Consider the following 43,175-nt stretch of genomic DNA (forward strand, 5'->3'; position numbering starts at 1 on the left):
AGAGTTGAAACGCCCAAAACCGCCCAAAACCGCCTTTATCGCCAGTGCTGGGCAAAAAGTTATTGACCGAAGAACACGTTGCACTGGGACGGCGGACCCTGGCATGTCGAGGACTGCGATTTGGCATTGTCAGCAGCGTTGGCAGCGCCCGCCACAGCGAACAAAACGACGGCAGCAAAGACGGAAAGTACGCGTTTCATGAGATACCTCGGTGAGTTGACAACGATCTGACTGGATCGATGAACCGAGAATATCGATTAAGCGAATGCAGAAAAATGACGGTGTAAGGAATTGATCTTTACTGGAATCGCAATGGTTAAGGCTGACCCAGCGCTCGCTCTCCCTGCTTCGAAACAAACTTCACATTCATGCGAGATGCACAACAATATGTTTTCCCAATCGACATTGGTCAGCGATAGGGTTGTGAATAGACTGGTTCACATCGACGGCGTGAAACGCGCTGTCTCCAAACAGTCAGAGGTTCACCATGAAACGCGCACTTATTGGTAGTTTGTTCGTCGCAGTGCTGGTCTCGTCGGCACCCGCCTTTGCTCAATCCTCGGACGTTGCCCAGCCGAACGCCTACGGGCCAAAAACGAGGGCCGAAGTGAAGGCTGAACTGGCCGCTGCGAAAGCAAGCGGTGAGCTCGACGCGATCGACACGGACAGCTATCCGCAGTTGTTGCCGTATCAAACGGCGCGCGCCGGACACGTCACGTCGGGTACGAACGCGACGGCCGTGACGCAAGCAAACGGCACGCGCGCGAACGCGCAATAAGCGCACGCATAAGCTATCGACGAAGACAAAAGATCACGGCGGATTCGATTGCGGAAGCCGCGTGATCTGTCGACGACGTGCATCCTCCGCCTCGCTCCGATGGTGGATTGCCCGGTCCCAGGACCGGGTTTTTTTATGTCCGCAATCGGGGCATTGGTGATCAGCGACCAGAGCACCTTGCCGAGCGTTGCAACCAACTTCTTCTCCGTCTGCAATCCCGATTCGTTCTTCACGATAGCCACTGTGAAGAACGACGAGACCAGCAACGACTGAGTAGCGAAGCTAAGTGAACGAGGCCCGGAGCATAGCGGCTGAATTCGCTTGCGACAGAGCGGATTCGATTAAGGTGAGCGATTTCGGGAGCTGCGCGAGGTGAGGTGCGAGACCCGATGAAAACTCACGCTTGAGGCTATTTTCAAGTATCGCTAACTAGATAGCAGCGATGAGCGAGCTTCATCAAGTGCTTGAGGTATATCTCTGTGAGCCTTTATCTATAAGGCTTTCACGGCTTCGTTCTTACTTGGTTTCGAGACGTCCGTTGCGGGCGCAAGCGTTATACGCCACGCAGGTTCGACACTTCACTCGCGTAAGCGTGCGGTGAGTGAAGCTATAGGTGAGGTAATACGGGAGGGTGATTCAGCGTTGTTGAGAAAGCACATGAAGAGCCTTTTTCGCCTCTCGCCTCGTGATGCGCGCTTCACGTTAAAGCGTTCTCTATCAATGAGTTGCGACCCGTTGTTAAAACAGTTGATACGTGTGTTCATGAGCTTTGAGTGCTCGCCGGCAGTGCTTTGCGATGGTTTCAACCCGCTATAGGTGAGGCTATGCGGGACCCGATACAACGGTATGAAGCTTGCTGATAAGGCCGCGCGCACTGCTTGAACACAACGAGGATCACCATGACATTCAAACGATCCGTCACCATCGGCGCAGCGGCCTTGCTGGTGATCGGCGGACTGGGCGTGCTGGCTGCATGCGCAATGGCGGGCAGCAACAAGAGCAGCAACACACATGTGCCCGAGCCTGCGAAGCCGGTCGATCTCGATCGTTACCTGGGCCAGTGGTACGAATTTGCACGCTATGAGAATCGCTTCGAACGCGGCTGCGAAGCAGTCACGGCAAACTATGCGAAACGCGATGACGGGCTTATCTCGGTCATCAATTCATGTCGGAGTGGAGGCGTGAATGGAGCGTTCAGGTCGTCGGAGGGAAAGGCGAAGGTCTTGCCGGATTCGAGTAACGCGAAGCTCAAGGTATCGTTCTTCGGACCGTTCTATGTGGGTGACTACTGGGTGCTCGATCACGCCGATGACTACACGTGGTCAATCGTCGGTGAACCAGGCGGAAGGTATCTGTGGATCTTGACGCGTGAAGCGAAACTATCGGCGGAACAGCGCACCGCGTTGATCGAACGCGCGCGTAAGCTCGGCTACGACGTGACGTTGTTGCGCGAAACGCTGCATTGAAATTCATCGCGCATGAACGGTCGTCGAACCTCACGCGCCGATCGTTCACTTCAATCACGTACCAATCAGAAAGCGTTCCTTATTGCGCCCCGCCAACCAACCGGGCGGGCGTCCGCGTCCGCTCCACGTCTCGCCGGTCTTCGGATTGCGATACTTGGGCGGCTGCGGCGGCTTCTTGAGCGTCTTGCCACGCTTGGCTGAAAAACCCAATTCTTCGGCCGTCAGGTCGTACTCGACGATTTTGCGCTTGATCTCCTCGATCGCGACCGCGACTTCCTTCTGCTGCGCGATCGCAACTTCCTGATGCAGTTTTTCGAGTTGTGCGGTCAGTTGCTTGTAGGTGGCCATAAGCTGCTCTGTAGGTTCGGCATGCGCACGAAGTGGACATGGCATGGCGACGCCAGCCGTCGATTTTCACGCGTCGACAATCAGTCGTCGATGGCGTCATAGAGATGGCGTTCGAACGCGGCTGCCATCGGAAAGGGTTCCACGCTGCGTCGCTGGATCAGCATGATGCCGATCATGTTTTCAACCGGATCGGCGAACCAGCTCGTACCGAGCGCGCCAGGCCAGCCGAACGAACCTGTCGAACGATAACCGAGCGTGCGCTGTTGTGCAGGATCGTCAACGATCGCCAAGCCGAGACCAAAGCCCTGCCCCGCCCACACGATCTGCCCGAATGCCGGAATGCGGCGCTGGTCGCGCGAGAGAAAATTCGTGCGCATCAGATCGACAGAACGATGCGACAGCAGGCGCGGACCACGCGCGCGTTCATCGGCGTTACCTTGCATACGGCCGCGGCCGAGCAGCAGGCGCGCGAAACGGAGATAGTCGTCGGCGGTGGAAACAAGGCCGCCACCGCCGCTTTGAAAGCGCTCGGGTTTAGCGAAGCGGCTCGATGCCGGATGATCTTCCACCACGCGTTGTTGCGTCACTGGATCGACGGCGTAGGCGACCGACAAACGCCCGAGTTTTTCAAGCGGCACCACGAAGCCGGTGTCATTCATCTCCAACGGCTCGAAGATGCGCGTGCGGAAGAACGCTTCAAGCGACACGCCGCTGATGCGCTGGATCAGCGCGCCGAGGACGTCGGTGGAGATGCCGTAGTGCCAGCGGGCACCGGGCTGGAACATCAAAGGGAGGTCGGCCACGCGTTGCAGCCATGCGCCGGGATCGACCGATGCCTCGACGCCGTTGAAGACATTGCCGTAGGCATCGGCTAGCGCACCGAACGCGCTGAAGTGATACGCGAACCCGGCGCGGTGCGTGAGGAGATCGAGCAACGTGATCGGTGCGCGAGCGGGTTCCGTGCGGTCGAGGGATGCGACGGGGTCCGTCAGAACCTTGGGATTGGCCAGTTCGGGCAACCAGCGCGACACGGGGTCGTCGAGTGCAATCCGCCCTTCTTCCACGAGCATCAAGGCAGCGAGGCTCGTCACCGGCTTGGTCATGGAGGCAATGCGAAACAGCGTGCCGCGCATCATGGGCGTGCGGGTTTCGCTGTCGCTGTGACCTAGCATGTCGACCCGGGCAATTTCACCATGCCGCCAGACCAGCGTGACGCAGCCGGCAACGTCGCCGGTCTCGACGAACTGCTGCATAGCAGTACGAGTGCGCTCGAGGCGCGTCGCGCTAAATCCCGCGTCGGACATTCAAATATCCCTCTTATGGTCACATTCTCTCAGCACGACATTTAAACATGCCGGGAATGTGACACCAAGGGAAGTTTTACCTCGGCTTGTAACTCCGTTACAAAGTGCCGGAAATCAATACGTCAATATGTTACGGATTCTAATCTTTAAGCGAGCGAGCAATTCAATCCCATGCTGGCTTCAAGTTGTTCAAGCCGGTCGATGATTCGCTGCATGCGCGATTGCTGCGCCGGCACGAGTGCGCTGGATGCGACCGAATCAACCCGGTTACGCCAGTAAGACAAGGGGATGCGGTCTTCAGCGGAGATTCTTCCGATTACCTGCTCTAGATGCAGAATATCCGTTTCGATTTGCCGATGATTCATTTGCAACTCCAAGGTAGATGTTATTTCTACTTTTTCTGGAACGAACTTGCGGCAGGGCGCGGACAGATCACCGTTCACGTGTCACAAGCGGAATGTTCAGGATTCGCACAATGCACGGCGCGCCACCGGACTAAAGCAGCGCGGGCCCTCGAAGGACCTGGCCCAGAGTAGCGAAACTTGCTGGGTGCTGTATATTCCGCAAATGCGGAACAGTAAAAATGCAGTTGTCCGGAGCGTCGGATCGGCAAATTATCCGCATGACCGGAGGAATGGATGCTTTCCGAAAGCGACCAATACGACCAGACCGTCAACGCTATATATGAAACGCTGACACACCCGCAAGCGTGGCACAACGTATGTGCCGCAATCGCCGGCTTGATTGGCGCCCGTGCAGTCTGGATTACCGTGCGCGATAAGCAGCTCGTTAATTTGCATCCCGAAAGTTTCACGCCCCCAGAAAATACGGATTATTACAAAATTCCCGGATATTGGGTTCCAGCATTAGGAATTAAGTCAATTGAACCGTTTGCGCGCTTCGAGCCGGATCAGAAAGGCACGGGTTTTGGACAGGTAAGCGAATCGGGACATGTTTCAAGCCGGCATATTCTCGATACCGGCGAATGGCTCATCGCGCTTCTCTGCGAGTTTGTGTCGGAGAGTGACGCCCTTGCTCCTTCAGCCGGGCAATGGCTCGACCGTCTTACGCCGCATGTATCACGCGCTGCACAACTTCAGGACGCGCGCTTTTTCGCCACGTCCGAGCTTTTCGCCCGGGTTCCCTTTCTCGATGAATGGCGCCAGCCCGCCATGCTCGTCGCGTTGAGCGGCGCCGTACTCCGCTTTAATGACGCGACCACGCAGATGTTGAAGCGAACCACGCTGGTTCAGATAGTTGATGGCTTGCTGGAACTGCAAGGCGGGCAGCAACAGCGGATTCTGGACGAATGCCGTTCGACGGCGGACGAAGCGCCGGCGTATCGAATGCTTCGGCTGATGGAAACGGAAGGTGGAGCGGCAGACGCGGTGTACGTGTTTTATCACCCGGTCGCGGGCCCGGCGAACCGCGATTCCGCGGCGCTATTCACGTTCTATCACCCGGATTCACCGCCTATCGTCGACTCGAATCTGCTCGCAACCGCGTTCGACCTGACGCCGGCGGAATGTCGGGTGGCCTGTCATATTGCCGAGGGGCGCACGCCTAAGGAGATGGCCGGGAAGATCGGCGTGCAGCACGACACCGTGCGCAAACAATTGCAGTCGATCTATCAGAAGACCTCGACGAATCGTCAGGTCGACCTGATCCGCCTGCTGCTTAATCTGCCTGCGCATCCGGCGCCGGATGGTCCACCAGCGGCTTAGCGCCGCGCTTGAACGGGCTTGGTATCACTTCGCCCTGCACGCGATCAACAAGCTGTTCTGGCCGTTGTCGCTGCTTTGATCGAGGACGTCGTAACTGCCCGAACACAACGCGCGGGCGTTTTGCTGGCAGTTGCTCCAGCCGCCGTTAGTCGGGCATTGGATCATGGAAGTCGGGCGGCCATCGGATGAAAACAGCGGCGGCGCGCTGCTGCAGGCAGACAACACCGACACCGCGGCCGCAAGCGGCAACAGCGCCAGGAAACGCGATGCACATACGCTGACAAGCTTCATCCGGAACCCCTTTTTAACGCTGTTTTTTTGATTCCGCGAGTATGCCACGCGGAGCTTTCGGCTTGCCTCCTTGCGGCGCTTTACCGAGTACCTTCGCGTTACTTTTGAAGCCCCCAGATATCGCTGTCGATCATCTCCACGCGGGCATCGATTTTCGCTTTTACATCGGCGAGTGCCTGGTTGTAGAAGTGCGCGCCAATCGTCTTCGATAACTCGTCAAGCCACTCCTTCGCCTCGAACTGTCCCAGCCGCGCGTCGAAGCGCTCTTCCGCCAGGCGCTGCAACTGGGCGATGGCAAGCGCCTCGTGCTCACGGGATAACGGCGTTGTGTTCGTCTCTTTGCTCACGTTCAAACCTCTATGTCTAATGCGACGATCTTCTTGTACATCGTCGCGCGGCCAATGCCGATCCGCTGCGCCGCCTCCGCCACGCGGCCGCCGCTTGCGCGCAGGGCATCGGAGAGGAAACGCTTTTCGAAGCCCGCCATAGCCTGGGCGTATGACGTTGCGTCGGCTTCATCCGGCACCGGCACGGCGCTGGCGCCTTCCGGGCTCGCTGCGCCCATGAAGGCGCCAAGCGCGCGGGCATCGATATGCTCGCTATCCGACAACATCACCGCGCGCTCCAGCACGTTGCGCAACTCACGTACATTTCCCGGCCACGAATACGCGGCGAGCAGGCGAAGCGCGTCGTCGTGGAGCACGAACTGGCCAGTGTGGCGCGGGCGGGCATCGGCGGAAAGCTCTTCAAGCATGGCGTACACCAGCGCTTCGATATCCCCCGCCCGCTCGCGCAACGGCGGCGCGTGAATGGACAGCACGTTCAACCGATAAAACAAGTCCGCGCGAAACCGGCCGCTGGCGACCAGCGCCGGCAGATCCGCCGACGTCGCCGCGATGATCCGGACATCCGTGCGCACGATCCGGTTCGATCCCAGCGGCTCGAACTCCTTCTCCTGCAACACGCGCAGCAACTTGCCCTGCAGCACGAGCGGCATGTCGCCGATTTCATCGAGGAACAGCGTGCCGCCATCGGCTAGTTCGAACTTGCCCACGCGCCCTTTCCGATCCGCGCCCGTGTACGCGCCCGCGGCCGCGCCAAAAAACTCCACTTCGAGCAAGGTGTCGGGAATCGCCGCGACGTTCACGGTGACAAGTGGCCGCGCGGCGCGTGTCGAGGCGCCGTGAATCGCGTGCGCCAGCAACTCCTTGCCCGTGCCCGTTTCGCCCGAAAGCAGCACGGGCGACTCGACTTGAGCCGCGCGCCGTGCCTGGCGTTTGACATCGAGGCTCGCCGCGCTGGTCCCCACGAAACTCGCGAATGTGTATTTCGCGCGCCGTGCCTGCGCGAGCGATTGCCGTGTCGCGATGAGTTCCTGCTGTACACGCGAGTAATGGGAAAAGAGCGGTGTGAGCGCTTTCATTTCGTCGAAGAGGGCGAAACCGATGGCGCCGACGGTTTGGCCGTAATCGTCCTTCAGCGGCAAGCGCGTGACAACCAGCGGCTCGCGATCCGTTTCCAGCAAGTCGAGCAGGATCGGCTTGCCGGTCGTCACGACTTCGCGCATCAGGCTGTTCGGAATCACCGCTTCGCAATCGCGGCCGATTGCTTCTTGCGGGTCCGAAAACCCGAAGCGCGCCGCGTAGCGTTTGTTGATCCAGACGACTCGCGCGTCCTTATCGACGATAAACGTGCCTTCGCTGAAATTCTCGAAGGTCTTGAAAAGCGAATCCATCGCGCGACGCAAAACGTCGCTGTAATCGACGGGGACATGCGTCCAGTCGTTGTGCATCGGGTGTCTCGTGGGTTTTCTCGATATCGAGACAGAGTATCTCGAAACGTGGAAATCCAGCAAGATTGCGGGGAAACATTATGTAACCGGCCGTTCGGCCGATTTTTGAGTCACCAATCTGTCTCGATTAGTAGACATTCTTTGAGACGCACACGGCTCGTTAAAGCCTTGGTTCCTTGCTGAGTCACGGTTCGCAGCCGTTGGCATGAATGCTGCATAAAGGGCGCACCTAATGCCGGGCGTCGTCTGCGCCCGGACACACAACAACTAACGGAGACTTAATGTCCTTTCTCATCGTCCTCGCCGCTTTGGCGTTCCTCATGTTTGCTGCGTATCGCGGCCACAGCGTGATTCTGGCGGCGCCGCTCGCCGCGCTCGCCGCTGTACTGCTGACCGAACCCGCTGCCGTCGCGCCCGTGTTTTCCGGCATCTTCATGGAGAAAATGGTCGGCTTCGTGAAGCTGTATTTCCCCGTATTCCTGCTGGGCGCCGTGTTCGGCAAAGTGGTCGAACTGTCGGGATTCTCCGAGTCGATCGTGGCCGCCGCCATTCGATACATCGGCAAAGCACGCGTCAATGCAGTGATCGTGGCGGTGTGCGCGTTGCTCACGTATGGCGGCGTGTCGCTGTTCGTGGTCGTGTTCGCCGTTTATCCGTTCGCCGCCGAAATGTACCGGCAGAGCAATATTCCGAAGCGGCTGATGCCCGGCGCCATCGCGCTCGGCGCGTTCTCCTTCACGATGGACTCGCTGCCCGGTACGCCGCAGATCCAAAACATCATCCCCACGACGTTCTTCAAGACCACCGGCTGGGCCGCGCCTTGGCTTGGAACCATCGGCTCGCTGTTTATCGTCGTGGTCGGGCTGACGTTTCTGGAGTGGCGCCGGCGTTCGGTCATGGCAACCGGCGAAGGTTATGGCACGTCGCTCGTGAACGAACCGGATCGCGTGGAAAGCGCGCAATTGCCTCATCCTCTGCTCGCCCTCGCGCCGCTGGTGCTGGTCGGTGTCGCGAACTTCGCGCTAACCAAGTTGATTCCGGATTGGTACGGCGCCAGTTATGCCGTCGCCCCCGACGTGCTGCCCGGCATTCACGCGCCCGTCGTTACGCAGATCAAGTCGGTCATTGCAATCTGGGCCGTCGAAGGCGCGTTGCTGCTCGGTATTCTGCTCGTCGTGTTGACGGCGTTCGGGCGCGTGCGCGATCGCTTTGCAGTGGGTACGAAAGCGGCGGTCGGCGGTGCGTTGCTCGCCGCGATGAACACCGCGTCCGAGTATGGATTCGGCGGTGTGATCGCAGCGTTGCCGGGGTTTCTCGTGGTCGGCGATGCACTCAAGAGCATCCCGAATCCGCTCGTGAATGCCGCTGTATCGGTGAGTTCGCTTGCCGGCATCACGGGCTCGGCGTCGGGTGGCATGAGTATCGCGCTGGCTGCCATGTCGGACACGTTCATCAAGGGCGCTGAAGCAGCGCATATTCCGCTGGACGTGCTGCATCGTGTGGTCGCGATGGCCAGCGGCGGCATGGACACGCTGCCGCATAACGGCGCGGTGATCACGCTGCTCGCCGTGACCGGATTGACGCATCGCGAGTCTTATCGCGACATCTTTGCCGTGACGGTCATCAAGACGCTCGCCGTGTTTTTCGTGATCACGGTGTATTACGTGACCGGGCTGGTTTAAGACTTTACGCCTTGCGTGCATCGGCGGCTTCTGTGAAAGCCGCCGATGCACGCCCCATTCCCATCTGGCAAACTTTGCGGCCTCCCCACTCCTCTCCGACAGGACTCGCCACATGACCTCATCCGCAGCATCGCCGCTCGCCGGCAAAACCGCGCTCGTCACCGGATCGACGAGCGGCATCGGCCTTGGGATCGCGACTGCACTCGCGCAAGCCGGCGCGAATCTGGTGTTGAACGGCTTCGGTGACGCCGCCGTTATCCAAGGTGCGATCGCGCAAATCGAACAGCATGGCGTGAAGGCCGTGCATCACGGCGCGGATATGTCGAAGTCCGCCGAGATCGAAGCGATGATGGCCTTCGCCATCGAACAATTCGGCGCGGTCGATGTGCTCGTGAACAACGCGGGCATTCAGCACGTTGCGACCATCGATACCTTCCCCGTCGAGAAGTGGGACGCGATTATTGCGATCAACCTGACGTCGGCGTTTCATACCATGCGCGTGGCGCTGCCGACGATGCGCGACAAAGGCTGGGGCCGCGTGATCAACGTTGCATCGGCGCATGGGCTGGTGGGATCGGTGGGGAAATCGGCTTATGTGGCGGCCAAGCACGGCATTGTCGGTTTGACGAAAGTGGCCGCGCTCGAAAACGCACGCACCGGCGTGACGGTGAATGCAATCTGCCCGGGTTTCGTACTGACGCCGCTGGTGCAAAAGCAGATCGACGATATTGCCACCCGCGACAACATCTCGTCCGATGCCGCGCGCTCGAAGTTGCTGGGAGAGAAACAACCGTCGGAGCAATTCGTTACGCCGGAACAGATTGGCAAGCTGGCGGTGTTCCTGTGCTCCGAAGCCGCCGATGAAATGCGCGGCGCGGCACTGCAAATCGATGGCGGATGGACGTCGCAGTAAGTCAGCCGTTGCCGGAGCGCGTGCCTGCTCCGGCAACCGTTGGTACTATCGGGGTTCGTAGAACGGAGACTCCGATGACGGCTGAACATAATCGAACAGAAGAAGCGCGGGCAATGGAGCGCATTGTCAATGCCACGCGGCAGGTGCAGACCGCGTTCACGGCGTTGCAGGGCCACTTTCCTCCCGCGGGTGACGGCCGGCCGTCGCAGATGGCGTTGCAGACATTCGATGCTGCGCTGCAAGAGCTGGAAGAAGCGCAAGCCGCATTCGACACGATGTTGAACGATCTCTTCGACGGCAATCGGTAGAAGGGTTTTCAGTCGCGCCGGAGGACGGGTTGGGGTTCTGCCAGCAACCGCAACCCTGGCGTGAACGAAACTATCAAGCTCCCCGCAATACAGGAACCACGGGCGCATTTTCCTTCGCGCCTCCCGCCTCTGCGGCCACAGCAACATCCGGCGGATTCAATCCCTCCCACGAAACGCCATCGGTCGATTGCCGCCGCGCCGCCACCACGCACGCCTCAACCAACTCCTTGAACGACGTTGCCGCCGAGGTGTTGCGAATCACCGCCTCGCCTTCCAGTGTGCTGTCCGGCACTACCAGCCCCACGATCAGATCCGCCGTAGCCGCCCGCTGATGCAATCGCCGCAGCAGATTGCGCAAATACGGCGGCGACTCGGCGGCATCGAACGAAATCACGCAAATCAGCGACACGCCCGTTAAATCCACTTCATCGAACCGTGTACGCGAAAACCGTTCGTACGGCGCCAGATCCGCGCCCAGGCCATGCTTGCGGAACAACTGCACCGCGATAGTCGCCGCCAGATCGTCAAGCACACCACGACCTGCGATACAAAGCACGGACGACGTGTGGCCCTCCTGAGCGGCATCGAAGTGAGACGGCGGCGTTTCGTGCACGATGCCGGCCTGGCGATCCGACATCTCGAGGCTGGCCGGTGGCTCCTCTTCCTGCCTCACCGCCATCACCACGTCTTCCACTTCCTCAAGTCCTTCGACGATGTCCATCGCCGATTCGTTGATGCGCCTCAACTGATCCGCCGTCACCACGCCGCGCAACACGTCGTTATGCGCGATCCGCAAACCCTCGAGCGCCACTTCGTCGTAGTAGGCGCTCAGCGAGCGCTCCTTCAGCAGCGACTCGGCCTGCACGAGCGCTTCATCGGGATCGTTGGCGAGCAGCCGCTGATAGAAATTCTCCGCGGGCGTCAGCGCTGGACGGTCACCGAACAGCACGTCGAGGAATTCCAGCCGGTCCACATGCCGCCCGAGAATCACCAGGCACAAGGTCAGCGGCGTCGATAAAACCAGCCCGATCGGTCCCCAGATCCAGCTCCAGAAAATCGCCGCGACAATTACCGCAAACGGCGAAAGCCCCGTGCTGTGCCCGTACAACAGCGGTTCGACCACCTGCCCCGCGACCACGTCCGTCACGCCGAACAGGATCATGGTCCAGATCATCATCGACCAGCCGGGTCCGACGGCCGCCGCGAACACCACGGCCAGCAACGCCGCGATCCACGTACCGACGTACGGCACGAAACGCAGCAAGCCGGTGAGCACGCCGAACAGCAGTGCGCCGGGCACGCCAATGATCGCCAGCCCGATCGAGATCACAATGCCCACGCCCATGTTGATGCCAAGCTGCGCGAGGAAATAGCGGGACAGCCGGCGGGCGGCCTCGTCCATGGCCGTGGTTGCGCGGTGCAGGTCGCGCGAGCCGAACAGCCGGATCAGGCGGTCGCGCAGGTCTTCCCGCTGCAACAAAATGAAGATGGCGACCACGAGCACGATGCCGGTGGTTTCCAGCGGACTGATCACCGGCGATAAAAACCGCTGCGCCAGCTCCACCGGCGACGGCGAGGGTTCGTGCACTTCGACCGGCATCGGTGAATCGATGGGGGACGCCGCCGGGTTTTCCTCGTTCTTGCGAATCTCGTCCTGGCGATTCGGCGAGAGGCGCTTGAGCGCCGCCGCCGTCTTGCCGAGAATCGCATCTGCCCGGCCGATGGTCTTCTCCTGCACGGCGTTGATCTTCCGCTCCACCGCGACCTGATACTGCGGCAGATCGCCGGCCAGTTGCGCCACCTGGGCGCCGATCAGCGCGCCGACGGCAGTCAGCACCGACAACGCCGCCAGCACCGCCACAATCACTGACGGCACCTGTCCGAACTTCAACCGCCGCAACAAATCGACGAACGGCGCGACCAGGAAGCTCAGCAACACGGCGAGGATGATTGGAATCAGCACCGCGCGACCGAAATACAGCGTGCAAATCACGACCACGCCGGTAATCAGCGATGTCAGCGCCCGCAAGCCCGGTGCTTCAGGCGGCAAGACCGTGGTGGACGGCCGGCGGGGCACGGGATCTGGAGTCATGACATCGTTCTCGTTAAGGGCTACGCGAAGGGCTCGGGAATCGAAGGGGCGTTCGCTGTCCCGAGCAAGCGACATGCCATTCACACAAAAAGGTGAGTGTATACGGGAGCTAAAAGGTGAGTGTTTGCGGGAGTAGGGGCGAACCGCGCGCGCCTATTCCTCCGTCACGCCCAGCGTGACCATTCTGCGAATCCGGCTCGCCATGGATTCCAGCGTGAACGGCTTGGTAATCATTTCCATACCGGTGTCGAGGAAACCGTTCGCGCGGGTCGCCGCTTCGGCATAACCCGTCATAAACAGCACTCTCAACGAGGGCCGCGTCGCGCGCGCGGCGTCCGCCAGTTGCCGGCCGTTCAGCCCGGGAAGCCCGACGTCGGTGACCAGCAGATCGATACGTGCGTGCGAATTGAGTATGGCCAGCCCGGACGGGCCGTCCACGGCTTCGAGCACTTGGTAATCCAGATCGCGCAGGATCTCGCACACGAGTTCACGCACGGAAGCGTCGTCTTCCACCACCAGGATCGCGTGCCGCCCGGCCGCGCGATGCGCTTCGTTGAGTTCGCTCGTGATTTCCTGCTTGCCGGGATCGCCGGAAAAGCGCGGCAGATAAAGCCGGATAGTCGTGCCCGCATCGGGCGCGCTGTCGATCGTCGCAATCCCGCCGGACTGCTTGGCAAACCCGTAAGCCATCGATAAACCCAGCCCCGTTCCCTGGCCCAGCGGTTTGGTCGTATAGAAGGGATCGAAGGCGCGCGCCTTGACGTCGGCGGCCATGCCGGCGCCTGTATCCGACACCGATACCACCACGTAGGGACCCGGCGTCACATCGGGATGACGCGCGGCAAAGTCGTGGCCGAGCTCCACATTGTCCGTTTCAAGCGTCAGCCGCCCGCCTTCCGGCATGGCGTCGCGCGCGTTGATCGCGAAATTCAGCAGCGCGTTCTCGAGTTGGTTCGCGTCGCAGCGCGTGAGCCAGAGATGCGGATTGCGCACCACGCGCGTCTCGATCGCCTCGCCCATCGTACGTTTGAGCAGGTCGTCAATCGAATGCAGCAGCTCGTCCGCGTTCACTGGCTTGGGGTCGAGCGGCTGCCGCCGCGAGAACGCCAGCAGCCGGTGCGTGAGCGATGCCGCCCGGTTTGCCGCACCGGTCGCCATCGAAATAAAACGGTCGATGTCGTTCGTCCGGCCGAGCTGGGTGTATCGGCGGATCAGTTCGAGCGGCCCTGTAATGCCTTGCAGGAGATTGTTGAAATCATGCGCGATGCCTCCCGTCAGTTGCCCAAGCGCTTCCATTTTCTGCGCCTGGCGAAGCGCTTCTTCGGTTTGTTGAAGCGCGCGCTGAGTTTCCTTTTCGCTGGTGACGTCGCGGCCGTTGCCGTAAAGCGTGTCGCCTTCGGGCGCGGCGACCCACGATACCCATCGGTAAGAGCCGTCCTTGTGGCGATTGCGGTTCTCAAAACGTACGAGTCCCGAACGAGCCGCCGATAGCAACGCGGCTTCAGTGGTCTCCACGTCGTCGGGATGAACGATCTCCGCAAACGACTTGCCGATCAGTTCGTCTTCGCGAAAGCCAAGGATATCCGTCCATGCCGGATTGACGGCACGCAGCACGCCCGCGCTGCTCGCGACAATGAACAGATCGCGCGAATTGCGCCAGATGCTGTTGCGCTCGCGGGTGCGGGCATCGACTTCGGCGGCCAGCGAATCGTTCAAACGCCGCAATTGCGACTCGCTGACACGCAAGCGCTCTTCGAAGCGCTTATGCCCCGTGATGTCGTAAGTCACGCCGAGATAACGCAAGCCGCCGGCATTGTCCTGGATCGCTTCGCCGCGCCGCGCCATCCAGCGCTCCTCGCCGTTGTCGGGGCGGCGAATCCGGTACTCGAGGTAATCGAGCGCGCCGGCCGGCATGTCGAGATGCCCGGCGCGCACGCGTTCACGGTCCTCGGGATGCACGAGTTCCAGCAGATCGTCGAGATGGTATTCATGGCGCGGCGTCAAACCCCATTGCCAGCACAGTTCCTCCGATACCGCCATCCGCCCGCTATGCGGAAACAGCTCGAAGGTGCCAATTCCGCCCGCCTGCTGCGCGATCCGCAGGCGCTCTTCGCTTTCCCGCAACGCCCGGTCGCTCGCGTGGCGTTCGATCGCAAGCGCCGTCACGCTCGCCACTTGCGCGATGTCGTCCAGTTCCTCGCGCGACGGCGTTTTCGGCACGGAGTAGTAGTTGGCGAAGGTGCCGAGCAGCCGGCCATCGGCGGCGCGAATGGGCATGGACCAGCAGGCCCGCAGGTCGTATTGCCGGGCGATATCGCGGAAAGCCGCCCAGACCGGGTCCGTCTGGATATCTTCGACAATCACCGGCTCGCCCCGGAACGCCGCCGCTCCGCACGAACCCATGAGCGGCCCGAATTCGAGGCCGTCCACGATGCGGTTGTAGTCGTCGGGCAAACTCGGCGCGGCGCCGTGAACCAGGCGTTTGCCGGTGGCATCCACGAGCAGCACGGAAGCGCGCAACGGCAGTTCGGAGCGGTTTTCCACCCGATGAACCACGTGTTCGAGCACCTCGTGCAGCGGCATGCCCGCCACGACGCGCCCGAGCACGGCCCGCTCGAATTCGAGCTGGCTCAGCGTGGAAAACAGCAGGGGTTTCTGCATGGTCGAAAGCAAAAGCCGGTAAGTCAGGCACAGTGCAACGAGCAAAGTGTTCCAAATCTTAGCATCCGCTATAGCTGAGTCCGGGGTTGCACTGGAGTCAGCCTGCATCGACATTGCGAATTCGATGGCAAGACCGGGTTGTGCACCGGTTGCTTGCGAACCAAGGACGAATGCAAGCAATGGAAAAAGCTGAAGAACAAAACCCGGACAAAAATTATCGATGAACGGTCTAAGCGCGAGGCTAAGCTTAAGAAAGCGAAGAAGTGACGCGAGGCATCCATGTGCGTGCAATCGCGTTCTTTTGACAAGCTTTTGACAGACAACAACGCGTGCTGGCCTGACGTGACAAGACGACAAGGACACGAAACCCAACTCACTATTCCGGAGTTCAGTCATGACCATCATCATTCGGTTGAAACGCGTTTTATCGATGTCCGCAGCCGTGCTCGTCACGTCATTTGCCACTCACGCGACGTACGCGCAAACCATGAGCATGGGCTTAAGCCCGAACGACGATATGCACGCAGCGGCCAACAGTACGAAATTGATGCCGAACGCGCCGCTCGGCAGCGAATATCCGACGCACGGCAATCAGCAAGCGGGCGAGTTGAACCTGAATCCCACCGATCCGCGGGCGCAGCTGGTCAACGGCTTGCCGAATAACACACAAAGCGGTGGTTATGGTTCACCGCTGGCGGGGAACAAGGCGAATGTGCCGCAGGGGTATTAGGGTTCGATTGGCCGAGCTCTGCGCTCATGCGTGTGCGAGAACATTGATGAGCTTGCCGAACGGATCGCGGACATAGAAACGTCGGACGCCCCAGGGTTCATCGATAGGTCCGTATTCAATCGGGAAACCCGCGCTCTTCATGCGGTCGAACGCGGTATCGACGTCATCGACCTCAATCGACAGATCCGGCACCGGTGTGCCGGATCCGCCCTCAGAAGCCACGCTGATCTGCACGCTCATTTCTGTCTGCGAACCGTAAGTCTGGATCCAGCCGTGATCCATCAGCAGATCGAGACCCAGCACGTCCTGATAGAACCGTTTGGCCCGGGCGACATCTTGCGTTGCAATGTTGGTGACTATTCGTTTGACCTTCATCTCCGTTTTCCCCTTGCATTACGGCGCCTTGAGCGGATCCGCGAGCGTTTTATACGGTAAAGGATTCGCCTTGGGATCGGTGGTCGTGTTGTCGATGACCTGGTCGACATCCGCCGTTTTTGCCAGCTCAGACAGGAATTTATCTTTGTCGAAACCGGGCGATATACAGCCTTGCACATAGATAAACCTACGCTGCAGCATCAGCCATAACGACGATTGTTCGCGCCAATGTGTGGCGGGATTGATGGTGCTGAGCCGCCGCTGAACGGCTTCGGCTATCTCGGCATCGTAGCGATACGCATTGGACAAACGACACCGCCCCTCCACCCAGCAGCTATTGCCGCGTTCGATGCGGTAATGCCCTTCGAGTAGCCACTCCTGTTCCGTCTCCAACGGTCCTAAAGGCGTTGGACATTGCGGGATCGCTTTGGAAATCTGGAAAAACGGATCGTTTCCGCGGTTGCTGAGGGCGTCGTCGGCAAGCACTGACTGGATGGCAACCAGTGCCATCAAACACCACGCGCGGTACTGGATAAGCGGTTTCATCTTCTTGTACTCACACAGCTCCCAAGCGGCTACGTTAAACGGCGTAACGAATATAACCGATCGAATCAGGCGCGCGAAAGTGGCTCATTGGTTCACGGCTCAATCCGCTGGCCGATTTCAAGCCCCCGTTGGCGGCATCGTGCTAGGTCATGGCTGCCCAGATCGTTCGCATATTGTTAGCGTCCCTAACTCTTTTACGTCATGTCCGACTCACTTTGCGTCGGTACGTGCAGCGCGTTAACGATTTCTTCATCTTGCGTCGATGGAGTTCCATGAAACGGCGTCGCAACATGGGCGGATGCGATCCGGACTGCGCACCGCACAAGCGTTGAACCGCTCGGTATCGCCTTTTTCGGCCAGCGATCTGCTGACCGTGTCCGACCTTCTTTTGTGGAGAACTCGAGATGAAGACACTTAGAATCGTGGTGGCATGCGCAGCCACCCTCGTCGTTGGACAGGCATGGGCGCAAGAACAGGCTGCAACCATGGAAACCGCGCAGCCTGCGCAGGACGTCGGCGGCGTGACGGATATGTCCAGAAGCGATGCAGGAGCACCGAAGGGAATTACCCGGCAACAGGTCTATCAAGACCTCCTTCGTTCGCAGCAATCCGGAGAGAAAGCCCGGTTGCAAGACCTTTATCACGGTCAGTGACGTGGTCAGGTGCTCGTATTCCGGACAACGGGGCGAGCCGGCACGCTGAGTTTTGCCAGGCGCTCAGCGTGCCGGGAATCCATGACCGGTTCATCTTTCTCCAACGCGTCCGGCACCCCTCAATAGCCAATCCTCTTTTCGACATTGCGAAACCGCCCGGTTGACCGGTATCGATCAAACCACGCATTCGTACGAAGTTCGCACAGCCGAGACGAGCGTTCGGCAAGCGCTGCGTCAAGCCAATGAAACATCTCGTCCTGCCTCCCCAGCCGGGCGTAGATCTCCGCAAACAGCAGCGGCGATACATAACCCCTCTGCCGCCGCGCCAGCAAATCCTGCAAGAACCATTGCAGGAGCGTGTCATAACCACCCGCTTCCCACACCGTCCGGATCATCTCCGCCCGAGCGAATTCGTTACACCGCGTCAGCGCGTCGAGGGTCGCCTCGACCGCCTCCTTGTGCATGCCCTGCACTTCGAACGCGATCGACAGCACCTGATAGATCAGCGACGACCGGTTGCCATTCCCGTCGGCGAGGAACTCCCTGATGACCTCCTGGTACCGGCCCGATTGCACCATGCCGAATATTCGTGAGCCTTCAAAGCCGAGCGGATCGAAGCGCTCGGCACGCTCGAACTGCGCGTGTCCTTCCGCCTCTCGTCCAAGCACCAGCAACAGTCTCGCGTAGAGGCGGCTGGTTTCAGCGTGGTTGGGATTCAGACGCAGCGCTTCGAGAAATTCCTCCTCTGCCCGGCGCCAGTCCCAGTCGTAGAAATAGTGCACGCCGGCCAGTGCCTGATGGGCTTCAGGCAGGTCCGGGTCCAGTTCCAATGCCCGAAGCGCGGTTTCCCGCGCTTTCGGATAACCTTGCGACGGTGCAAAAAGGCCGTGCGTCGCGGTCGATCCATAGATATTCGACAAGCCGACGTAACCCAGCGCGTAGGTCGGATCACGCTCGATGGCGGTCTCGAAGTAGCCGAGCGCGCGGGTGAAGTCCTCGCCGCTCAGCGCGTGGTGGGCGGCAAATCCCGCGTGGAAATGAACGCGACGGGTCCAGTAGTACCGGCCGCGCAGGTACGCGTCGTGGGCCGCCGGATCGATGGGAAACCGTCTTGCCAGCATATGCTGCTGCTGTTCAGCGAGCGTCGGCGACACTTCACGGGCCAGCGCAGTCCCAACCTCTTTCTGACTATCCAGCGCGCCCTGTGCCACCGGTTCATAGGCGCGGCCCCAGATTTGCGCCTGGTCGGTACAGCGAATCAACTGCGCCAGGATGCGAACCCGCCCTCCCTCCCGCGTGATCGAACCTTCCAGCACATAGTCGACAGCCAGCTCGTGCGCCATCTCCGCAATGCTTTTGTTGGAGCGCCGGTAACGCGCGGCGGTTGTCCTCGCGATGACGTAGATCTGCTCGGGATGCAGCACGCCAATGTTGGCGGAAGTCTCGTCTGCGAGCGCATCGCAGAAGCTGTCCTGGGTCGGATCGCCGCTCTTGTTTTCAAAGGGCAAGACCAGCACGCGAACGGCGGCGGGCGCGGCGGTCAGCGGTTCCGCGGACGACGTTCGCACGCCATCGAGACGATACCCCTTGCCCTTGATAGTAAGCAGATACTTCGGGTCGTCAGGATTTTCGCCAAGCGCGATCCGGATCTTCCGGATCGCCGTATTAATACTGTTGTCTGTGTCCCGGAAAGCGTTGCCGCGCCATAGCGTCCTGACAATGTCGGCACGCGTCACGAGTTCGCCGCCACGGGACACCATGAAAATCAGCAACTCCATCGGCAAGCGTTCAAGACGAATGTGCTGCCCCGCGCGGCGCAGTTCGTAGCGCTCGATGTCGAGCTCTACGTTTCCGATCGTGATGGGTTCGTGTGTCTTCATGTGCCCTCCAGCGAGATCGATTCTTGTGTGCGCTTTACAAAGCGCCAACGTCTCCTCTGGTCTCTTTCATCCCGAAAGACGCCATGAATGCGAGCGTCGCGCACAGCATCATGAACAGTGCGGGTGCCGGAGGCCAGTGCGTTCGGGTTACCAGAACGCTGGCAATCAGGGGCGCCGTTCCTATCGATGCAGCCAGACCGAGATTCATCGCGGTGCCCACGCCGCTGAAACGCACACCGACTGGAAAGAGCTCGGCGATCGCACAGGCGAAGGTTCCATTGGCGAACGAAGCAACCATGCCTGCCATCACGAACAACACGGGCAGGCTGGCCTGATGACGGGCGACTGTCACATAGAAAACGGGGCCGAACAGCGCCGATAACACGGCGCCTAGTCGAAAAACATAACGTCGCGGCAGCACGTCACCCATACGCGCCGTGACCAGGATGCACGCCGAGACAACGATCACGTACAGCGTCTGCGCCATCGCGATCCGCTGGGGGTCGTAGCCAAGCTGCCGGAGATAGGTGGGCATGTGCGCGACGAACAGGCCATTGGATGCTCCCACCAGTACCGTTGCCGCAATGCCTGTCGCAAGGGGCTTGAGATGCTCGCGAAACAACACGGCGAGCGGCTCCCTATGCCGCGCACCGACGGTTTGCGCATATTCGTTCGTCTCCATCAGACTACGGCGCAGAACGAAACTGAGCAGCCCGATAACGCCACCCAGCAGAAAACCGATGCGCCATCCGATCGAGCTGACTTGGTCCGGCGTGAACACCATTTGTACCGTCAGGTTGATTCCCGCGGCAAGCAGCAACGCCATGTTGACGGCGAAAAACACCATGCCGCATAAGACGCCGTGGTTCTCGCGCGTTATTTCCACGGCGTAGACGACCGCGCCGGGCAATTCGCCGCCCACACAAAAACCCTGCGTAAGGCGCAGCAGAAGCAAAAACACGGTGGCCATCATGCCCCACGCACGGTATGAAGGGAGCATTCCAATGAGCAGGGTGGCGACCGCTGCCACCATCGCCGAGACGGTGAAGACGGAACGCCGTCCGTATTTATCGCCGAGACGGCCGAGGAAAATTCCGCCTATCGGTCTTGAGAGATTACCAATTGCAAGGACCGCGAACGACAGCGTATCCGCCGACATGCCGGCGTTGATCGGAAAAAACTCGCGGCCTATCTCGTGTGCGAAGAATCCATAGACGACAAAGTCGAAAGTCTCAAGCGCGCCCCCAACGCTGACGAGCAAGATCGTCCAGCGCTGGCGGGCAGTCATCATCTCGTTTCGGATCGGGAGAGAATCGTCGAGCATAGTCCTCCTCGAATCATCGGGCACGCAACGCCGTGCAGGGACTAGATCGCCTCACAGCGTTTTCCGCGTGTGAGTGCTGACGCTCTACTATCCTAGGACGCGACCGCATGCCATATCCGCCATTCTGGTAAGAATGTTGGCCGACGCCCGGGGATGGTGCATGGAGTGGAATATGCAGTGAGGGCTAGTTGGAGCGACGCGCTTGCATGTGGCTCATTGCCAAGCCAATGTCTCCAGTGGCCTGGCATTCCGGTTCCGGAAGAGAGGTTTGCTTAGCGCGGATAGATGCCCTTGGCACGGTGTTGATCTCAGGTCGTCTCACACTGCGCGTATAAGCTAAGCACCCCGACACTTGTTCATGGATGCGGCGCAATCTAGCGCGCCTTGCGTGATATTGCACCGGATCGGACCGACGCTTATTTGCCCGCGATAAGGGCCGGTCCCGTGCATGAAACCAGATTACTTCACTAGCAAGCGCGTCCGGATAAAACCGGGTTCCTTGCCCAGCGCCTGTATCAACTCGCTGGAGGGCGCTTTATCCAGGTCCGTTACCACGTAGCCGGTCTCGCCCTGGGTCTGCAGATGCTGGGCAACAATGTTGGCGCCCTCTCCGGCAAGCCGCGTATTAAGCGTGGCGAGCGCACCCGGAGCATTGCCGTGGACGTTGAGCAGACGCGCGGGCGCGTCCAATGGTCCCGGATTGACATGTGGAAAATTGACCGATCCCACGGTGTCGCCTGTCGTCAAAAACGAAATGAGTTTGGTCGCGACTTCGGTCCCGATGTTTTCCTGCGCTTCCTCGGTGCTACCGCCCACATGCGGCGTCAAGATCACATTCGGCAGGTGCTGAAGCACGCTTTTGAAGATGTCGGCGTTGGTCTTGGGCTCCTCCGGGAATACGTCGATGGCAGCCCCGCCCAGCCGCTTGGCCTGCAGCGCTTGCGCGAGCGCGTCGATATCGACGACCGAACCGCGCGATGCATTGATCAGGATCGCGCCGGCTTTGAAACACGCAAGCGTTGCTGCATCGATCATGCGGTTCGTCTGGGGTGTCGCCGGTACGTGGAGCGTCACGACATCCGCGTGCGATACCGCGTCGACAAGCGATTGTGCCGCGCGAGCGGAGCCCAGCGACAACCGCGCTTGCACGTCGTAATACACGACCCGCATTCCCATTGCTTCGGCAAGCACGCCGACCTGCGATCCAATATTCCCATATCCCACGATCGCGATGGTCTTGCCCCGCGTTTCGAACGATCCGCTCGCGCCCTTGGCCCATGCCCCGGCATGCGCCAGCACGCTCTTCTCCGGCACGCGGCGCAGCAGCAAGATGGCTTCGGCAATCACCAGTTCAGCCACCGAACGCGTATTCGAAAACGGCGCGTTGAAAACCGGGATCCCCGCGTGCGCAGCCGCGATCAGATCGACCTGCGAGGTTCCAATGCAGAAGCAGCCTATTGCGAGCAGATGACGCGCGGCATCGATTTCCTCGCGCCGGAGATGCGTTGCCGATCGAATTCCGATCAGGTTATGTGCTTGAAGTGCACGCGTTAATTCCCCGCCGGCGAGCGCACCCGCGCGACGCTCGACCTCCAGTTTCGCTTCGCTGAAACGCGCAACCGCGGTGTCGTGGATATTTTCGAGTAGAAGAACAGAGGTCATAGAACGCTTATAGGTCAGTGACGTGGGCCATTCATATGCCCAGCAGGTGGTGTCCGCGTGATGTCCGCATTTTTCATGGCTTCGATCACGCCGGACGAATCGGCGCCCAAGCTTCAGGCATCACGATGATGTTACCGCTTGCAGGACATTCATATTTTCCACCCTACTGTTCATGTGGCTTTTGGGCTCTCGTGTTGATGGAAGGCCTTAGCGAGAATAGGGTCAACTGGCTAAAGGCAGATCGTTAAGCGAAGCGGTATCCTTGGCGTTTGTTCACGCAGAACCCGGAAAGGAGTTCATGCCAATGAGCGCGTTCGCCAAACGCACGTCCCGTACCTACGCAATGCCCGAACGAAGCGACCGCCTCGACTTCTATATTCGCGACCAGACCTTGCGCTCAGCCATCACGGAACCGCACAAGCACGACTACTTCCAGATCCAGATCAATCTGGGTGGCGATACAAAGCAACAGATCGGCGATGTAACCCGTCCGTTCCCAACCGGTTCCGTCGCCTTCATCGCGCCGCACCGGCTGCATATGATTCCTCACCCTGAACACTCGCGGTTCATCGTGATCAACTTTGCGCTGGACTTCCTCGGCCTGGATGTCGATGCAGTCGATGGCCGGATCGACCTCGGCAGTATTCCCGTCATCCGCTTTCCGGAGCTAGCGCCTTTTCGCTTTCAAGACGAGATGGATTTCAAGCTGACCGATTCCGATCTCGTCGAGGTCGAACGTATCGTTCACCTCATGATGGAGATAGACAGTGCACGCGGGTTTGGCGCGACCAGCCGGCTTCGCGGTTATCTCCTGCAATTGATAGGACTGGTTTGCACGAGATACGCGGACCCGCTTCTGCGGCTGGCGGCGCTCAACGAGCGCGCAGTCAGCCGCCGCGACTCCATCAGCAAAGTGATGCGCCATGTTCTGGAGAATCTAGAAGACGACACGCTATCGCTAGGATCGGCAGCCGATGCAGCCGCGTTGACACCCGGTTATGTGGCCCGCCTGATGAAAAAAGAGACCGGCAGAACCTTTGTGCAATGGGTTACGGATCAAAGAATCAGCCGGGCGAAAGCGTTGCTTGCGGACGATACACGCCGCGTCAAAGACATCGCGTTCGTGGTCGGCTTTCGCGACGAGGCTTATTTCACCAGACGCTTTCGCCAGGCTGTGGGAACATCTCCTACGGAATACCGTGCGTTGCAATTCGAGTTAACGGCTGTTGCGCAGCCTATAGGTATCCTGCGGTAACCCGGCCGGAAATAGAGCAATTTAATCCAAGGCGTGGGGCGGATTTGTCCTGCACGGGACAGTGCGCGAAGCATATTGTTTGTGGGTGTCGCGGTAGTCCGCGCCAAACAACCTCTACCTTCGAGTTCGCCGATATGACCGAATACGCCTTTCCCGCTCCCCAGACCGTCGCTGTGCCCGTCGCCGGCTCGAGCGCCTCCTTTGCTGTACGCCGGGTCTTTTGCGTCGGGCGCAATTACGCCGATCATGCACGCGAGATGGGAGCCAACCCCGACCGCGAACCGCCGTTCTTCTTTACAAAGCCCGCCGATGCCGTCGTGCCCGCGGCGGGAACACTCGCGTACCCGATGTTGACCGAGGATCTGCATCACGAGATAGAGATGGTCATTGCCATCGGAAAAGAGGGTCGGCAGATCGAACCGCAGGACGCACTATCGTACGTATTCGGATACTGCGTTGGCGTGGATCTTACGCGGCGCGACCTGCAAGCGGTCGCGAAGAAGATGAGCCGTCCGTGGGACTGGGCCAAAGGCTTCGACGAATCTGCGCCGGTAACACCCATCCGACGTGCCACGGAAATCGGTCATCCGGGTAGCGGCGCCATCTGGTTGTCCGTCAATGGCGAGACGCGGCAAACGGGCGATCTCGGCGATATGATCTGGCCGGTAGCGGACATCGTCAGCCACGTCTCGCAAGCGGTTGTCATCAAGCCCGGCGATCTGATTTTTACCGGCACGCCGGCGGGTGTCGGCGCGTTGAAGCCCGGCGATAAAGTCGCTGGCGGTGTTGATGGGATTGCAGAATTCCACTTCGAAATTGGCGGCGCTCAAGGCTGAACTTGGCGGCCTTTGCTCACCTTGACGCCGCTTTCCGCCGACCGTCTTCCTGGTTTATATCGAGTTCATGTGCAGCGCTCCCGAATACTCTCACCTAAGCATCGCTGACGAGTTTTCACTGTGGCTAAGCGCGGCTACGATGCGCTGATTTTCACGACACGAGACGCAGGCAGCGAAGACGTTCGGAGAAATCGACTCAACGGCCGGTTAAGACGCGCTCGCCAATTCGCTTCCAATAGATTCTGGTCCCGGTCAGCCCTCCATGCGGCTTTAGCGCATAGTCCGGAATCTCTCCGGCAAGAGTGAACCCGAGGCGTTCGTAGAGCGTCGATGCCCCGCCATCGGTGGCGGTGTCCAGGACCAGTAGCGTGCGCCCGCGCTTCACGGCCAGGTCCTCGGCAACCTGCATCAGCAACGTTGCCACACCTCGCCCCCGATGACTCAGGCAAGTCATCAGCTTGGCAATTTCGGCCCGATGCGGCTGATTGAGCGGACAGTCGAGCAACAGGGTGACCGTTCCGACCAGCATCTCACTGTCCCAGGCACCCAGAACAATTCGCTCGCCGCGAGTCGCTGCCGCCAGTGCGTCGGACCAGAACGCTTCTGCCACTTCAGGTTGCAGCGGGTGCATGAAGCTGACCGAGCCGCCGTTAGCCACGGTCTCCATCAAGAGACCGCTGAGCATCTTGCAGGGCTTCGACGAAGCGCTTAGTTCGCTGATTTCAATCTTTGACATGGCGGCTAAGTCCGGGCGAGAACGACAAGATAGGTACAGGCAGTAGTGGTTTCATTAGCCAGGGTCACTTCCGACGGCGGGCCGAATCCCAGGCAATCACCGGTGCCCAGAACATGTCGTTCGCCGCCTTCCAGGATGACGAGATCGCCTGCCAACACCCACACAACCTGGCGGATAAACGCATAAGACGATGGCGGCAGCACCACGTGTCGTCCGGCAGGCAGATCGACCTGGACGATCTCCACCGGGTGATCTGGACTATTGAATACCTGCTTGCGGAGATAGCCGGTTTTGGGGTCGCGCCAAAGCGGCTGATCGACGGCACGCGACAATCGATCCCCGTTGCCTTCTGCCCTCACCAAAAGACCCGCGAGGGTCAGGTCGAAGGCGGCGGCCAGTCGCACCAACGTGACGGCGGTGGGACTCATTTCCTCACGTTCAATCTTGCTGATCGTCGCTTTGGCGACGCCGGAAGATTCAGCCAAATCCGCTAGCGACCATCCGCGCGCACTTCGCTCAAGCCGAATGCGGCGAGCTATGCGGGGTCCAGTATCGTCTAGTGTTGATGTCATATCGTCTATCATAGTAGACGATATGATCGCGTGCAAGCTACCCTTGGAATTCGCCTTGGGCAGCTTATATCGGCTCGCGAGTCGCGCGTTTTATCGTTTGATCAGTGGCAGCGTCGATTCCAGAGAAGCGCCGCTGCAAATCGCTTCGATGCGCGCCGGCGGAAGCCGGCGCGATCTATCGTCGATATGCGTCAGACCGGCTTCGTCACCGGCGCTACGGCAGCCGGATCGCTTGTGCCCGCACGTCCGGTCTCCACGTGGCCCGCGATACGGCGCTGGAACGCCGTGTTGCCCGACATCGTGACCTGCAGGTCGTACCAGTTACTGCTGCACGACAGGTCCCAGTGGTCCTCCGTGGTCTTGAGCGCAGGCACCCTGAACGATCGCGGCGGCTGGCCGTAGGCAAGATCGGTGACCGTGAAGTCCGCCGGCGCGGTGCCCTGGTTGCTGATCGTCAGATAGACGTTGCCGTTAGCCACGTCGTAGCACGTCACTATTTCGGCCGGCGTGGCGGCGTCGGCGGCGAGCGCACCCGTGAAGCGCCTGAAGTACCCGTTCGGACCGAACACGCTCAACGAGTATTGACCGTTCTTGTCGACGGGCCAGGTATCGGAAAGCTGCTTGCCTGCCTCGACGGTATAGCGCTTCGGCATCGCCGTTGCGTCGGCGGTGTACACATAGAAATTCGCGCCCACTTTGCCGGTATTCGCGAAGATCAGCGTGTACGTCTGGCTTTGCACCTGCAGCGCACCGTTCACGTGCAACTCATAAGGCAGCGGACGCGCCGGACGCGTACCCGGCTCCTGCGCCGCGATAACCTGCGGCGCGGTAGCGGCTGGCGCGGTCTGGTTAGTCGGCAACGCACATTGCATATCGGCCTGTGCAATGTATCCCGTCGTACTTGGCAGCGCCGGCACGGTGGTATCGGATTTCGAGAAATCGAACGCCGACGTCAGGTCGCCGCATATCGCACGACGCCACGGCGTGAGGTTCGTCTCGATCACCCCAAAACGCTGTTCGATGAATTGAATCACCGACGTGTGATCGAACACCTGCGAGCAGACAAAGCCACCCTTGCTCCACGGCGAAACGACCGTCATCGGCACGCGCGGGCCAAGGCCGTAAGGCAGGTTGTCGGCAGTGTATGTACTGGCCTGCGCCGCGGTCACCACCGTATGGCGTTCAAGCGTGATGTCCGCCGTACTCAAGCCCGAGCCCGGCAAGGTAGGCGCTTGCGGCGGCACCATATGATCGAAGAAACCATCGTTCTCGTCATACATGATGAAGAGAGCCGTCTTGCTCCACACGCTCGGGTTGGCGGTCAGGGCATCGAGGATCGTCGAGATGTATTCCGCGCCGTAAAGCGGCGTAAATTTCGGGTGCTCCGAGTAGGCCGCTGGCGGCAGCAGCCACGAGACCTGCGGCAAGGCGTTGGCCACCACGTCCGCCTTGAGTTGCGTGATCGTGCGCGCGGTCATCGCCTTCGTGTTCAGCGACGAACCCGCCGGCGCATTCACGTAGTTCTGGAAGTTCGCCAGCACGTTGGTGCCGTAGTTGCCGGTGTAGTTATCGAAGTTCGTTCCCTGCTGGTACACCTGCCACGAAATGCCGGCCGCCTCCAGCCGCTCGGGATAGGTCGTCCAGTTGAAGGGCGCCAGCTTGAGCGTATCGAACTGATTATCCACATAGTCCGTGTTGTCGAGCAGCGGGCCGCCACCCGCACCGGTCGGATCGACCATGCCGGTCATCAGGTACATCCGGTTCGGATGCGTGTTGCCGGGTATCGAGCAGAAATAGTGGTCGCAGACCGTAAACGCATCGGCGAGCGCGTAGTGAAACGGGATGTCCGCGCGCACGTGATAACCCATCGTCATGTCGGTCTTCTGAACCGCCCATTTGTCGGCGCGGCCGTTGTCGATTGCACCATGCGTGGTCGCCCATGTGTGCGGCAAGCCGCCAATACATTGCGCGTTGACGGCCGGGTTGGTCGTGTCGTAGCGGAACGGAGCAATGGTCTGCGCTTGATTCTCCTGGCGCGGCTGGAACCATACCGGCAGGCCGTTCGGAAGCGTCACGGGGAAGCGGTCGTTGTAACCTCGCACACCACTCAAATGTCCAAGGTAATGATCGAACGAGCGGTTTTCCTGCATGAACACGACGATATGCTCCACATCGTTGATCGTGCCGGTAACGGAATTCGGTTCGATCGCCAGCGCCTTGCGGATCGAGTCCGGAAAGAGTGACGCTGCCGCGCCGGCACCCGCCAGGCTGGCAGAAATTTTCAGAAAATCGCGGCGGCTCTTCGTGACCATGCGCTTACCTTTTTTGTGTTCTGCAGGGAATGATTGGCGGCTCGCGAGCGCACGGCAGCCGTTTTTACGAACTATGTCGATGGTATCGAAAACGTTCAGGATGACGAAGCGGGTGTCGCGCTGGGCGGACAGCTCATCTTGGTGGTCACGGACGCGCCACCGCACGCCGATTGACTGGGACTATCCGAACTGCCGCAGGCAGACAACAACAGTCCGGGGAGTATCGACGCGACTATGAGCGCGCAGAGTCGAAGTTTCGACGTTCGCATGGCTTTCTCAGGAAGGATCGGAGTGAACGGATACGCCAGGCGCGCAGCAAGCAGAGCGATGCACCGAAACGATGGCGCTGAGAATACAGTCCGTTTATGACAGACCGTTGGTAAGGAACGAAAAGATATGGAGCGAGGAAAGGCGCGAGGCAGATGTCTTGAGCCGGCTCGATTCGGTGGGATGCTGTGCTTTGGTTAGGCTCCCGAAAACACTCACCGATGAAGGTTCACGATGGTTGAGCGAAGCTCGTAGAAGGCTATTTTTCAGACATGACGTTCAGAAACGTTCACGATATCAAGGTGAGCTGATACGGGAGCCGGACTTAAAGCGCCATCAGTCCCGGATGCTTGTCCAGTTTTACTAAGTAGATAGTTTTGATCTGGACTACGTATCTACGTATCGGATTCCGGATCGAGCATGTAAAGCGGTGGGGACGAGCGCCGGCAAGCCCGGGAGCCCGTGACTATCAGCGGCAGTTTCAAGGTGCGTAAGGACGTCATTGTCACCAAAACCGGATTCGTAACTGAAACCCGAGCGTAAAGGGCAGATCGCTGGAGGGAATCGGAGGAATCAGGATGATGTTGGCGCCGACACGCCCGTACTCCGCCATGATGACCGGCGCGAGAACCGGACCCAGCTTGTGATCGTGGCCGATGCCCCATTTGCCGTAGTCGTATCCCGATATCAAGCCGCCCATTGCGGCCAGCCGGACGTAACCCCAATGCGCGAATTCCGGCGCCCAGACGCCGCCGCCATAAAACGATGGCGCGGAAAGTGAATTCCGAAAATACCCGCCGGTCAGCGCCCACTGTGGCGCAACCCAGCATTCAACGCCAATGCCCGGATTGAACTGATCGAAGTGTTTTTTGGGATGGACGTGATACGAACCGATCATCGCGTCCGCCCATAAACCGTCACCGCATACTCCGGCTGCCGAAACATTGGATATCGCGCCAAATGCCGCAAGTGCCGCCAGCAAGAGTGGAACGTGGATTCTTTTTGAGATTATCGCTGACGTTTTCATTCGGCTTAAAACCTGTGCGTTCCGCCGTCGCAGTCTTCCCGACCACGCCTTTTTATATGAAGTTCGAGCGGAACTTTACATGAACGCTATCTGCATTTGTGTGAAATCGGGGCATGAGATTTTCTCCTTGGACACATCGGGCGTAGGAATTTCTTGGAGAACACGCGTTGACGACGTTGGTCGTCCGGAACGTCAGCCAACCGGCCTTGTGGGCTTAGCTGTGTCTGGCTGCGGAACCCGAAACTTGATGCGCATAAAGTTTTCCGGCTGATAACCCGCTAGCCGAAGGAACGTTCCAAACAAACAACGGTTGATAGACGTCTGGTCCCGAACATGCGAGGCGTTCAACGAGAGATAGTAGACAGAAAGGCCGTCCCAATTCGCATTGGAACGGCCAATTGGTTTTAACGACGGCGGTAGCCTAGCGCATGGCATGCGGTCCGCTAATCGCGGCAGTCGGACGCAATCAATCAATGCTTCTTGAAAGCATCCTTTACGTCTTCGCGCGCGTCGCCGACGCCTTTCTGGACCTTGCCGGCTGCTTGCTGCATATCGCCCTTTGCTTCCCGGGCCTTGTTGCCAGTCACCTTGCCGACAGCCTCGTTGATCTTGCCCTTGGCCTGATTCACCACGCCATCTTTCTGATCCTTGTTCATCTTGATCTCCTTTCGTATCGAAACGCGATTCCCGGTCCAATGGAATTCGCGGCGCATGTCAGGGAAATTGCCCTGACCGTGTAATCAGAATGGCAATTTTCAGCGCCGTGGAACAGCCGCGCACGTCTGATTCCCGCGTAGGCGGAATCGCACATACGCGCGCGGCCGTCAGCGCGACGCTAGAGGAACATTGCGGTAAACACTGTATGTTTGTACAGTACACATCTGGCGCAATGGCACGGATGGAGGAGATAACAAATGGACTTCGACGAAGATCGTATGGACACCCCCGAATTTGCGCGCACAGTGCGCGACCTCGAGCGGATCACGCGCGATATAGCAACACGCTACATCGTGCAGGGCGTGCCGTTGACCTGGCGGCTCTTGCTGGCCATCGAGGCGGAAGCACTCGCGGACCTGGGTTTTGCGGGGCGGCACGAATCGGCACTCCGCGAGTTGTTTGCGCGTCCGGCCGACATGAGTTTTCCCGAAACCGATGATCTCGTCGATTTCGGGACGTCAAATGCATTGCCGCCGGTGTTTGTATTTGCCGTGGATGCCTACGATTGCGCGGCGCGTGCCGGACACCCGGAACTGGCTGTAGCCGTCGCACATTGAGAGACGATTGCTCGGGCGCGCGAATTTCGAACCCGGCCGGCGGGAAACCGGCGGCCGCGCGCACGCGACAATTTTGAGGCACTCGAATACATCAATAAAAATCCTCCGGTGGACACCGCCGTCAGCCATCGCGTAATCTGCTACATGGAGTTTTACAACTAACGGATTTACGGATCAATGCCCGCACCCGCCGAAACTCAAGAGATTTTCGATAACGAGCGTGCCAACTGGTACGCGGATCCGCGTAGCGCATTCGACTCCTGGATGGCACAACAAGCGTTCAAAGCATCTTCCGCGGACGTCTACCGGGCGCAATGGGGACTCTTCCTCGAATGGCTGAGCGTCAAACGCACCGATCTCCGAACGGTTGATCGGCTGGCCATTGAGCAGTTCGTCACCCAACTGGATATTCGAAAACCGCAGCGTGTGCGGTATCTGCGCCTTATTGAGCGCGTACTCGACCATGTGCGCCAAATCGAAATGGCATCGACGAACCCGGCTCGTTTCATTGCCCAGGACGGCGAAGCTTCGTGGCGCGACGCACGCGAGAACGAACCAACAGGATTCCTCGCCCACGGTGAACGGGCAGCCTTGGTTAGTTATCTTTTCTCGCCGCTAGGTGATTTGTCGGCGGGGCAGCGTTGGCGGGAACGTCGTGACCGTGCGCTGGTTGGCGCATTCCTGGGCGGCGGGGTAAAAACGGGTGAAGCAGCAGCATTGACCGTTAGTAACTATGCCTGGAATCAGCCGTGGTTAATTGTCGAGGCCGCGAATTCCGCGTTGAATCGAGAAACCCGGCTCGCACCATTTGCAATTGCGTTGCTCGACCATTGGATCAGCGAGCGAAAAACAGCAAGATTGCTCGGCGACCTGCTGTTTCCGTCCGCCCCCTCAGGACGCCCGATGCACAAAGCCACCATGTTGCGCGCCGTCGATGCCGTGATAGAGGCCGCCGGCATTGCCGATTCGCGAGCCGCGCGCGCCAGTCCACAAACCTTGCGCAACACGTTTGCCGCCGACTTGTTCGAAAGCGGCACGGCACCAGAACGCGTCGGGCAATGGCTGGGTTTTCAGCAGCAGATCTCGGCACATCGGTTGTATCGAGCATGGCAAAACTGGACAGGTGAGGAAATACGGGAGCGGGATTTAGCCCAGGCGCGGGAAAGCGGCCAAGAAGAAAGCCGCGGATTCGAATAACGTTCACCTCCCGAAAAGACTCACCTCTCGGTCTGCTCGCTTGCGTCGACCATGTTGGCGGAGTGAAAACGGGCTACGGCGAGTAGTCGGGACGAAGCCGCGCCTGACGAGCGATCGCAATCCGGACAGGACAACTCGAACTCATCTCCGTGCTGGGCAAGTTCGGGTTCTCCGGTTACACACGTGGGGCAGTGGGCTGGCACTGCCACGAAACCATCTATGTCGGTTCCCAACGCGCGGATTTCCTGTGTCGACAGTCGTCCTTCCTCGATCATCGCGCAAATTAGCCGGGCGACGTTTTCGCTCATTCCGCTTTGTCCGAGCAGGGCGTCGCGTTCGAGGGCCAGCGCATCAATTTCGTCCGATTGCTCGCGAATTCGCAGCTCCAGGCGATCCGCGCGCGCCTTTGCGATACTAAGTTGTTGAATAAAATCGAATTCCTTCTGACTTGCCTGACGTACGCCGGCTTGATAAGTGGCAGCCATTCCGCGCAGCGAATCAAGTTCCACGAGCATGGGCTTGACTCGGCGCTCAGCTTCGCTAATCGCATCCTTGATCTGTTGCGCGTAATGCTCGGTGTTATGCCGCAGTTCGGTATTCAACGCATCCACACGGTCGCGCAACGCGGCGTTCGCGGTTTGCTCAGTTTCAAGCCGTTGGGTAAGCGCGGCGTGTTCGCTTTCGAGCCGATGAATCGACGCTTGCAGACCGTTTTGTGCCTCCAGTTCGCGGCCACGAAACGAACCCAATTCAATCTCCAGGGCGGAATTGCGTGCTAACGCAGCTTCAGCACGCGCTTCGCTTCGACAGAGCGCCTCGTCAACTGTCGCACAACGTACTTCTGCATCGCGAAGCCGGCTCAGCGCAGCATCGACGTCATCCTTTGCTGCATGGCGCTCCGCTTCCAGCGATTGGATCGCAAATCGCTGCGCTTCCTGAAAAAGCTGGCCGAGCAGTTCACCCGCTCGTTCCTGCAATCCTTCGGGAAGCGCTCCGCCTTCAATGCGAACACGCGACGCGGATCTGATCCGAGCCCAGAATGCATCGATGTCCTTTGGGATATCGCTTGCGCTGCCGGTTTGCGTCAGGTCTCGGACAGTGGCCATTGAAGGGCGGATGCCGAAATCGAAGAAAAGTCGCTTGCACGCGTGCTGCGACAGATCCTGCCGACGCGCCCCGCTAGTTCGCATAGTCGCAAGTTCGGTCCGCAGCGCGAGACGTTCTTCGTCGTTCATAGGAGGCTCCGAATCAATTTCGTTCGTATAATAATACTTTACGTATCAAACGCTACATATTTGGATTCAATCCATCAAGTAGCAACGATTTGCGCTTTCTTGCTAGTCGCGCGCTTCGGATCACACAACCGTCACAATGGTATCCGTGAAACATGTCGAGGTTAGTCCGTCAAGCCTTTGATTACTAGCATCTTTTTTCGATCTCCCCGTTTTCGCCCGTGTTTCACGGGGTTGTTGTTTCACGCTTCTATTTCTCGGACCTCTCTGCTGCTTGAGAGTATTAGAAGTAAACACCTTTGAACCCTAGTTAAAGACGTTAACGCCACGGCAAAGTCTTACCAGATAAGGCTCTCCGAGCGCATCGGTGAGTGTTTGCAGGATAGAAGGTGAGGTAACGCGGGGGTGAGCGGTGTATAGGTTCGGGGGCTAACGTGAGGAGTCACGGGAGCAAGTGTGAGCGAGTTCGGGAAACCGCTGTTTTAGCAAGGTGAGTAAATACGGGGGCCGCTCCGGCCGCCGCCCATATGCTGCGGTACAGCGCATTTGGAATCATCCGTTTCTTCGGTGAGCGTTTGCAGGATAAAGAAAATACGAAATTTCCAGCCCAATTCAGGTAATTTTTACCTATAGGTGAGACTTTGCAGGGGTCAAACACATCGCAGGGTGAGCCTATCCGGGCGTGATCGGGTCCGAAGCCACAGTCTGCGCGGCATGCACTCCGGTTAGGGTGAGGAAATACGGGAGATCGGTGCTGAGCCATTTGGACGGACGTACTTCCACTATCTCGCTAGTTTTAAGGGGTATTTGCGTTGAATCGAGCTAGAGGTGAGAGTTTCCAGGAGCAGGCTTGGATCGTCTGCGATCGCGCTGATTCCGTTGGTGACGATCAAAGGTGAGGCTTTTCGGGATGCTGCGGTCTCAATGTTGCGACCCGAGGGAGCAGCCACGCATACACATTTTCAAGCAGTTTAGTTTAAGCATTTGATTTAAATAGATTTTCTGATGTCACTGCACGTCCGTATTGCAGCAAAGGTGAGTATTTTCGGGAGGAGCAGCACAGAGATGCGGTTTCTCTTTGGCGTACAAAAAAGCGGGAGAGGTGAGCTTCTACGGGATCATGTTTGGCCGATTTTGGGTGCTAAGCGGGGTTTTGCGGTGCTGAAACCCATCAAATTTTCCATTCGTGACCGCAAAGGTGAGTGTTTGCGGGGGCCGGTAGATAGCATGTGTCGATATAGCTAACCGTGGAAACTCCCAAAGGTGAGGTTATGCGGGAGCTCGGGAGTGAGCTTCGGGCGCCTGTTCTTAAACACCAACTCGGCTGAATAGGGCTCTCCACTGGGTCTAAGGTGAGCTTTTGCGGGATCGATTGGACGGCAACTGACGTGCTATCGGAGGCTAAAGCTTTGATATCGCGACGATTACCGCAATTTCTCTGCGCTTTTATGAATTTTCGCCTTCTGGGGAAATATCGTAAAAACCACAGGGACGCGTAAAAAAATTTCAGGTGAGGAGATACGGGACCAGCTTCGAAGCACCGCGATTCGATTCCGCACGCGCCCAATCCGTTTACCCGCATGGCACGGGGCATAAATGAGATGACGTGCGACGGTGAAGGTGAGAGTTTTCAGGAGCGCACCTCAGTGAGTCTTGTGTGTCACTTCCCCTTCACCGCTACAGGGTGAGTGCGCACCTGTAGACGAGCTTCACCGTCATGAGTATGCTTTCCCAAAATTCTCCTGACTCCAGCATGGCAACCAAACGCGCGAAGAAGACCGATGTGGTGAGTCCGAGTTCGGCTGAGCTGCGAAAAGCCGTCGAAGCCATCGCCATCCAGCCAAAAAGCGGCAAAATCACTCTTTTGACTCGCAAGTTATTCAACGTACTGCTAGCCGTTGCTCAACAGGCGGACGAATCCGGGGATACGTATCGCGCGTTGTTATCGGACATTGTCGCGAATTCGGCGTTCGATTCCAACGATACCGCGCTGGTGAAAGAGCATTTGCGGCGCATGGTGTCGGTGCAGGTTGAGTGGAGCACGGGCACGTCGAGTCAAAAGCCCGGGCGCAAGTGGGGCATATCAACGTTGATTGCCGACGCGGAAATTCTCGAAGATCCTGCCACGCGCCGTGTGTGGGTCGAGTTCTCCTTCGCGCCCAAGATCAAGAAAAAGCTGCTCGACCCGGTGCAATACGCTCGCCTGAGTCTGCAGTTCCAAAGCCAACTCCGCAGCAGTGCGGGCCTCGCGCTGTACGAAATCTGCGTTCGTTATCTGACGAATCCGAGTCATCTCACCATGCGCGAGACCTGGGAATGGTGGCGGCCTATCCTCTCCGGAACGCCTGATACCGAGGCTGGCGATGAAGCCAAGCGCGAATACAAATATTTCAAGCGCGATTATCTTCGGCCCGCGATTGCGGAGGTCAACGCCGTCACCAACATCTTCGTCGAGTTGATCGAGCACCGGGAAGGTCGGCGGGTGGCTGAAATTCAGTTTCGCGTGACTGAGCGCAAGCAGCCGATGCTCGCACTCGACGAACATCCGAACGTCTTCGACAGTACGCTGGTCGACCGCATGGTCAAGATCGGGATCCCGTTGAAAGACGCGCAAACGCTTTACGCAGACAGCGAGGAAAACCGGATTCGAGCGGCGTTGCAGATGACCGAGCAAAGAATGCGAAGTACGTCGCTGCCCCCGGTGCGAAGTGCCGCGGCGCTTTTCAAAGATGCTTTGAAGAAGGGTTATGCACCTCCGCTCGAAGCGTTGCCGGCAGCCGCGGCACCGGCGAAAACCAATGGGGCGCCGGCCGACGATCTGAAGGCGCGTTTATTGAGCGAATATTCCGTGTATCGCAGGAAGGAAGCGCGTGCGCTATACGAGGAACAAGCTGAGTCTGAACGGGACCTGGCGCGTCAGACATTTGAGGAAGATGTGTTGCCGGAGCTCGGCGCACACATGCGCGATGACTGGCGCAAGCGCGGCCTTGATTCCAAAATGGGAGAAACCTCGTTTTTCGACTGGCTTGCGCGCAAGACATGGGGCGAGCCGACTGACGGTGACCTGCTAGCGTTCACGTTGAATCAAAGCCGCGTCGCATGAGAATGCAGCAGAGGGACTGCGCTTTGTAGCGTCTGCCCCTCGGTCCGTTTTTAATACCCCGCTTACCTTATCGTTTTACCGGATTCGCCTGCAGCATCTTCTCGAGCTGTTGAAGGATTTCGTCGCGCTTGTCTTTTGACAAACCACGTAAGCGCAACTCCAGCCTGTCATCGCCGTACGTCTTGAGATCGCCCACCGCCACCCCTTCCAGCTTGATTTCCAGCCGTTGCGCATAGCGCTGACGGCCCGCAGGTTTGGGCGTTTCCTGCGTGCTCGCGCGGCCTTTCACAATGTCCGCGACTTGTCGGGTGCTCAGATCGTCCGATGCAATCTTGTTGATCAGCCGCAGCGTGGCATCCGCGCCGCGCGCTGTATGAAAACGGGAGACCTGGTAAGCCATGTTCGAACCGAATCGGTCCGGCCTGGCGACCATCTCATGCATTACGTTCTCGGGTAACTTCGCGATGGCCAAGGCAACGGCGATCGTCGACTCATCAAGACCGAGGTGGTCGGCGAGTTCTCGCTGGCTTTGGAAGTAGCTTTCGTCGAGGAAGCGTTTCCAGACGACGGCATTATCGAAGACGGTTTGTGAATCTCTTTGTACGTTCAGGTCATAACCCAGCTTGTAACTCTCGATGCCGATAGGAAGGTCGATGACGATCGCTTTCACCGTTTCCTTGTTGGCTTCCTTCAATGCCCGTACCCGTCGGCCACCGTCGCTGACGAAGAATGTACCGGGGTTTTCGTGATCGGGGATCACGTGAATGGCTTGCTGCTGGCCTTGTTTCGCCAGATTTACGGCCAGCTCTGCTATAGACGCCTTCAGATAAAAATGCCTGGGGTTGAACGGGCTCGGTTTGATGGCCTTTAACGGCAGCTCGATCACCTGGCCGTGTACGTATCTGTTATTTCGACGCCATGCCTTGAATTGTTCCGACTCCTGCGCCGCTGGATCGTCGTGAAACTCGTCTTCGGTGTAAGCGCTTGAACGGCCAGTGACTTGCTTATCATTCCCGGCCTCCTGATTGACGATCTCGTCGATAGCGTTAATGCGATCGAGGGCTGTACGCTTCTCGCTGCTAGTGGTATCGGGCCGGGCTTTGAAGCCTTTTGCGAACTGGGTTGGTTTCATTCAGGGTCCTTTATGCGCATAAAGTCAGGGAAGCATGGCGAGAACTTCGTCTGCGCACGCACGTATTTCGATGGCTGCCAGTCGCGCGCCCCGGTCGCTCATCTGAAGCACCGTTTGCCCTAGAGCCATCGCCTGCTTGTAGCACTCGCGGGTCGGAATCTGCGTTTTAAGCAAAGGAAAGCCTAGCTCTTCCAGCGCGCGCTTCAATTCGCGCGTCAGCATGCGTTTTTCCTCGGTTTTGTTGAGGAGAAACACTGCGCGCAGGTCTTCGTTCATGACCTGTGCTTGCTGAATGAGTTTGACGAGGCCTACGCTGGACCAGTAGTCGGCGGGCGACGATGACGTCGGGACAATGGCGACCGTCGCAGCGAGGAGGACGACGCCCGAAACCTTTTCGGTAATGGAGGGCGGGCAATCAACGACGATGATGTCGTAGTCGTTGACGAATTTCTTGATCTCTCGATGAATCTGGGCTCCTGCTTCGGACAGGTTCACGATCGGAAACGGGATACCGCTGGCTTCGTCGGACGCAGCGCTGGCCCAATGGACCAGGGTGTTTTGCCCGTCGGCGTCGACGACCAGCACTCGCTTCCCTTTCTCGTGAAACGCGGCGCCTAGATGCATTGCTATCGTGCTTTTCCCTACTCCACCCTTCTGCTGCGTGATTGCAATGATTTCAGCTGCCACGTTTTGCTCCCAAATTTAGCTTTTCGAATTTTACATTGAAAACTCAATTTTTCTAGAGATAACTCAGCGAGTAGGTCTTTCGGATGGTTTTTCGTGGGGTTTATGCGCATAAAGTTCGGCGCGCTCACGGGGGTTCGGTTTCAAACCGATGCTGCTGTCGAGAATTGAATTTACGGATGGATGCGCGAAGCGGTTGACGCGGCGCGGATACAGTGTGGCGGTGCTCTTCACCCCGGGATCCGGCATGTTTTTTTGCATGCACCTTAGCCCAATGCGAATTGGCATCTGGCGAGTGCCGGGCGCCAATTTTTGGTTCTGACTTCGGATTGAGTTGGAGGGACCCGGCTTTAGGACGTCGGCTCTCCGCGTGAGCGCTACGTCTTTCGGCTTCGCGTCAGCATCCTCCGGTTTTAGTTGGCTCTGCTTCGGTGCAGGGATCTTCCTCTTCAAGCTGCGAACGGTTCCATTCGCGTCACGATGCGTAGCGTCACGACTCGCGGTGACGCCACGCGCCACAAAAAACCAAACCATACGGTGTCGAGTCGACCCGCGAGCGTTAAAGGAGCTTTATGCGCATAAAGTCCGGTTTCACGCACGGCGACGTCGAGGGCATGTAGCCGAGCAAACGCGCGATGGCCCGACCTTCGGTTATGCCAATGCCCACCTACGAGGCCGAGGTCAGTTGGCACTGCGCAACGCGCATGTCGCAAAGCGCAGGCTGACATCGACCGATGCGGGCATCGTTGGCAAACGGTTCTGTGCTTCGCCTCAGGCAACCGCGGAATCTGCCATACCACCGAGCTATCCCCTATAAGCATCTCTGCAGCGGAGATTTCACCGGATATCGCTTCGCTGTGGCGGCGAGATTAAATACCAGATATAAGAATAAAAAATATAAAAAATCCTCGAATTTATCGAGGAGCCATTGCTGGTGATCTTTTGGGTCGTCCTCCACCCAGCTCTATTCCACTACGCGCCCTAAGAACCCAACCTAAAAACAAAAACGAAGAACCAGCCATCCCGACAAAGTGCTCCAACCTCCTAACGCGTACTCAAGCACGTAACTCATCCGCAATAAACTAACTAACCTGACTACCTCAACCCCCTGTGACCTGCAAGCATCCCAAGTATCTTGTAAGCCAGCACTCGTAAAATCGCGGCCACTGCGAGGCGCCACAGGCCGCAAAACCACAGCCCTAGCGATAAACGCCGTCGCCGATAACCCGGTCACTCCCTCCACTTAGCCAAGGGCATTTCAGTGCATCTGACCTCGACTCTCGCCGCGTGGTCCTCCCACGACACGCGTCTTCTCATTGCATGTGCGCTCGGTCTGGCGTCGATCATCGTTCTCATCAGCGCGCTGAAATTGGCGCCATTTCTCTCGATACTAGTCGGCACCTTCGTCGCGGGTTTCTCGGCGAGCTTGCCGCTGGAAGCGGTCGCGAGCGCATTCAGCAAAGGGGCAGGCGGCATCCTGGGAGATGTCGGCATCATCATTGCGCTCGGTGCCATGCTTGGCGCGCTGATGGCCGAATCGGGCGCAGCGGACCGGCTGGTCTCCACCATCCTCGATCACTCCACGCCGCGCACGCTGCCGTGGCTGATGGCGCTGGTGGCGATCATCATCGGTTTGCCGCTGTTCTTCGAAGTCGGTCTGGTCATGATGGTGCCAATCATCTTCGTGATGGCGCGCCGCTCGAAGCAGCCGATCCTGCGCATCGCGATACCCGCGCTCGCCGGCATGACCACGCTCCACGCGCTGTTGCCGCCGCACCCCGGTCCGCTAATCGCGGTCAGTGCGCTGCACGCGGACCTCGGGATCACGATGGGGCTTGGCTTCATCGTGGCCATCCCCGCCGTGATTCTCGCTGGCCCGGTCTACGGCATGTGGCTGTCGCGCCGCATGCACGTGGAGGAGCCGGAGGAGATGGGCAAGCTGTTCTCGTCGAACGTCGATGCGAACGGTGGGCTGGACGCGCCGAGCTTCGGCATCTCGCTACTGACCATTCTCTTGCCCGTCGTCCTGATGCTCGGCCGAACGGTGGCGAAACTGGCTATTCAGCCCGAAACACTCCTCTTCGATACCCTTAATTTCCTCGGTGAGCCGCTCATCGCTCTCGGACTCACCGTTCTTTTTGCGATCGTTGCGCTGGGCTGGACGCGTGGCATGCCGCGCGACCGGGTGGGCGGCATTTTGCGTAAAAGCCTGCCGCCGATCTGCGCGTTGCTGCTGACCATCGGCGCGGGCGGCGGCCTTAAGCAAACGCTGGTCGCCGCGGGCATCAGCACGACGATCGGCAAGATCGCGATCGGCTCGCACATGCCGCTGATCCTGCTTGCGTGGTTGATCGCGGTGGCGTTGCGGCAGGCGACCGGCTCGGCGACCGTCGCGACCACGACCACCGCTGGCATCATCGCGCCCGTCGTGGCCGGTCTGAGCGCGACCCACAACTCGCTGCTGGCGCTTGCTATTGGTGCGGGTTCGGTGTTCTTCTGCCACGTCAACGACGCGGGTTTCTGGATGGTCCGCGAGTATTTCGGCTTGCAACTGAAGCAGACGGTGTATGTCTGGTCGGTGCTGCAAACCATCGTCTCGGTGGTCGGCCTTGCGTTGACGCTAGTCATGTGGGGCGTGCTGACGTAAATCGTGGGCAGATTGGCACGATGTTCGTGACGGGGTCGTCGCAGAACTACTGGAATCACGGGGGCACCGACACCCTGTTCCAAGCGGGTTATACCAACTCGTTCAAGTACGGCACTCACAGCCTGACGGCTGGCCGCACGCGTTCGACGGACGGATCGATGTCGAACGAGTTCTTGCTGAGCACGACCATTCCCCTTGGGCACAAAGCCCACGCGCCGATGCTGACCACCAACGCCTCGCACAATTCCGACGGCGCGACGAACATGCAGGCGAACGTGAGCGGTTCGCTCGGCGAAGCGAATCAGTTCTCGTATAACGGCTATGGCACGTATAACGCCGGCGGCAGTTTGGCGAGCAACGGCAACGCGGGTGTGAGCGCCACGTATCGGCGGGCGTGCAGGGCTCGGTCGTGGCGCATCCTGGCGGCGTGACGTTCTCGCAGACGGTTGGTGACACAATCGGCATTGTCGAAGCGCCCGCTGCAGCCGGAGCGATGGTGACGAGTGCGCCGGGAACGAAGGTCGACTCACGCGGCTACGCGGTGATTCCGTATCTCTCGCCGTACAGCATGAACGTGATCGATATCGATCCGAAGGGCACCTCCACCGATGTCGAATTTAAATCGACTTCGGCGCAGGTAGCACCCCGTGCAGGCTCTATAGTGATGATGAAGTACGAGACGGTGAGCGGCGGCCGGCACGGATTCAGGCGCCGAAACTGGGTGGTGGAACGTTGCCATTTGGAGCGAGTGTGGAGTATGCCGCTCCATCAACAACAGCTCCGAGTACGCATGCGCCGCACCCTCACGCCCGAAGCGCACGCTGCAGTGGCACTCGTCGCTTTCCTGCGTACGAATAGACAGATCGACGTCCGGTAGCTGCTCGGCCAACGCACCGAGCCGCGATGAAAACCATTGCGTCGCAAAGGTGGGCGGCAGGGACACGATCAGACGCTCGCGCTCGACCGTACCGGTCAAAGACGCGTTCCACGCTCGAACACGTCGAAGGCTTCCGTCACTGACGGCATCAGCAATACACCCGCCGGCGTCAGCCGGATCCCCTTGTGATCGCGTTCGAAAAGCTTCACGCCCAGTGACTCTTCCAGTAGCCTGATCTACCGGCTTACAGCTCCTTGTGTGACGCACAACGCCCGTGCCGCGCGATTGAAACTCAAATGGTGCACTGTCTCTTCGAAGAAACGCAACGCAATCAACGATGGAAGATGTCGCATAGTGATTCCATACCGCCAGGTCTCCTCGGTTATCTGTGGCCGAGCGAACGTGCCTCCATGGTGGCGAGCCAGAGTTGTCCCTGTCTCGCGTTCGATCAAATTACCTTGGTTCCCGGTGCGAAACAATAGCCCGTTTGGTTGGTTTTGAAACAAAACGAATTCTCATAGCGGGCATAAGGAAACGTGAGAACGACTGTTGCAAAAGGCGGGACATAGGCCATTCGGCTAGTAGTTGCCGGCTCGTGAATCGCCTATGCTGGATAGATCCAATTAACGGAGGCCGCATGACCGTACGCAATCTCGACGCATTCTTCAACCCGAAGTCGATCGCTGTGATCGGGGCGTCGTTGCGTGCGGGGAGTATCGGGGAAATGGTGTGGTCGCAGTTGAGCCGCGCGAACTTCGCGGGCGCGGTCTGGCCCGTGAATCCGAAGCATCGCCAGTTGAATGAGGCAGTGGTTTATGCAGGCATCGACGACTTGCCCGATGCACCGACCGTCGCGGTGTTGTGCACGCCCCCATACACGTGGCCGGGGATCGTCAAGCAACTGGGCGAGCGCGGCACGCGGGCGGTGGTGATCATCGGGCAGGCGGGGGAGCAGGAGGGGCGAGAGTGGACACGCCGCACGCTTGCGGCAGCGCGGCCGTTCTTGCTGCGTGTTGTAGGTCCGGCGAGCGTGGGCGTGATGACGCCGGCCATAGGCGCGGTGCTGGGCGCGCCATCATGCGCTGTCGTGCCGGGCGGCGTGGCGTGGGTATCGGCGTCGAATGCGTTGACCAACGGCGTCATGGGCTGGGCGAACGCTCGCGGGCTTGGTTTTTCGCGGGTGGTCGCGCTGGGCGACGAGGCTGACGTCGATGTGGGCGACATCCTCGACTTCCTCGCGAGCGACTCGCGGACGCGCGCGATCCTAATGGCGATCGAATCGGTGCGAATGGCGCGCAAGTTCATGTCGGCGGCCCGGGCGGCGGCGCGCAATAAACCCGTTCTGGTTTTGCGCACCGGTCACGACGATCCTTTCGATGCGCTTTACAGCGCCGCGTTCCGGCGCGCAGGCCTGGTGCGCGTCGATTCCCTCGACGACCTGCTTGACGAAATCGAGACGCTCGGGGTGGGCCGTGTGGCCGCAAGCGACCGGGCG

36 protein-coding genes and 5 pseudogenes are annotated in these 43,175 nt (G+C 59.1%); 18 read left to right on the plus strand and 23 right to left on the minus strand.

Annotated features, from left to right (window positions below):
* The first annotated feature begins 487 nt into the window (after positions 1 to 487).
* The 3 genes from EOS_RS14435 (at position 488) to EOS_RS14440 (ending at position 2,244) form a co-directional block, all read left to right on the plus strand.
* A complete protein-coding gene (locus tag EOS_RS14435) occupies positions 488 to 778 on the plus strand; it encodes a DUF4148 domain-containing protein (RefSeq protein WP_063779081.1) in 291 nt (96 codons plus the stop codon).
* 135 nt (positions 779 to 913) lie between these two features.
* Positions 914 to 1,051, plus strand: coding sequence for a hypothetical protein (locus tag EOS_RS47065; protein ID WP_160312496.1), 138 nt, complete (start codon positions 914 to 916; stop codon positions 1,049 to 1,051).
* A 626-nt stretch (positions 1,052 to 1,677) separates the two neighbouring features.
* Positions 1,678 to 2,244, plus strand: a complete 567-nt coding sequence (locus EOS_RS14440; RefSeq protein ID WP_047847333.1) for a lipocalin family protein — start codon at positions 1,678 to 1,680, stop codon at positions 2,242 to 2,244.
* Positions 2,245 to 2,298: 54 nt separating this feature from the next.
* Here the strand turns inward: EOS_RS14440 and EOS_RS14445 are convergent, their stop codons facing one another.
* From EOS_RS14445 to EOS_RS14455, 3 genes are all read right to left on the minus strand, one after another.
* Complete coding sequence (locus EOS_RS14445; RefSeq protein ID WP_047847334.1) at positions 2,299 to 2,592, minus strand: H-NS histone family protein; 294 nt, start codon at positions 2,590 to 2,592, stop codon at positions 2,299 to 2,301.
* 80 nt (positions 2,593 to 2,672) lie between these two features.
* A complete protein-coding gene (locus EOS_RS14450; protein ID WP_047847335.1) occupies positions 2,673 to 3,896 on the minus strand; it encodes a serine hydrolase domain-containing protein in 1,224 nt (407 codons plus the stop codon).
* Between the two features lie 146 nt (positions 3,897 to 4,042).
* On the minus strand, positions 4,043 to 4,339 hold the full coding sequence (locus EOS_RS14455; RefSeq protein WP_407639138.1) for a hypothetical protein: 297 nt from the start codon (positions 4,337 to 4,339) through the stop codon (positions 4,043 to 4,045).
* A 195-nt stretch (positions 4,340 to 4,534) separates the two neighbouring features.
* Here EOS_RS14455 and EOS_RS14460 point away from each other — a divergent pair, with 195 nt between their 5' ends.
* Positions 4,535 to 5,620: a helix-turn-helix transcriptional regulator gene (locus tag EOS_RS14460; protein ID WP_047847337.1), complete on the plus strand. Its 1,086-nt coding sequence runs from the start codon at positions 4,535 to 4,537 to the stop codon at positions 5,618 to 5,620.
* A gap of 24 nt (positions 5,621 to 5,644) precedes the next feature.
* Here EOS_RS14460 and EOS_RS14465 read toward each other — a convergent pair whose 3' ends face one another.
* From EOS_RS14465 to EOS_RS14475, 3 genes are all read right to left on the minus strand, one after another.
* A complete protein-coding gene (locus EOS_RS14465; RefSeq protein ID WP_235442811.1) occupies positions 5,645 to 5,911 on the minus strand; it encodes a hypothetical protein in 267 nt (88 codons plus the stop codon).
* 98 nt (positions 5,912 to 6,009) lie between these two features.
* Complete coding sequence (locus EOS_RS14470; RefSeq protein WP_047847338.1) at positions 6,010 to 6,258, minus strand: DUF2164 domain-containing protein; 249 nt, start codon at positions 6,256 to 6,258, stop codon at positions 6,010 to 6,012.
* A gap of 2 nt (positions 6,259 to 6,260) precedes the next feature.
* Positions 6,261 to 7,703: a sigma-54 interaction domain-containing protein gene (locus EOS_RS14475; protein ID WP_047847339.1), complete on the minus strand. Its 1,443-nt coding sequence runs from the start codon at positions 7,701 to 7,703 to the stop codon at positions 6,261 to 6,263.
* A 281-nt stretch (positions 7,704 to 7,984) separates the two neighbouring features.
* Here EOS_RS14475 and EOS_RS14480 point away from each other — a divergent pair, with 281 nt between their 5' ends.
* From EOS_RS14480 to EOS_RS14490, 3 genes are all read left to right on the plus strand, one after another.
* Positions 7,985 to 9,385 carry a GntP family permease gene (locus tag EOS_RS14480; RefSeq protein ID WP_047847340.1) on the plus strand — a complete coding sequence of 467 codons (1,401 nt, stop codon included), beginning with the start codon at positions 7,985 to 7,987 and terminating at the stop codon, positions 9,383 to 9,385.
* A 112-nt stretch (positions 9,386 to 9,497) separates the two neighbouring features.
* On the plus strand, positions 9,498 to 10,298 hold the full coding sequence (locus EOS_RS14485; protein WP_047847341.1) for a 3-hydroxybutyrate dehydrogenase: 801 nt from the start codon (positions 9,498 to 9,500) through the stop codon (positions 10,296 to 10,298).
* 74 nt (positions 10,299 to 10,372) lie between these two features.
* Positions 10,373 to 10,606 carry a hypothetical protein gene (locus tag EOS_RS14490; protein ID WP_047847342.1) on the plus strand — a complete coding sequence of 78 codons (234 nt, stop codon included), beginning with the start codon at positions 10,373 to 10,375 and terminating at the stop codon, positions 10,604 to 10,606.
* Positions 10,607 to 10,679: 73 nt separating this feature from the next.
* Here EOS_RS14490 and EOS_RS14495 read toward each other — a convergent pair whose 3' ends face one another.
* A complete protein-coding gene (locus EOS_RS14495; RefSeq protein ID WP_047847343.1) occupies positions 10,680 to 12,698 on the minus strand; it encodes an AI-2E family transporter in 2,019 nt (672 codons plus the stop codon).
* Between the two features lie 153 nt (positions 12,699 to 12,851).
* Positions 12,852 to 15,359, minus strand: coding sequence for a PAS domain-containing protein (locus tag EOS_RS14500; protein WP_160312497.1), 2,508 nt, complete (start codon positions 15,357 to 15,359; stop codon positions 12,852 to 12,854).
* A gap of 70 nt (positions 15,360 to 15,429) precedes the next feature.
* Between EOS_RS14500 and EOS_RS44430 the strand changes: the two are divergent.
* Positions 15,430 to 15,626: pseudogene (locus EOS_RS44430) on the plus strand (DUF1289 domain-containing protein).
* A gap of 127 nt (positions 15,627 to 15,753) precedes the next feature.
* The gene (locus EOS_RS14505) at positions 15,754 to 16,089 is read left to right on the plus strand and encodes a hypothetical protein (RefSeq protein ID WP_087881937.1); all 336 of its coding nucleotides are present in this window, start codon (positions 15,754 to 15,756) and stop codon (positions 16,087 to 16,089) included.
* Positions 16,090 to 16,113: 24 nt separating this feature from the next.
* Here EOS_RS14505 and EOS_RS14510 read toward each other — a convergent pair whose 3' ends face one another.
* Complete coding sequence (locus EOS_RS14510; RefSeq protein WP_047847344.1) at positions 16,114 to 16,464, minus strand: VOC family protein; 351 nt, start codon at positions 16,462 to 16,464, stop codon at positions 16,114 to 16,116.
* 18 nt (positions 16,465 to 16,482) lie between these two features.
* Entirely contained in the window at positions 16,483 to 16,974 is a 492-nt protein-coding gene (locus tag EOS_RS14515) for a hypothetical protein (protein WP_235442816.1), read from the minus strand.
* Positions 16,975 to 17,414: 440 nt separating this feature from the next.
* Here EOS_RS14515 and EOS_RS14520 point away from each other — a divergent pair, with 440 nt between their 5' ends.
* Positions 17,415 to 17,663 carry a hypothetical protein gene (locus tag EOS_RS14520; RefSeq protein WP_047847346.1) on the plus strand — a complete coding sequence of 83 codons (249 nt, stop codon included), beginning with the start codon at positions 17,415 to 17,417 and terminating at the stop codon, positions 17,661 to 17,663.
* Between the two features lie 119 nt (positions 17,664 to 17,782).
* On the opposite strand, the gene EOS_RS14525 is transcribed toward EOS_RS14520, so the two are convergent.
* The 3 genes from EOS_RS14525 to serA form a co-directional block, all read right to left on the minus strand.
* Positions 17,783 to 19,543 carry a winged helix-turn-helix domain-containing protein gene (locus tag EOS_RS14525; RefSeq protein WP_047847347.1) on the minus strand — a complete coding sequence of 587 codons (1,761 nt, stop codon included), beginning with the start codon at positions 19,541 to 19,543 and terminating at the stop codon, positions 17,783 to 17,785.
* A 34-nt stretch (positions 19,544 to 19,577) separates the two neighbouring features.
* The gene (locus EOS_RS14530; protein ID WP_235442812.1) at positions 19,578 to 20,834 is read right to left on the minus strand and encodes an MFS transporter; all 1,257 of its coding nucleotides are present in this window, start codon (positions 20,832 to 20,834) and stop codon (positions 19,578 to 19,580) included.
* A gap of 492 nt (positions 20,835 to 21,326) precedes the next feature.
* Complete coding sequence (gene serA, locus EOS_RS14535; protein ID WP_047847349.1) at positions 21,327 to 22,547, minus strand: phosphoglycerate dehydrogenase; 1,221 nt, start codon at positions 22,545 to 22,547, stop codon at positions 21,327 to 21,329.
* A gap of 286 nt (positions 22,548 to 22,833) precedes the next feature.
* Here serA and EOS_RS14540 point away from each other — a divergent pair, with 286 nt between their 5' ends.
* Positions 22,834 to 23,784, plus strand: a complete 951-nt coding sequence (locus tag EOS_RS14540; RefSeq protein ID WP_087881939.1) for an AraC family transcriptional regulator — start codon at positions 22,834 to 22,836, stop codon at positions 23,782 to 23,784.
* A gap of 134 nt (positions 23,785 to 23,918) precedes the next feature.
* The gene (locus tag EOS_RS14545) at positions 23,919 to 24,620 is read left to right on the plus strand and encodes a fumarylacetoacetate hydrolase family protein (RefSeq protein ID WP_047847351.1); all 702 of its coding nucleotides are present in this window, start codon (positions 23,919 to 23,921) and stop codon (positions 24,618 to 24,620) included.
* 196 nt (positions 24,621 to 24,816) lie between these two features.
* Here EOS_RS14545 and EOS_RS14550 read toward each other — a convergent pair whose 3' ends face one another.
* From EOS_RS14550 to EOS_RS14570, 5 genes are all read right to left on the minus strand, one after another.
* On the minus strand, positions 24,817 to 25,356 hold the full coding sequence (locus EOS_RS14550) for a GNAT family N-acetyltransferase (protein ID WP_047847352.1): 540 nt from the start codon (positions 25,354 to 25,356) through the stop codon (positions 24,817 to 24,819).
* Between the two features lie 5 nt (positions 25,357 to 25,361).
* The gene (locus tag EOS_RS14555; RefSeq protein ID WP_326972927.1) at positions 25,362 to 25,940 is read right to left on the minus strand and encodes a helix-turn-helix domain-containing protein; all 579 of its coding nucleotides are present in this window, start codon (positions 25,938 to 25,940) and stop codon (positions 25,362 to 25,364) included.
* Positions 25,941 to 26,119: 179 nt separating this feature from the next.
* Positions 26,120 to 28,240: a phosphocholine-specific phospholipase C gene (locus EOS_RS14560; RefSeq protein ID WP_047847354.1), complete on the minus strand. Its 2,121-nt coding sequence runs from the start codon at positions 28,238 to 28,240 to the stop codon at positions 26,120 to 26,122.
* Between the two features lie 772 nt (positions 28,241 to 29,012).
* Entirely contained in the window at positions 29,013 to 29,534 is a 522-nt protein-coding gene (locus EOS_RS14565; protein ID WP_047847355.1) for a hypothetical protein, read from the minus strand.
* 470 nt (positions 29,535 to 30,004) lie between these two features.
* A complete protein-coding gene (locus tag EOS_RS14570) occupies positions 30,005 to 30,190 on the minus strand; it encodes a CsbD family protein (RefSeq protein WP_047847356.1) in 186 nt (61 codons plus the stop codon).
* A 258-nt stretch (positions 30,191 to 30,448) separates the two neighbouring features.
* Here EOS_RS14570 and EOS_RS14575 point away from each other — a divergent pair, with 258 nt between their 5' ends.
* The gene (locus EOS_RS14575) at positions 30,449 to 30,808 is read left to right on the plus strand and encodes a DUF2471 family protein (RefSeq protein WP_047847357.1); all 360 of its coding nucleotides are present in this window, start codon (positions 30,449 to 30,451) and stop codon (positions 30,806 to 30,808) included.
* Positions 30,809 to 30,985: 177 nt separating this feature from the next.
* Positions 30,986 to 32,005 (plus strand): tyrosine-type recombinase/integrase, encoded by a 1,020-nt coding sequence (locus EOS_RS14580; RefSeq protein ID WP_047847358.1) that lies wholly within the window; start codon positions 30,986 to 30,988, stop codon positions 32,003 to 32,005.
* Between the two features lie 20 nt (positions 32,006 to 32,025).
* On the opposite strand, the gene EOS_RS14585 is transcribed toward EOS_RS14580, so the two are convergent.
* On the minus strand, positions 32,026 to 33,240 hold the full coding sequence (locus tag EOS_RS14585) for a DNA-binding protein (RefSeq protein ID WP_047847359.1): 1,215 nt from the start codon (positions 33,238 to 33,240) through the stop codon (positions 32,026 to 32,028).
* Positions 33,241 to 34,990: 1,750 nt separating this feature from the next.
* Here EOS_RS14585 and EOS_RS14590 point away from each other — a divergent pair.
* Positions 34,991 to 36,340, plus strand: a complete 1,350-nt coding sequence (locus tag EOS_RS14590; RefSeq protein ID WP_047847360.1) for a replication initiation protein — start codon at positions 34,991 to 34,993, stop codon at positions 36,338 to 36,340.
* Positions 36,341 to 36,407: 67 nt separating this feature from the next.
* Here the strand turns inward: EOS_RS14590 and EOS_RS14595 are convergent.
* From EOS_RS14595 to parA, 3 genes and pseudogenes are all read right to left on the minus strand, one after another.
* A pseudogene (locus EOS_RS14595) lies at positions 36,408 to 37,289 on the minus strand (ParB/RepB/Spo0J family partition protein); the annotation flags it as partial.
* A gap of 65 nt (positions 37,290 to 37,354) precedes the next feature.
* Positions 37,355 to 37,472 (minus strand): annotated as a pseudogene (locus EOS_RS49210) (ParB/RepB/Spo0J family partition protein); the annotation flags it as partial.
* A gap of 24 nt (positions 37,473 to 37,496) precedes the next feature.
* A complete protein-coding gene (parA, locus tag EOS_RS14600; protein ID WP_031364423.1) occupies positions 37,497 to 38,159 on the minus strand; it encodes a ParA family partition ATPase in 663 nt (220 codons plus the stop codon).
* Positions 38,160 to 39,417: 1,258 nt separating this feature from the next.
* Between parA and EOS_RS14605 the strand changes: the two genes are divergently transcribed.
* Positions 39,418 to 40,803 carry a GntP family permease gene (locus tag EOS_RS14605; protein WP_047847362.1) on the plus strand — a complete coding sequence of 462 codons (1,386 nt, stop codon included), beginning with the start codon at positions 39,418 to 39,420 and terminating at the stop codon, positions 40,801 to 40,803.
* Between the two features lie 20 nt (positions 40,804 to 40,823).
* Positions 40,824 to 41,680: pseudogene (locus EOS_RS48090) on the plus strand (fimbria/pilus outer membrane usher protein).
* Here EOS_RS48090 and EOS_RS45630 read toward each other — a convergent pair.
* A pseudogene (locus EOS_RS45630) lies at positions 41,561 to 42,033 on the minus strand (LysR family transcriptional regulator); the annotation flags it as partial. The pseudogenes EOS_RS48090 and EOS_RS45630 overlap by 120 nt on opposite strands.
* Positions 42,034 to 42,317: 284 nt before the next feature.
* On the opposite strand from EOS_RS45630, the gene EOS_RS14620 reads away from it, so the two are divergent.
* On the plus strand, positions 42,318 to 43,175 hold an 858-nt coding region (locus EOS_RS14620), incomplete at its 3' end, for a CoA-binding protein (RefSeq protein ID WP_047847364.1).

Origin of the sequence: Caballeronia mineralivorans PML1(12), assembly GCF_001028175.1 — a bacterium.
GTDB classification, from domain to species: domain Bacteria; phylum Pseudomonadota; class Gammaproteobacteria; order Burkholderiales; family Burkholderiaceae; genus Caballeronia; species Caballeronia mineralivorans.

Bases quoted from the DNA above. Each gene is read 5' to 3' on its own strand.
- EOS_RS14435 (WP_063779081.1), top strand. From the start codon at position 488: ATGAAACGCGCACTTATTGGTAGTTTGTTCGTCGCAGTGCTGGTCTCG.
- EOS_RS47065 (WP_160312496.1), top strand. From the start codon at position 914: ATGTCCGCAATCGGGGCATTGGTGATCAGCGACCAGAGCACCTTGCCG.
- EOS_RS14440 (WP_047847333.1), top strand. From the start codon at position 1,678: ATGACATTCAAACGATCCGTCACCATCGGCGCAGCGGCCTTGCTGGTG.
- EOS_RS14445 (WP_047847334.1), bottom strand. From the start codon at position 2,592: ATGGCCACCTACAAGCAACTGACCGCACAACTCGAAAAACTGCATCAG.
- EOS_RS14450 (WP_047847335.1), bottom strand. From the start codon at position 3,896: ATGTCCGACGCGGGATTTAGCGCGACGCGCCTCGAGCGCACTCGTACT.
- EOS_RS14460 (WP_047847337.1), top strand. From the start codon at position 4,535: ATGCTTTCCGAAAGCGACCAATACGACCAGACCGTCAACGCTATATAT.
- EOS_RS14465 (WP_235442811.1), bottom strand. From the start codon at position 5,911: ATGAAGCTTGTCAGCGTATGTGCATCGCGTTTCCTGGCGCTGTTGCCG.
- EOS_RS14475 (WP_047847339.1), bottom strand. From the start codon at position 7,703: ATGCACAACGACTGGACGCATGTCCCCGTCGATTACAGCGACGTTTTG.
- EOS_RS14480 (WP_047847340.1), top strand. From the start codon at position 7,985: ATGTCCTTTCTCATCGTCCTCGCCGCTTTGGCGTTCCTCATGTTTGCT.
- EOS_RS14485 (WP_047847341.1), top strand. From the start codon at position 9,498: ATGACCTCATCCGCAGCATCGCCGCTCGCCGGCAAAACCGCGCTCGTC.
- EOS_RS14490 (WP_047847342.1), top strand. From the start codon at position 10,373: ATGACGGCTGAACATAATCGAACAGAAGAAGCGCGGGCAATGGAGCGC.
- EOS_RS14495 (WP_047847343.1), bottom strand. From the start codon at position 12,698: ATGACTCCAGATCCCGTGCCCCGCCGGCCGTCCACCACGGTCTTGCCG.
- EOS_RS14500 (WP_160312497.1), bottom strand. From the start codon at position 15,359: ATGCAGAAACCCCTGCTGTTTTCCACGCTGAGCCAGCTCGAATTCGAG.
- EOS_RS14505 (WP_087881937.1), top strand. From the start codon at position 15,754: ATGACCATCATCATTCGGTTGAAACGCGTTTTATCGATGTCCGCAGCC.
- EOS_RS14510 (WP_047847344.1), bottom strand. From the start codon at position 16,464: ATGAAGGTCAAACGAATAGTCACCAACATTGCAACGCAAGATGTCGCC.
- EOS_RS14515 (WP_235442816.1), bottom strand. From the start codon at position 16,974: ATGGCACTGGTTGCCATCCAGTCAGTGCTTGCCGACGACGCCCTCAGC.
- EOS_RS14520 (WP_047847346.1), top strand. From the start codon at position 17,415: ATGAAGACACTTAGAATCGTGGTGGCATGCGCAGCCACCCTCGTCGTT.
- EOS_RS14525 (WP_047847347.1), bottom strand. From the start codon at position 19,543: ATGAAGACACACGAACCCATCACGATCGGAAACGTAGAGCTCGACATC.
- EOS_RS14530 (WP_235442812.1), bottom strand. From the start codon at position 20,834: ATGATGACTGCCCGCCAGCGCTGGACGATCTTGCTCGTCAGCGTTGGG.
- EOS_RS14540 (WP_087881939.1), top strand. From the start codon at position 22,834: ATGAGCGCGTTCGCCAAACGCACGTCCCGTACCTACGCAATGCCCGAA.
- EOS_RS14545 (WP_047847351.1), top strand. From the start codon at position 23,919: ATGACCGAATACGCCTTTCCCGCTCCCCAGACCGTCGCTGTGCCCGTC.
- EOS_RS14550 (WP_047847352.1), bottom strand. From the start codon at position 25,356: ATGTCAAAGATTGAAATCAGCGAACTAAGCGCTTCGTCGAAGCCCTGC.
- EOS_RS14555 (WP_326972927.1), bottom strand. From the start codon at position 25,940: ATGATAGACGATATGACATCAACACTAGACGATACTGGACCCCGCATA.
- EOS_RS14560 (WP_047847354.1), bottom strand. From the start codon at position 28,240: ATGGTCACGAAGAGCCGCCGCGATTTTCTGAAAATTTCTGCCAGCCTG.
- EOS_RS14565 (WP_047847355.1), bottom strand. From the start codon at position 29,534: ATGAAAACGTCAGCGATAATCTCAAAAAGAATCCACGTTCCACTCTTG.
- EOS_RS14570 (WP_047847356.1), bottom strand. From the start codon at position 30,190: ATGAACAAGGATCAGAAAGATGGCGTGGTGAATCAGGCCAAGGGCAAG.
- EOS_RS14575 (WP_047847357.1), top strand. From the start codon at position 30,449: ATGGACTTCGACGAAGATCGTATGGACACCCCCGAATTTGCGCGCACA.
- EOS_RS14580 (WP_047847358.1), top strand. From the start codon at position 30,986: ATGCCCGCACCCGCCGAAACTCAAGAGATTTTCGATAACGAGCGTGCC.
- EOS_RS14585 (WP_047847359.1), bottom strand. From the start codon at position 33,240: ATGAACGACGAAGAACGTCTCGCGCTGCGGACCGAACTTGCGACTATG.
- EOS_RS14590 (WP_047847360.1), top strand. From the start codon at position 34,991: ATGGCAACCAAACGCGCGAAGAAGACCGATGTGGTGAGTCCGAGTTCG.